The 55,690-nt window shown below is 65.7% G+C and carries 52 protein-coding genes and 2 tRNA genes (2 of these 54 cut by a window edge); 26 read left to right on the top strand and 28 right to left on the bottom strand.

What is annotated here, in order from left to right; genetic code table 11:
• Positions 1-230, bottom strand: partial view of a thioesterase family protein gene (locus tag BLR19_RS04950; protein WP_091747855.1) — the beginning only. The gene continues 619 nt to the left of window position 1, outside the view; 230 of the gene's 849 nt are visible here — the first part of the coding sequence; it begins with the start codon at positions 228-230; the stop codon falls past the left edge of the window.
• Positions 231-410: 180 nt separating this feature from the next.
• Between BLR19_RS04950 and BLR19_RS04945 the strand changes: the two genes are divergently transcribed.
• The 3 genes from BLR19_RS04945 to BLR19_RS04935 all read left to right on the top strand — a co-directional run bounded on the left by BLR19_RS04945 (position 411) and on the right by BLR19_RS04935 (position 2,062).
• Positions 411-899, top strand: coding sequence for a winged helix-turn-helix transcriptional regulator (locus BLR19_RS04945; protein WP_017504587.1), 489 nt, complete (start codon positions 411-413; stop codon positions 897-899).
• A 49-nt stretch (positions 900-948) separates the two neighbouring features.
• Complete coding sequence (locus BLR19_RS04940) at positions 949-1,650, top strand: helix-turn-helix transcriptional regulator (protein WP_091747852.1); 702 nt, start codon at positions 949-951, stop codon at positions 1,648-1,650.
• Positions 1,651-1,711: 61 nt separating this feature from the next.
• On the top strand, positions 1,712-2,062 hold the full coding sequence (locus BLR19_RS04935; protein WP_091747850.1) for a VOC family protein: 351 nt from the start codon (positions 1,712-1,714) through the stop codon (positions 2,060-2,062).
• Between the two features lie 6 nt (positions 2,063-2,068).
• On the opposite strand, the gene BLR19_RS04930 is transcribed toward BLR19_RS04935, so the two are convergent.
• From BLR19_RS04930 to BLR19_RS14965, 7 genes are all read right to left on the bottom strand, one after another.
• Entirely contained in the window at positions 2,069-2,758 is a 690-nt protein-coding gene (locus tag BLR19_RS04930) for a response regulator (RefSeq protein WP_176758269.1), read from the bottom strand.
• Between the two features lie 164 nt (positions 2,759-2,922).
• Positions 2,923-5,307, bottom strand: coding sequence for a TonB-dependent receptor (locus tag BLR19_RS04925; RefSeq protein ID WP_091747844.1), 2,385 nt, complete (start codon positions 5,305-5,307; stop codon positions 2,923-2,925).
• Between the two features lie 159 nt (positions 5,308-5,466).
• Positions 5,467-6,678 carry a tRNA 2-thiouridine(34) synthase MnmA gene (gene mnmA / locus BLR19_RS04920; RefSeq protein ID WP_091747841.1) on the bottom strand — a complete coding sequence of 404 codons (1,212 nt, stop codon included), beginning with the start codon at positions 6,676-6,678 and terminating at the stop codon, positions 5,467-5,469.
• Positions 6,679-6,769: 91 nt separating this feature from the next.
• Positions 6,770-7,054 (bottom strand): CtrA inhibitor SciP, encoded by a 285-nt coding sequence (locus BLR19_RS04915; RefSeq protein WP_026108337.1) that lies wholly within the window; start codon positions 7,052-7,054, stop codon positions 6,770-6,772.
• Positions 7,055-7,226: 172 nt separating this feature from the next.
• Positions 7,227-8,984: a flagellar hook protein FlgE gene (gene flgE / locus BLR19_RS04910; protein WP_176758268.1), complete on the bottom strand. Its 1,758-nt coding sequence runs from the start codon at positions 8,982-8,984 to the stop codon at positions 7,227-7,229.
• 47 nt (positions 8,985-9,031) lie between these two features.
• Positions 9,032-9,760, bottom strand: coding sequence for a flagellar hook assembly protein FlgD (locus BLR19_RS04905; protein ID WP_091747835.1), 729 nt, complete (start codon positions 9,758-9,760; stop codon positions 9,032-9,034).
• Between the two features lie 4 nt (positions 9,761-9,764).
• The gene (locus BLR19_RS14965; protein ID WP_255366442.1) at positions 9,765-11,633 is read right to left on the bottom strand and encodes a flagellar hook-length control protein FliK; all 1,869 of its coding nucleotides are present in this window, start codon (positions 11,631-11,633) and stop codon (positions 9,765-9,767) included.
• A gap of 389 nt (positions 11,634-12,022) precedes the next feature.
• Here BLR19_RS14965 and flgK point away from each other — a divergent pair, with 389 nt between their 5' ends.
• From flgK to BLR19_RS04855, 9 genes are all read left to right on the top strand, one after another.
• A complete protein-coding gene (flgK, locus tag BLR19_RS04895; protein ID WP_091747832.1) occupies positions 12,023-14,140 on the top strand; it encodes a flagellar hook-associated protein FlgK in 2,118 nt (705 codons plus the stop codon).
• A complete protein-coding gene (locus BLR19_RS04890; RefSeq protein WP_091747829.1) occupies positions 14,137-15,102 on the top strand; it encodes a flagellin in 966 nt (321 codons plus the stop codon). The genes flgK and BLR19_RS04890 overlap by 4 nt, the downstream gene beginning before the upstream one ends.
• 66 nt (positions 15,103-15,168) lie before the next feature.
• Positions 15,169-16,407 (top strand): putative DNA modification/repair radical SAM protein, encoded by a 1,239-nt coding sequence (locus tag BLR19_RS04885; protein ID WP_066551986.1) that lies wholly within the window; start codon positions 15,169-15,171, stop codon positions 16,405-16,407.
• Positions 16,407-17,861, top strand: coding sequence for a UdgX family uracil-DNA binding protein (locus BLR19_RS04880; RefSeq protein WP_091747826.1), 1,455 nt, complete (start codon positions 16,407-16,409; stop codon positions 17,859-17,861). Before BLR19_RS04885 ends, BLR19_RS04880 begins: the two co-directional genes overlap by 1 nt.
• Positions 17,862-18,089: 228 nt before the next feature.
• Positions 18,090-19,205 (top strand): MlaE family ABC transporter permease, encoded by a 1,116-nt coding sequence (locus BLR19_RS04875; protein ID WP_091747823.1) that lies wholly within the window; start codon positions 18,090-18,092, stop codon positions 19,203-19,205.
• Positions 19,202-19,978, top strand: coding sequence for an ABC transporter ATP-binding protein (locus BLR19_RS04870; protein WP_055804373.1), 777 nt, complete (start codon positions 19,202-19,204; stop codon positions 19,976-19,978). The genes BLR19_RS04875 and BLR19_RS04870 overlap by 4 nt, the downstream gene beginning before the upstream one ends.
• 12 nt (positions 19,979-19,990) lie before the next feature.
• Entirely contained in the window at positions 19,991-20,929 is a 939-nt protein-coding gene (locus tag BLR19_RS04865; RefSeq protein WP_091747820.1) for an MlaD family protein, read from the top strand.
• Positions 20,926-21,576, top strand: a complete 651-nt coding sequence (locus BLR19_RS04860; protein ID WP_066551978.1) for an ABC-type transport auxiliary lipoprotein family protein — start codon at positions 20,926-20,928, stop codon at positions 21,574-21,576. Before BLR19_RS04865 ends, BLR19_RS04860 begins: the two co-directional genes overlap by 4 nt.
• Positions 21,577-21,670: 94 nt before the next feature.
• Entirely contained in the window at positions 21,671-22,573 is a 903-nt protein-coding gene (locus BLR19_RS04855; RefSeq protein ID WP_091747816.1) for a hypothetical protein, read from the top strand.
• Between the two features lie 3 nt (positions 22,574-22,576).
• On the opposite strand, the gene uvrA is transcribed toward BLR19_RS04855, so the two are convergent.
• Positions 22,577-25,522 carry an excinuclease ABC subunit UvrA gene (gene uvrA, locus BLR19_RS04850; protein ID WP_091747813.1) on the bottom strand — a complete coding sequence of 982 codons (2,946 nt, stop codon included), beginning with the start codon at positions 25,520-25,522 and terminating at the stop codon, positions 22,577-22,579.
• A 163-nt stretch (positions 25,523-25,685) separates the two neighbouring features.
• On the opposite strand from uvrA, the gene BLR19_RS14590 reads away from it, so the two are divergent.
• On the top strand, positions 25,686-26,123 hold the full coding sequence (locus BLR19_RS14590) for a hypothetical protein (protein ID WP_143007332.1): 438 nt from the start codon (positions 25,686-25,688) through the stop codon (positions 26,121-26,123).
• 3 nt (positions 26,124-26,126) lie between these two features.
• On the opposite strand, the gene BLR19_RS04845 is transcribed toward BLR19_RS14590, so the two are convergent.
• A complete protein-coding gene (locus tag BLR19_RS04845; RefSeq protein WP_091747811.1) occupies positions 26,127-26,621 on the bottom strand; it encodes a group III truncated hemoglobin in 495 nt (164 codons plus the stop codon).
• A gap of 25 nt (positions 26,622-26,646) precedes the next feature.
• On the bottom strand, positions 26,647-26,823 hold the full coding sequence (locus BLR19_RS14775; RefSeq protein WP_176758267.1) for a hypothetical protein: 177 nt from the start codon (positions 26,821-26,823) through the stop codon (positions 26,647-26,649).
• A 433-nt stretch (positions 26,824-27,256) separates the two neighbouring features.
• Between BLR19_RS14775 and BLR19_RS04840 the strand changes: the two genes are divergently transcribed.
• On the top strand, positions 27,257-28,867 hold the full coding sequence (locus BLR19_RS04840) for an ABC-F family ATP-binding cassette domain-containing protein (protein ID WP_091747808.1): 1,611 nt from the start codon (positions 27,257-27,259) through the stop codon (positions 28,865-28,867).
• A 6-nt stretch (positions 28,868-28,873) separates the two neighbouring features.
• On the opposite strand, the gene BLR19_RS04835 is transcribed toward BLR19_RS04840, so the two are convergent.
• The 4 genes from BLR19_RS04835 to BLR19_RS04820 form a co-directional block, all read right to left on the bottom strand.
• The gene (locus tag BLR19_RS04835) at positions 28,874-30,451 is read right to left on the bottom strand and encodes an EAL domain-containing protein (RefSeq protein ID WP_091747804.1); all 1,578 of its coding nucleotides are present in this window, start codon (positions 30,449-30,451) and stop codon (positions 28,874-28,876) included.
• 90 nt (positions 30,452-30,541) lie between these two features.
• Positions 30,542-30,979, bottom strand: a complete 438-nt coding sequence (locus tag BLR19_RS04830; protein WP_091747801.1) for a flagellar basal-body protein FlbY — start codon at positions 30,977-30,979, stop codon at positions 30,542-30,544.
• Positions 30,976-31,278, bottom strand: coding sequence for a rod-binding protein (locus BLR19_RS04825; RefSeq protein ID WP_091747798.1), 303 nt, complete (start codon positions 31,276-31,278; stop codon positions 30,976-30,978). Before BLR19_RS04825 ends, BLR19_RS04830 begins: the two co-directional genes overlap by 4 nt.
• Positions 31,279-31,280: 2 nt before the next feature.
• Positions 31,281-32,402: a flagellar basal body P-ring protein FlgI gene (locus BLR19_RS04820; RefSeq protein ID WP_091747795.1), complete on the bottom strand. Its 1,122-nt coding sequence runs from the start codon at positions 32,400-32,402 to the stop codon at positions 31,281-31,283.
• A 183-nt stretch (positions 32,403-32,585) separates the two neighbouring features.
• On the opposite strand from BLR19_RS04820, the gene BLR19_RS04815 reads away from it, so the two are divergent.
• The 3 genes from BLR19_RS04815 to gltX all read left to right on the top strand — a co-directional run bounded on the left by BLR19_RS04815 (position 32,586) and on the right by gltX (position 35,036).
• Positions 32,586-33,011 carry a flagellar assembly protein FliX gene (locus BLR19_RS04815; protein WP_091747792.1) on the top strand — a complete coding sequence of 142 codons (426 nt, stop codon included), beginning with the start codon at positions 32,586-32,588 and terminating at the stop codon, positions 33,009-33,011.
• Between the two features lie 179 nt (positions 33,012-33,190).
• Positions 33,191-33,625: an RNA polymerase-binding protein DksA gene (dksA, locus tag BLR19_RS04810; RefSeq protein WP_017504616.1), complete on the top strand. Its 435-nt coding sequence runs from the start codon at positions 33,191-33,193 to the stop codon at positions 33,623-33,625.
• Between the two features lie 76 nt (positions 33,626-33,701).
• On the top strand, positions 33,702-35,036 hold the full coding sequence (gene gltX, locus BLR19_RS04805) for a glutamate--tRNA ligase (protein ID WP_091747789.1): 1,335 nt from the start codon (positions 33,702-33,704) through the stop codon (positions 35,034-35,036).
• Positions 35,037-35,051: 15 nt separating this feature from the next.
• Here the strand turns inward: gltX and BLR19_RS04800 are convergent, their stop codons facing one another.
• On the bottom strand, positions 35,052-35,345 hold the full coding sequence (locus BLR19_RS04800) for a CC_3452 family protein (RefSeq protein WP_017504618.1): 294 nt from the start codon (positions 35,343-35,345) through the stop codon (positions 35,052-35,054).
• A 105-nt stretch (positions 35,346-35,450) separates the two neighbouring features.
• Positions 35,451-36,056, bottom strand: coding sequence for an LOG family protein (locus tag BLR19_RS04795; protein WP_091747786.1), 606 nt, complete (start codon positions 36,054-36,056; stop codon positions 35,451-35,453).
• Positions 36,057-36,167: 111 nt separating this feature from the next.
• Between BLR19_RS04795 and BLR19_RS04790 the strand changes: the two genes are divergently transcribed.
• Entirely contained in the window at positions 36,168-36,890 is a 723-nt protein-coding gene (locus BLR19_RS04790; protein WP_218119315.1) for a hypothetical protein, read from the top strand.
• 116 nt (positions 36,891-37,006) lie between these two features.
• Here the strand turns inward: BLR19_RS04790 and mnhG are convergent, their stop codons facing one another.
• From mnhG to BLR19_RS04755, 7 genes are all read right to left on the bottom strand, one after another.
• The gene (mnhG, locus tag BLR19_RS04785) at positions 37,007-37,348 is read right to left on the bottom strand and encodes a monovalent cation/H(+) antiporter subunit G (protein ID WP_091747783.1); all 342 of its coding nucleotides are present in this window, start codon (positions 37,346-37,348) and stop codon (positions 37,007-37,009) included.
• The gene (locus BLR19_RS04780) at positions 37,345-37,626 is read right to left on the bottom strand and encodes a K+/H+ antiporter subunit F (RefSeq protein WP_091747780.1); all 282 of its coding nucleotides are present in this window, start codon (positions 37,624-37,626) and stop codon (positions 37,345-37,347) included. The genes mnhG and BLR19_RS04780 overlap by 4 nt, the downstream gene beginning before the upstream one ends.
• Entirely contained in the window at positions 37,623-38,111 is a 489-nt protein-coding gene (locus BLR19_RS04775) for a Na+/H+ antiporter subunit E (RefSeq protein WP_091747777.1), read from the bottom strand. The genes BLR19_RS04780 and BLR19_RS04775 overlap by 4 nt, the downstream gene beginning before the upstream one ends.
• A complete protein-coding gene (locus tag BLR19_RS04770) occupies positions 38,108-39,703 on the bottom strand; it encodes a monovalent cation/H+ antiporter subunit D (RefSeq protein ID WP_091747773.1) in 1,596 nt (531 codons plus the stop codon). Before BLR19_RS04770 ends, BLR19_RS04775 begins: the two co-directional genes overlap by 4 nt.
• Complete coding sequence (locus BLR19_RS04765; RefSeq protein WP_055804418.1) at positions 39,700-40,041, bottom strand: Na+/H+ antiporter subunit C; 342 nt, start codon at positions 40,039-40,041, stop codon at positions 39,700-39,702. The genes BLR19_RS04770 and BLR19_RS04765 overlap by 4 nt, the downstream gene beginning before the upstream one ends.
• Entirely contained in the window at positions 40,041-42,959 is a 2,919-nt protein-coding gene (locus tag BLR19_RS04760; RefSeq protein WP_091747770.1) for a monovalent cation/H+ antiporter subunit A, read from the bottom strand. Before BLR19_RS04760 ends, BLR19_RS04765 begins: the two co-directional genes overlap by 1 nt.
• A 219-nt stretch (positions 42,960-43,178) precedes the next feature.
• Positions 43,179-43,253 (bottom strand) — tRNA-Asn (locus BLR19_RS04755).
• Positions 43,254-43,297: 44 nt separating this feature from the next.
• Between BLR19_RS04755 and BLR19_RS04750 the strand changes: the two genes are divergently transcribed.
• Complete coding sequence (locus tag BLR19_RS04750) at positions 43,298-44,131, top strand: TrmH family RNA methyltransferase (RefSeq protein ID WP_091747767.1); 834 nt, start codon at positions 43,298-43,300, stop codon at positions 44,129-44,131.
• Positions 44,132-44,179: 48 nt separating this feature from the next.
• Here BLR19_RS04750 and BLR19_RS04745 read toward each other — a convergent pair.
• Positions 44,180-44,253, bottom strand: a tRNA-Cys gene (locus BLR19_RS04745).
• A 134-nt stretch (positions 44,254-44,387) separates the two neighbouring features.
• Here BLR19_RS04745 and BLR19_RS04740 point away from each other — a divergent pair.
• From BLR19_RS04740 to BLR19_RS04720, 5 genes are all read left to right on the top strand, one after another.
• On the top strand, positions 44,388-45,017 hold the full coding sequence (locus BLR19_RS04740; protein ID WP_091747764.1) for a protein-L-isoaspartate O-methyltransferase family protein: 630 nt from the start codon (positions 44,388-44,390) through the stop codon (positions 45,015-45,017).
• A 140-nt stretch (positions 45,018-45,157) separates the two neighbouring features.
• Positions 45,158-46,693, top strand: a complete 1,536-nt coding sequence (locus tag BLR19_RS04735; RefSeq protein ID WP_066623053.1) for a TolC family outer membrane protein — start codon at positions 45,158-45,160, stop codon at positions 46,691-46,693.
• A gap of 130 nt (positions 46,694-46,823) precedes the next feature.
• The gene (locus BLR19_RS04730) at positions 46,824-47,429 is read left to right on the top strand and encodes a DUF2497 domain-containing protein (RefSeq protein WP_091747762.1); all 606 of its coding nucleotides are present in this window, start codon (positions 46,824-46,826) and stop codon (positions 47,427-47,429) included.
• 120 nt (positions 47,430-47,549) lie between these two features.
• Entirely contained in the window at positions 47,550-50,336 is a 2,787-nt protein-coding gene (locus BLR19_RS04725) for a valine--tRNA ligase (RefSeq protein WP_091749108.1), read from the top strand.
• 21 nt (positions 50,337-50,357) lie between these two features.
• Positions 50,358-51,089, top strand: coding sequence for a TlyA family RNA methyltransferase (locus BLR19_RS04720; RefSeq protein WP_091747759.1), 732 nt, complete (start codon positions 50,358-50,360; stop codon positions 51,087-51,089).
• 143 nt (positions 51,090-51,232) lie between these two features.
• Here BLR19_RS04720 and BLR19_RS04715 read toward each other — a convergent pair whose 3' ends face one another.
• Positions 51,233-51,877: a glycine zipper 2TM domain-containing protein gene (locus BLR19_RS04715; protein WP_091747756.1), complete on the bottom strand. Its 645-nt coding sequence runs from the start codon at positions 51,875-51,877 to the stop codon at positions 51,233-51,235.
• A 195-nt stretch (positions 51,878-52,072) separates the two neighbouring features.
• On the opposite strand from BLR19_RS04715, the gene BLR19_RS04710 reads away from it, so the two are divergent.
• Positions 52,073-53,317, top strand: coding sequence for a class I SAM-dependent RNA methyltransferase (locus tag BLR19_RS04710; RefSeq protein ID WP_091747752.1), 1,245 nt, complete (start codon positions 52,073-52,075; stop codon positions 53,315-53,317).
• 2 nt (positions 53,318-53,319) lie between these two features.
• Positions 53,320-53,715, top strand: a complete 396-nt coding sequence (locus BLR19_RS04705) for a hypothetical protein (protein WP_255366439.1) — start codon at positions 53,320-53,322, stop codon at positions 53,713-53,715.
• On the opposite strand, the gene BLR19_RS04700 is transcribed toward BLR19_RS04705, so the two are convergent.
• Together BLR19_RS04700 and BLR19_RS04695 are read right to left on the bottom strand one after the other, a co-directional pair.
• A complete protein-coding gene (locus tag BLR19_RS04700; RefSeq protein WP_091747747.1) occupies positions 53,712-54,776 on the bottom strand; it encodes a PA0069 family radical SAM protein in 1,065 nt (354 codons plus the stop codon). The two genes, BLR19_RS04705 and BLR19_RS04700, sit on opposite strands and share 4 nt — an antisense overlap.
• Positions 54,777-54,837: 61 nt before the next feature.
• Positions 54,838-55,690, bottom strand: partial view of a serine hydrolase gene (locus tag BLR19_RS04695; RefSeq protein WP_091747745.1) — the 3' portion only. 638 nt of this gene lie beyond the right edge of the window; 853 of the gene's 1,491 nt are visible here — the last part of the coding sequence; its start codon lies beyond the right edge, outside the window — the gene reads right to left on this strand; the stop codon is at positions 54,838-54,840.

Below are 55,690 nucleotides of genomic sequence, written 5' to 3'. Positions count from 1 at the left end.
GCCGCCGAGAGATATTGGACTGACAGGGTCCGAAGGTGCGCCGTCAGCGCCAGTCCCTGTCGCATCGACTGCGCGCAAAGGGCCGCCAGCAGCCCGCCGAACGGAAAGCCCTTCTCCGGCGCCATGCTCGATGGGCCATTCGAGAAATGACCCGGCACGGGCGCGGACAGACCGCCGTCTTCGAGGACTTGGAATGTAAGGGCGGCGTCGAGGGAGATGGGCGGCGTCATTGCGCAATCCTGCGTCAGGCGAAGAAGCGGCGGAAGACCTGATGACGATCTCCCGCCCAAGTCCGAGGGACAAGGCGGCGAACCGGGAGGCTCGCACGTCCGTTGCGAAACAAGACTGACTTGGAGCGTTCGGATTTGCAACCCTTGCCAAATGCCTGACGCGGCGTCACTTTCGCGCCTATGGGACGCACCGCCGACTACAGCCGACAAAGCTGCTCCATCGCCGCCACGCTTGAGGTGATCGGCGATCCCTGGACCCTGCTGGTCATTCGCGATGCCTTCAACGGCGTCAGCCGGTTCGAACAGTGGCAGGACAATCTTGGCGTGGCGCGCAACGTCCTGGCCGCCCGGCTGAAAAGCCTGGTTCAGCACGGCGTGCTGGAGCCGCGCCTGTATTCCGAACGCCCGCCGCGCAATGAATATGTCCTGACCGCCAAAGGCAAGGATCTGTACGGCGTTCTGGTCACCTTGCACGGCTGGGGTAACAAACACGTCTATGGCGATGCCGACAGCGGCATCGACATGGTCCACAAGACCTGCGGCCATTCCCTGACCCCGCGCATCGCGTGCGGCTGCTGCGGCGAGATCGTCAAACCGAGGGATATCGCCCTGACCCGCGCCGAGAACCGGCCGACGGTCGGCGACGTGATGCCCAAGGAAGCGGCTTAGGCCCGTTCCTGCTGACGCTTTCTGGCAGCAGGGCTGCTAGGATCGCGGGGTGTCCCGCTCTGAACGCCTTCTCGATCTGCTGAATGTCCTGCGGCGGCATCGTCGGCCGGTGAGCGGGCAGGTATTGGCCGAGGAGATGGGCGTCAGCCTGCGGACGCTTTACCGCGACATCGCCAGCTTGCAGGCGCAAGGGGCGACGATCGAGGGGGAGGCGGGGGTCGGCTATGTGCTGAAGCCGGGCTTCATGCTGCCGCCGCTGATGTTCACGCCGGAAGAGATCGAGGCTCTGGTGCTGGGGTCGCGCTGGGTGGCGGACCGCGCCGATCCGCGCATGCGTGATGCGGCGCTGGCGGCGCTGGGACGGATCTCGGCGGTGCTGCCGCCCGATCTGCGCGACGAGATGGACACATCGACCCTGCTGGTCGTGCCGGGCGAGCCGTTCCCGGCGGATCGGGTCGATCCGGCCTTATTAAGGAAAGCGATCCGCACCGAGCGACGGCTGAAGCTGTGTTACCGCGACGAGGCGGGGTCGGCGTCCGAGCGTGTGGTCTGGCCGTTCGCCCTGGCCTTCTTCGACCGAGTAAGATTGCTGATCGCCTGGTGCGAACTGCGCGGTGATTTCCGCAGTTTCCGTACCGACCGCATCGTCGAGGCGGAAGTGATGGAGGCGCGCTATCCGACGCGTCGACAGGCGCTGATGAAGACCTGGCGCGAGGCGCACGAAAGATCGCGGTCAGGCGATGGCTGCTGACGGAAACTGGCAGCAGCGAAGGCTAGGGTTCGGCGTGTTGGAAACACAAGGGGCCGGGCTGATGAGTGAGATCGAGGATATTCTTCTGGACGTTGCGGACCCGGAGGTCAGCGCGCGCTTTTATGCCAGTCTGCTGGGTTGTCGGCCTGTGGTGGCGGGACCGGACCGGGCCTTGTTCAAGCTGACTTCGGGCCGGGCTCTTGGGCTGCTGCGGCGTGCCAACGATCGGCGCGAGGTGTGCGAGGTGGACTTTCCGCTGGAGGGCGCCGAGGCGGTGGATCAGGCGCATATCGACTGGTGGGATCGCGGGGCGCGCATTCTGACGCCGCCGACGGACGCCGCGCCGGGCCGCAGCTTCGTGGCGAGCGACCCGGACGGCCATCGGCTGAGAGTCTACGCCGTCGCGGCGTGAAGGTGATCAGACCTCGGCTTCGAGTCGGTATCCGACGCCGCGCACATTGCTCAGCAGGCCGGCGGCGTCGGCGGCGTCCAGCTTGCGGCGCAGGTGGCTGACGTGGCTGTCGATCGTGCGTTCCAGCACCGCCTGATTGGGGAAGCAGGCCTGCATGATCTCGCTGCGGCTGAAGACGCGCAGGGGCGTGCGGGCCATGTGGGCCAGAATGCGGAACTCGGTCAGGGTCAGGTCCAGACGGCGCTTGCCCGATGGCGTCAGGATCGCCGCCAGATAGTTCTCCAACTGCACCTCAAGCGGACCGACGCGAAGGGTCTTGGCGGCCCGGCCGCCGCCGCTGCGTCGCAGGATGGTCTGGATGGAGGCCGTGACCTCGGCCGGCTTGAACGGCTTGGCGATATAGTCGTCCGCCCCGATCCGCAGCGCCTGCAGTTTGTCGGCGGCCTCGTCCCGGTCGCCGACCATGATGACGGGCGTTTCGCCGCGCCGACGCAGTTCGCCCAGCACATCCCAGCCGTCGCGCACAGGCAGGCGGACGCTGAGCAGGGCGAGATCGGGCTTGAGCGACGCATGCAGGTCGGCCGCCTGCTGGCCGTCGGCGGCGACGACGGTGCGAAAGCCGTCCCGACGCAGGGCGGCGTCCAGGATTTCGACGCCTTCGGCGGCGTCATCGGCGATCAGGATCAGGGGGCTCATGGCGTCTCCGAAAGCCGCCATCGCGCCAGATCGCCGCGTCGTCCAGCAAAACCGGACGGCTGCGGTGAAGTTTCATATCGCCGTCGCAAAGCCTTCACGCAGACGAAGAAAAACCCCCTCCCGCCGTGGCGGAAGGGGGCCAGTCGGTCGTTCGGGAGGAACGCTTAGTAGGAGGCGCGCAGCTCGATGCCGAAGGTGCGCGGGTTGTTGAAGTTGCCGTAGTCGCCCAGGGTGTTCCGGTTCGACGGATCGCGGCGGTAGACGTAGGTCTCGTCCAGCAGGTTGCGCGACCACAGGGCCACTTCCAGCAGCGGACCGCCGTCGCGGGTCGTGATATCGGCGATGGCGACGCGGGCGTTCACGACGAAGGACGAGTCGGCCTTGATCGCGAACTGCTCGAAGCTGTGGGCCGCATCGGCGTAGTTGGCGTCGATGTGCGCCTTCAGGGTCGCGCCCATGAAGGGCGAGTTCCAGTCGGCGGCGACGCTGCCGGCGTTCTCGGGCGTATAGGCGATGAAGACCTGCTGCACCTGGCCGTTGAACGGGTTCACCGTGTCCGGCACCTTGGCGTCCGTATAGGCGTAAGACGCCGACAGGGTCAGGTTGTCGGTCGCTCGGAACTGACCTTCCAACTCCACGCCGCGGATTTTCGTGGTGCCCGGGGCGTTGATGGTTTCCAGCGTATTGCGGGTCGATGCGCCTTGGACGGTGACCAGGCTGAAGTCGATCTGGCTGTCGGTGCGGTCCATGGCGTAGACGGCCGCGTTGAAGCGGACGCGGCGGTCGAACAGGTCGCTCTTCAGGCCGATTTCGTAGGCCTTGACCTCTTCAGGATCGAACGAGCGGTAGGTCAGCGAGCGCGAGGAGGCGCCGCCGGCGCGGTAGCCGGTCGAATACTTGCCGTAGACGTTGATGTTGTTGCTGACGTCATAGGCCAGGGTGACCAGCGGGTCGAAGCGATCGACCTTGGAATTGAAGCGCAACACGCCCTGCACGCCGTTCACGACGGGAAGCGCATTGTTAACCAGCTCAAGCACGCCGTCCTTGTCGTCCCAGGTGTAGCGGCCGCCGACCGTCAGGTGCAGGGCGTCCATGCTGGCCGGGGTCCAGGTCGCCTGGCCGTAGACGGCCTTGGATTCCGAGTGTGCGGTGGACTTGCGGTCCAGCGAGCGGAAGCCGCGGATCGTCGGGGTGGGGTCCAGGATGGTGTAGCCCGTGCCGTCAGCGTTCCACTGGTTCGTCGAGGGCGTGGCGGCGTCGTCGGACACCGTTTCCTTGAAGTAGAAGACGCCGCCGACATAGTCGATGCTGTCGCCCAGCGAACCGACGGCCTGCAGTTCCTGGCTGAACTGATGCTGCCAGAAGCCGGCCAGCGAATAGCGGCTGAAGCGGCCGTTCGGGCCGACGACCGGCGGACGGTGGGCGCCGGCGATGTTGTCATACTGCTCGACGTCCAGATCGCGGTAGGCCGTGATCGAACGAATTTCCAGCGAGTCGGTCGGGCGATACGACAGGTGCAGATCCATGCCGCGCGTGTCGTCGACGCTGAACTGCTGAGGCACGCCGATGTCGGCCTGCGTCATCCGATTGGAGCCCTCGACCTGGACCAGGGGCGACAAAGCGCGGATTTCGACGGGCGTGCCATTGACGGAACGGATCGTCGTCGAGGTGAACGGCACGACGGTCAGGCCGTTCGGGTTGAAGTTCAGCAGTTGGCTGTAGAACGGGGTGTTCTTGTCCTTGCTGATGTCCGCCGCGAGGGTGGCGGTGAAGTTTTCGGCGGGCGTCCAGCGTGTCTGGAAGCGAAGGCCGCGACGGTCATATTCGCCAAAGCCGGTCTGTCCCGGCAGGATGTTCTCGGTTACCGGGCCCTGGACCGAAATGATGCCATCGACCTTGAAGGCAAAGTCGCCGAGGGCGGGGAAGTCGACGTGCAGTTCGGAGTTGTAGGACTCCAGATTGCCGACGCCGGCGATGGCGCGCATGCCGAACACGCCCGTGGGCTTCTTGGTCACCAGCGACAGGGCGCCGCCTTCAGTGTTGCGGCCGAACAGGGTGCCTTGCGGACCCTTCAGAACTTCGACGCGCTCGATGTCGAGCAGCGCGGCGGCCAGACCGTGCTGGCGGGCCAGATAGACACCGTCGACGTAGACGCCGACGCCTTGCTCGCGAGCCGGCTGGTTGGCGTCGTTTGGCACGATGCCGCGGATGCCGATGGTCAGGGCGGACTGACGGGCCTCGAAGGTGGCGATGCGCAGGCTGGGGACGCTGCCGTCGGCCAGGTCCATCAGGCTCTGCACGTGGCGATCGGCCAGGGCTTCGGCGTTGACGACCGAGATCGAGATCGGCGTGTCTTGCAGGTTGGTTTCGCGCTTGGTGGCGGTCACGACGATGTCGTCAAGACCGGCCGGCTCGGCGCTGGCGGCCGTCGGCGCGGTCTGGACCGGCGCGGTCTGGACCGGCGCGGTTTGGGCGAAGGCGGAAACGGGCGCGGCGAGAAGGGCGGTCCCCAGCAGCAGCTGAAGGCGCAGTTTGGTCTGACGATGCATTTTTATCCCCTGCTTAGTCGGGGCGGGGATTACGCCGTCATTGCGATGCGCAGTTTACAGCCGTGCAACAGCCCGGTGCATCTTTGATGTCCGAGGTTGAGAGAAACCTGCAACCAAGGTCCACCGCACCTCCACATCGTCTCCACACTTGGGCCAGAGCTAGACGACGACCGCCGTCGTGTCGCGGATGAAGCCGCCACCCAGGACGCGTTCGGGGTCCGTCAGGTCATACAGGGCGCAGGCCTGGCCCGGCGCGACGCCTTCTTCGCCATCGTCGAAGACGACGCGGATATCGCCGTCGATCAGGGCGAGGCGCGCTGGCGAGGGCTGGCGGGTCGAGCGGACACGGGCCAGGACCGGGATGTTGGCCTCGGCCGCCTCGGTGATGGTCGCCTCGTCGCCCAGCCAGTTGGTTTCTTCCAGCGTCAGACTGGCCGTCAGCAGAGCTTCGCGCGGGCCGACGATGACGCGACGGGTTTCGGGCTCCAGGCTGGTCACGAACAGCGGCTCGCCCACGGCGACGTTCAAGCCGCGGCGCTGCCCGATCGTGTAGTCCGTGATGCCCGCATGCCGGCCCAGCACCCGGCCGTCCATATGCACGATCTCACCGGCCTCACGCCCTTGCGGACGCAGGCGGTCGATCAGGGTGCGATAGTCGCCGGAAGGCACGAAGCAGATGTCTTGGCTGTCCGGCTTGGCGGCGATCTTCAGTCCCAGTTCGGCGGCGACGCCGCGCACCTGTGGCTTTTCCAGATCGGCCAGGGGGAAGCGCAGATAGTCCAGCTGGTCCTGGGTGGTGGCGAACAGGAAGTAGGATTGGTCGCGCGAATGGTCGATGGCCTTACGCATCTGCGAGCGGTTGCCGGCGACCGCGCGGCGGACGTAGTGACCCGTGGCCATCGCCTCGGCGCCCAGATCGCGGGCGACGGCCAGCAGATCGCGGAACTTGACGGTCTGATTGCAGCGGATGCAGGGGACGGGCGTCTGGCCCTTCAGATAGCTGTCGGCGAACTGGTCGATCACCGCGTCCTTGAACCGGCTCTCATAGTCCAGGACATAGTGCGGAATGCCGATCATGTCGGCGGCCAGACGCGCGTCGTGAATGTCCTGACCCGCGCAGCAGGCGCCCTTCTTCTTCAGCGCCGCGCCGTGGTCGTAGAGCTGCAGCGTCACGCCGACGACGTCGTAGCCCGCCTTGTGCAGCAGGGCCGCGACGACGGTGGAATCCACTCCGCCCGACATGGCGGCCACCACGCGCGCGCCGACCGGCAGGCCGACCGCCGCCCGCGCGCTCTCGACCGCCGCATCGATGTCGGTGCGCGCGATGTCGGGAACGGGGCAGAAATCTTCGACCAGGGTCATCGCGGCCATTTAGTGCGGAACCGGCGCGATTTCGAGGCCCGCAAAAGAAAAGGGCCGCACCCGTCGCCGGATGCGGCCCTTAACGTCTTCGGGGAAACCCTCAGGAGCGATAGCTCTGGATCCGCGTCGTGCGCAGACCCTGCATGCCCCATTTGTCGATGGCCTTCTGCCAGGCCAGGAACTCTTCGGCCGTCAGGCGGTATTTCGCCAGGGCGTCGTCGAGGCTGAGCAGGCCGCCGCGAACGGCGGCGACGACCTCGGCCTTGCGCCGGATCACCCACCGGTCCGTGTTGGACGGCGGCAGGTCGTTAAGGGTCAGGGGCGTGCCAGTCGGTCCGACCACGTATTGTTCGCCTTTGCTATTAAGGCGTCGCTCTTGCAACATGGGCTTATGCCTCTTTCACCAACACCGTAGTGTCATGAAGGTAGGCGTCCCCGACTAAGGTCCGTTTAAGGGTCGTGGTGAAGGAACGGATAACTTCCGCCCCTTCCTGAACGACTCTGTAAACCTTGCTTGCGCGACGATTCATCGAGACTAACGCTTACTTACTCGCCGATCAGCGTTTGATGTTGATCAGCTCGGCCAGCATTTCATCGGCCGTGGTGATGATTTTGGACGAGGCGGAATAGGCGCGCTGGGTGGTGATCAGACCGGTGAACTCGGCCGACAGATCGACGGTCGAGGACTCCAGCTGCTTGGCCGCGATCTCGCCCGCACCGCCCGTTCCCGCCGCCTTCAGGTTGAAGGTGCCGGACTGAAGGCTGACGGCGTAGGCGTTGCCAGACACTTCACGCAGGCTGTCGGGGCTGGGGAAAGTAGCGACCGCGACCTGGGCGATGCGGCGCATGACGCCGTTGTCGAAGATGGCGGTGACGAAGCCGCCCTCGTCGATCTTGATCTCGCTCAGATTGCCGAACGCCGTGCCGTTGGTGACCGTCGACTGGACGACCGAGGCCGTGTTCAGCTGGCTGAGGCCGCCGGCCGAGGTGTTGAGGTCCAGCGTGACGGCTTGGGCGGCGATGCCCAGGCCGTCGGCCCAAGCGACCTGGCCGGCCGGCATGGTCAGATTGGCGGGGTCGGACTTGCCGAAGTTCAGCGTCGCCATGGTCGGGTCATCGAACAGGCCCGTGCCTGCGGGCCAGGCCTTCATCGTGTCGACGTCCAGGCGACCCGACGGCGTGAAGGCGATCTTGCCGGTCTTGATCTGGCCGTTGGCGTAGGGCGCGCCTGCGATCACGTCGCTGGCCGGCACAGACACGATTTCCGCATACCAGATGTTCGGTTCGTCGCTCTTCAGGAAGCGAAGTTCCAGATTGCGCTGGCCGCCCTTGGAGTCCGAAACCGGGATGTTCATCTTGAAGTCGGGCTTCACGCCGACGGGGTTGTCGTCGTCGGCGTTGTACATCGCCATGGAGTTGACCGACGGGTCGTACTTCGTCTTGGCGACGTTTTCGTTGCCCAAGCCGACGTCCGAGAGGTTGATCGTATAGGCGGGGCCGCTGGCCGGCGTGAACTGGATCTGGGTCGGCGGCGTGCCGATCGCGGTCGCCGAGCCGGCGTTCGCGCCGTTGATCGTCAGGCCAGTGATGGCGCCGGTGGTCGGGTCGAAGGTCGCCGAGGCGTCGATCTTCTGCGAACCGGACTTGATCACCAGATCGTGGCTGTTGGCGCCGGTGCGGGTGTAGCGGACCGACACGTCGTGGGTCACGGCCGGCGTCGCCGTATCGGACACGCCCTTGTAAGACTGGGCGCTGGCCGCGGAGGACGATTCCTGGCTCGAACGCAGGTTGGCGTTGATCTGGACGCGCGTGGTCGGTTCGGCGGTGCCGCCCACCGATCCGATGTTGATCGAGCGCAGGCGCGACAGGTCGGATGGATCGGTCGAGATCTCGCCGTTGGAGTCCACCGGCCAGCCTTGCAGATAAAGGCCTGCGCTGTTCTTCAGATAGCCCTGCTTGTCGACGGTGAAGGCGCCGGCGCGGGTGAACAGGCGGGTGTCGGTCGCGCCGACGTTCTCGGCCTGGGTCGTGGTGACGAAGAAGCCCTGACCGTTGACGGCGAGGTCGGTGCTGGAGGTCGTGCGCTGAAGCTGACCTTCCTGGCTGACGTAGGAGCGGGTGTTGGTGGTCACGCCGCCGGCCGAGTAGCTGCCGCCCGATGCGGTCTGGCTGTTGACCAGGGTCTGGAACTCGCTGGCCGTGCGCTTGTAGCCGACGGTGTTCACGTTGGCGATGTTCTGGGAGATCGCCGCCAGGGCGGCGGAGTTGGCGGCCAAGCCGGACACGCCGGCCAGCATTGCACTGTTGAGGCTCATGAAGAACGCTCCTTAAATAGAGGTCATCGGGAAGGCGGCGGATCGCATCATGCGGCCGCCTCCTCGGTGGGGACGTTCGGATTCTCCGTATCGTCGGTATCGTTGGCCGCCTGGGCCTTGATCTCGTTCAGCGAGATCACGGTCGAGAGCGGAAGGATGGAGTCGCCGATCACCAGGTACGGCGCGCCGTTGTACATTTCGACGCCGGTGACGCGGCCCTGGATCAGGGCCTGGGCGTCGACCTTGGCGCCTGTGGCGTCGGTCGCGGCGACCTTGAGGGTATAGACGCCGCCGTCTTCGGCCGTGCCGCCGTCCTTCAGCTTGCCGTCCCAGGAGAAGGTGTGCAGGCCGGACTTCTTGTCGGGCGCGGCGCCCTCCCAGACGACGACGCCCTTGCTGTCGATGACCTGCAAGGTGGCCTTGTCCGCGTCGGCTCCCAACTCGTAGGCCCAGGTGGCCTTGCCGTCGTTGAACTCGGTGGCGGTCCAGGCGGCGGTGACGCTCTTGCCGATGTAGTTGGCGGCGTTGTCCAAACCGCCGCCGGCCTGGGCGGCCAGCAGGCTGGTTAGCAGGTCGTTGGTCAGCAGTTGCTGCTCCACGCCGGCCATCTGGGTCAGCTGGGCCGTGAACTGATTGGAGTCCAGTGGCGACAGCGGATCCTGGTTCTTCATCTGCGTGGTCAGCAGGGTCAGGAAGGTCTCGAAGTTCGAGGCCAAGGCCTTGGTGCCGCCGGTGATGCGGCCCGCTGCGGCGGAGGTTGTGACGGCGTCGACCATGGGGTCAGACCTTCAGATCGACGCGGTCAGGCGTCAGGGAATGGTTGATCCAGGCGCCAGGCGCCGGGACGATGGGCATGTCAGCCTGGGCTGCGAGACGAGAGCCGCCGGCAAACAGGGCGTTGCGCTGCTGTTGGCGCTCGAAGGCGCCGCCGCCCGCAGATGGATCGCGTTGCGAGAAGTCGAGCGCGTCGCCCGCGACCTGGAATCCGGCCTCCTGAAGCTGGCGACGCAGTTCGTCGGCGCGGCCCTTCAGATCGGCGGCTGCGGCGGGATTGTCGAAGGCCAGGCGAGCGGACAGCTGGCCGTCCTTGCCGATCTCAAGACTGACATCGACGCGGCCCAAATCTTCGGGCGTCAGCACCATATCGAACCGGGTCGAGCGGCCTTCGAGCTTGCGGGCCATCTGCGCGGCGAGTTGGGCGGTGGTCTCGACGGTGGCACGTGACAGGGTGGACAGGCCCTGAGCATGGCTGGACGCGGCGGCCTGTCGAGCAGGCTGCGCATCGGCCGGCGCGGGGCTTGCGGTCGGGGCTTCGAGCGACGCTGGCTCCGGCGTAGCGACACCGCCGGTCGTGGCCTCGACTGCCTTGGCGGATGGCGACGCCGGCTTGGCGGCGACTTGGATCGCGGTGCTGGAAGGGGTGGCGTCTTCGGTCGTCGCCGTTTGAGCCGCAGGAACGGCGGTTTCTCCGGTCTGGTCCAGCGCGCCATGGAGGTTGCCGCGCAGGGGTGCAGCGGCCTGAAGCGAGGTCGGAGGCTTCGGCGTATCGGCCGGGGCAGCCTCTGCCGGCTGTTCTGATGCCGCTTCATTGAGGGCTGCGACGACGTCGGCGGGGGCTATGGCGGAGGGCCTGGGCGTCGTTGCGTTGGCGGCGATCTGAACCTGAGCGGCCGGGATCTGAGCGGCCGCCAGGGACTGCGCTATGGGCGAGGGAGCGGCCGGTTTGTCGGTGTTGGCGACAGCGGTCTGGATCGTCGTGGCGGTCGCAGCGTCGAAATTCGCAGGCGCCGGCGGTTCAGTTGAGCGCGGCCCAGCATCAACCATGCCGATAACGGCAGGCTTTGCACTATCGCTCACCGTCACCGTCTGAGCGGAGGCGGTTGGGGCCTTTTCAGTTCCGATTTCAATCGCTGTCTTCGCTTCGACCGGAGAGGTGACCGGCGCCTTGGTGGTCAGGATTTCGCTGAGTTCGGAAAGAACCGTTTGAGCGGTCGAGGCAACCAAGACATTTCGCGCTTCGAGTTCCTGTTCGCCAAGCGATGATGCAGGCTTGCCTGCCATATCCGTTTCAGAACGGGCAGTCGTAGCGACCATCGACGCGGACGTTGCGGCCTCTGGCGCAACGAATGCGACTGACGAAACATCTTTGGGAGCTTGTGGATCGACAGGGATTTCCGCCGCGTCCTCGGAAATGGCCGACGAGCCCGCGACGACGATCGATTGAGCGACCGGAACGGCCGGCGTCAGTTGCGCGGCTGTAAACGGCGTTGAGGCGACAAGGCCAGAGCTATCGTCGTCATTCGCGGCCGTGTCCGTGCCGATCTGCTGCTCGTCCGCAAGGGAAGGCTGAGCTGCGGAGTTTGCAATCTCGCCCGAGATAGTAGGAATGGTGTCGGTCGTCGGGGTCGGCGTGTCGGCGTCCGGCTCGGCCGTCATGGGCTGGGCCATGATGACGCCCAGCGATCGAGCGCCCGTCAGACGGCCGGGCGTCATCCGTTCGACCGGCGCGCCGTGGACGCCCGTGTTCAGCGCGTCGGCGACCTTGCTGGAGAACAGGCCCGCATCGGCTGACTCTGCGCCCAGCGCGGCAGCCGACGTTCCGGTCGAAACCAGAGCGGCAGGCGCGAGCAGGGCGGAAGCGGTGGACATGGAAGCGCGACGGCTTTCTTAAGGAGCGACGACGGCGCCTGCTGCGCCCAAGAGTTCGCCGCCTTCGACGCAAGGGCCGGGCCAAGAAAATAAGCCAGCAAAAACAAGGAAAAGTGTAGCCTCGGGGGCTGCGGGTCTGACGGGCGGCGGTCGTTATTGCCGCGCTCTCGCCACTTTTTGCCCGGCTTCGCGGCGCTGCCGATCAGCGACCTGCGGGGTGCCTGCATCCGATTGGCCCGACCTTTGCGCGTCTTTCCCATCATGACCGCCGTCCGATCGATGATCCTGTGGAAAAACAACGCTTTGTGCGAGCGGGCGTGGCGCGTGGCTGGGCAAGAACTGCGCGTCGCGATGCAGCGGTTGCCGGGTAGGGCGAGGGAGACGCGTCAATGTCGCTGAACTCGATCATGAACATTGCGACGTCAGGGCTGAAGACCGCCCAGTCGCAGTTGCGCATCACCGCCGACAATATCGCGAACGTCGATACGCCCGGATACATCCGCAAGGTCGCCGATCAGTCGGCCGCCGTCACCAATGGCTATGGTTCGGGTGTCGATGTCACACGGGTGCGTCTGGCGACAGACCGTTTCCTGCAGGCGGCCAGCCTCAGCGCCGGTGCGGACGCCGCGCGCCAGACCGTGCGCTATGAGTTGTACGACCAGATCCAAAACCAGTTCGGCGATCCCAGCAGCGACAGCAACTTCTTCGCCCAGGTCGACAAGCTGTTCGCCACCTATGCGACACTGGCCGAAAGCCCGACGTCCTCGGCCGGGCGTCAGGACACGATCTACAAGACCCAAGCGATCTTCAATCAGGCCGCCGGCATCGCGTCACAGATCCAATCGGCGCGTCAGGAGGCGGACGGCCGGCTGCTGAGCGCGGTCGAAACGGTCAATCCGCTGCTGGAACAGATCGCCAAGCTGAACAAGACCATCGCCGCCGGCACGGTGACGAACGAGGATGTGACTGGCGCCCAGAACGCCCAACTTGGCCTGATCAACGAACTGTCCAAATATATGGATGTGAAGGTCGAGGCGCGCTCGAACGGCGGCGTGACGCTGCGCACCAACACAGGCACGACCCTGGTGGGCGAGGGGGCGGCGACGCTGTCGTATCAGGCGGCTGGCACTGTGGACGCCATGACGGCCTTCTCGGACATCATGATCACCGAGCCCAGCGGCACGCGCTGGCCGCTGTTGGACGGCGTGTCGTCCGGTCAGATCCGGGGTCTGGTCGAGATGCGCGATGTCGATGCGCCAGCGGCCGCCGCGCGCCTGGGTGAGTTGACGGCCAAACTCGCGGACGAACTGAACCGCGCCCATAACGCAAACAGCAGCGTTCCTGCACCGACCACCTTGACGGGGCGCAACACCGGCCAGTCGCTGGAGAACGCCCTGACCGGCTTCACCGGCACGACTACCATCTCGACGGTCAATGCGTCGGGCGTGGTGCAGGCCTCGGCCCGGATCGTCTTTTCCGGCGGCGTGATGACGATCAACGGCGCCGGCGCCGATCCGACCACCTTCCTCAGCGTGCTGAACGCCCAGCTGGGCGGCACAGCGACGGCGAGCTTCTCGGACGGCCAGCTGCGCCTGGACGGGGCGGCCGGAAACGGCGTGGCCATCGCCGACGATGCGACATCGCCCAGCACGAAGGGCGGGCGTGGATTCTCGCACTGGTTCGGCCTGAACGACCTGGTCGCCACGACGACGCCGACCTTCTACGACACGGGTTTGACCCTGACGTCTCAGCACGGATTCGATCCGGGCGAGAGCCTGACCTTGCGCTTTGCCGGTCCGTCCGGCGCGCGCCTTCGCGACATCACCGTGTCCGTGCCCGCCGGGACGGGCACGATGGGCGAGATGCTGGGCGCGCTGAACGATCCCATCACCGGCGTCGGCCGCTACGGGGCCTTCAGCCTGGATGCGGTAGGCAAGCTGTCCTTCAAGGCTTACGACCCGTCGGCGACGTCGATGAGCGTCGTGAAGGACAATACGACCCAGGATCCGTCCGGCGTTTCGATGTCGCAACTGTTCGGCCTGGGCGCGACCGGATCGACGCGGGCGGGCGCCTATACGGTGCGCAGCGACATCCAGCAGGACCCCGGAAAGCTGGCCCTGGCGCAACTGAACCTGTCGGCGGCGGCGGGGACGCCGGCGCTGAGCAAAAACGATGGGCGCGGCGGCCTGGCGCTGGGCGATGTGGGCAAGACGAACATCGCCTTCGCTGCGGCCGGCGGAAATGCCGGCGGGACCAAGACCCTGTCGTCCTATGCGGCGGACTTCGCCGGCGAGATCGGCGGCAAGGCCTCGGCCGCAAAGACCCGCAGCGAAACGGCAAGCGCCCTGGCCAAGGAGGCGGACAGCCGCCGCACCTCGGCCGAAGGCGTGAATATGGACGAGGAACTGGTCAACATGACCACCTTCCAGCAAGCCTATAACGCCTCTGCGCGCCTGATCCAGGCGAGCAAGGACATGTACGACGTACTGATCGGAATCCTGCAATGACGCGCGTCGCGACCCACGGGAACTACCAGTCGGCCTTGCTCAGCCTGATGAACGCGCAGGGCCGCGCGCAGCAGGCGCAGGAGCGGATCGACAGCGAGAAGATCGCCACCGACATGTCCGGCTATGGCCGAGGCGCCGAGCAACTGACCAGCCTGACATCGACCCAGGCGCGACTGGAGGGCTTCATCTCCACTGGCGAGGCCGTGAAGGCGCGGCTGAGCGCTCAGGATCTGGCTATGAGCCGCATCTACGAAGGCGGCAATGCGGCGCGCGAGGCCATTGCAAACAGCCTGGCCGCCGGGCGGATCGACAATTTGATGGTCGAGCTCGGTCTGAATTATCAGACGGTTCAGGGGGGATTGAACGCGGAACACCAGGGCTCGTACCTGTTTGCGGGCGGCCAAAGCGACATCGCTCCCGCCACGGCCGCGACCATGGCCGATTTGACGGCGGCGGCGTCCACCGCCGCGACCTTCGCCAACGACACCCTGAAGCAGAAGTCGCGCATCGACGAGAAGACCACGGTCGAGACCGGGTTTCTGGCCAGCGAGATCGGCGGGCCGCTGACTGAGGTGTTCCGCAACATTCAGGCCTTCCAGAACGGCACTGCGGTGACCGTCGGCGGCGTAACTTATACGCCAGCCGGCGCGGGCACGCTGACGGGACAGCCGGACGCCAACGTCACCGCTTTTTTGAAGGCGCAGATGGGCGAACTGGACAAGGCGAATGCGGGACTGACGAACCAGACGGCCAAAAACGGTCTGATCCAGAACCACGTCGAGACGGCGCTGGACGCCCAGGAAAATCAGAAGACGGCCCTGCAGAAGATGATGCAGGACAAGTCCGGCTATGATCCGGCACGGGCGATCACCGATCTGCAGATGGCGCAGGTGGCGATCGAGGCTTCGGCCCAGATCATCAACTCGCTGAAGAGCACGTCGCTGCTCAATCTGCTGCGTTAAGTCGTCGTTTCGAAAAAGAAAACGGCAACGCTGGACCAAACACCGTTCTGGAACGTATCATGAACGATGGCCCGTCTCGATCTGCGTCGAAAACTCTCCGTTCTGGCTGACGCCGCCAAGTATGACGCCTCGTGTTCGTCGTCCGGAACGTCGAAACGAAACTCCGTCGGCGGCAAGGGGATCGGCTCGACCGAGGGCATGGGCATCTGTCACGCCTATACGCCGGACGGTCGATGCATCAGTCTGCTCAAGATCCTGCTGACCAACTTCTGCATCTACGACTGCGCCTATTGCATCAATCGCGTGTCGTCGAACGTGGAGCGCGCAAGGTTCGATATCGACGAGGTCGTCGACCTGACGCTCAACTTCTACAAGCGCAACTATATCGAGGGCCTCTTTCTGTCGTCGGGCATCATTCGATCCGGCGACTATACGATGGAGCAGCTGGTCCTGGTGGCCAAGACGCTGCGGGAAGTCCACGATTTCCGGGGCTACATTCATCTGAAGCTGATTCCGGAGGCGGATCCGAAGCTGGTGGAGATGGCGGGACTGTATGCCGACCGCCTGTCGGCCAATATCGAGCTTCCACGCGACGAGGCGCTGGCGCGACTTGCGCCACAAAAGGATGTCGGGGTCATTAAAAAGGCGATGAGCCAGGTGCGCCTGGGCGTCGAGGCGGCCAAGCCGGCCAAACGTGAAAAGATCAAGCCGCCGAAGTTCGCGCCGGGCGGCCAGAGCACCCAGCTGATCATCGGCGCCGACGGCGCGCCGGATACGGAAATCCTGGATCGCAGCGCCTCGCTCTACGGCGGTTACGGCCTGCGTCGCGTCTATTATTCGGCGTTCAGCCCCATCCCGGACGCCAGTTCGATCCTGCCGCTGTCCAAGCCGCCGCTGATGCGTGAGCATCGGCTGTATCAGGCCGATTGGTTGATGCGGTTCTATGGCTTCTCCGCGCCGGAGATTGGCGAGGGGGCATCGAACGGCATGCTCGATCTGGCGGTCGACCCCAAACTGGCTTGGGCTCTGAACAAGCGCGAGCAGTTCCCCGTCGATGTGAACCGCGCGCCGCGCGAGATGCTGCTCCGTGTGCCGGGGCTGGGCGTGAAGGCGGTGGACCGGATCGTCTCGGTGCGCCGCTATCGGACCCTGCGGCTGGAGGACGTCGGACGACTGACGCGATCGGTGGCCAAGATTCGGCCCTTCATCACGGCGCTGGACTGGACGCCAGGCGGTCTGACGGATGCGGCGGACCTCAAGGCGCGCGTGACCAGCCGCACGCCCGAGCAGTTGAGCCTGTTCTGATGGCGGTGGTGATGCTGGACGGTGAGACGGACTTCGACGGCTGGCGAAAGGCGGCGCGCGCGTTTCGATTGGCGGGTGTGGAGCCTGCGGCGGCGCGGTTCGTCGTGGCGGGGACGATGGAACAGGGCGGGCTTTTCGATCAGCCGATTGCCGAAGAGGCGTCGCCGACGCCAGATGAGCGCAGAGCTTTCAACGTCCCGAAAGAGTTCGTGGACCTAGCCCAGAACCTGATCCTGCATCGATCCGCTGACCGTTTCGATCTGATGTATCGGCTGCTGTGGCGGCTGAAGGATGAGCCGGACCTGATCAAGGTCATTTCGGACCGCGACGTCGCCGACGCGCTCGAGCGGGTCAAGAATGTCAGCCGCGCCTCGCACAAGATGAAGGCCTTCGTTCGCTTTCGCCAAGTGCATGACGATTTGGGCGAAGCTTGGGTGGCGTGGTTCGAGCCGCCGCATCGGGTTTTGGAAAAGACCGCGCCCTTCTTCCAGCGGCGGTTCACGACAATGCGCTGGTCGATCCTGACGCCGGATGGTTCGGCCTTTTGGGATGGAGAAGCCTTGCGGTTCGGCCCGCCAGCCACCCGCGACATGGCGCCGGCCGAAGACGAGATCGAGGATTTCTGGAAGACCTACTACGCCTCGACCTTCAATCCCGCGCGGCTGAAGGTGAAGACGATGCAGGGAGAGATGGCCAAGTCCTATTGGAAGAACCTGCCGGAAGCCGCCCTGATCCCGGAACTGGTCGCGGCCTCGTCGGTTCGAACCGAGACCATGGTCGCCACGCCGTCTCCTCAGCCCAATCCGCGTTTCGCGCGCGCCGTCGCGCCTGACCTCCATTTGGCGCGTCCCGACGCCGAGGCCGTGCCCGAAAACCTAGACGATGTCGCCAGCGGCGTTCAGGCCTGTCGCCGTTGCCCGCTTTACCGCGACGCGACGCAAGGCGTGTGCGGGGAGGGGCCGAAGTCGGCGCGTCTGATGATCGTCGGCGAACAGCCCGGCGATCAGGAGGATCTGGCAGGCCGCGCCTTCATCGGGCCGGCGGGACAGGTGCTGAACGCAGCCCTGGCCGAGGCCGGCATTGATCGATCCGACGTCTATGTCACCAACGCGGTCAAACACTTCAAACACGAGCCGCGCGGCAAACGTCGCCTGCACAAGACGCCGAATGCGGGCGAGGTTCAGGCCTGCCGCTGGTGGCTGGACTCGGAGCGAAGGCTGATCAAGCCGCAGGTCGTGCTGGCCCTGGGGGCGACGGCGGGTCTGGCGTTGCTGGGTCGCAAGCCGGCTGTGATGCAGGAACGCGGCGCGCCGCTCGACCTGAGCGACGGATCGACCGCCGTACTGACGGTCCACCCCTCCTATCTGCTGCGTCTGTCGGACGAGGCGGCGAAGTCCGAGGCGAGGCGGTTGTTCATTGAGGATCTGGCGGCCGTGCAGCGTCGTATGAGGTGACGCGAGAACGAATCCCGTTCGGCCGCGTTTGGCATCAGCGCCAGCGTGACCGTTGGACGTTTCATCGGGGGAGGCGATCTCGACACGGTCGATCGACAAACATCCGCGCGAATGTCATCGCGCGTTGACATCGAATGCCGGCTTGACCATTAGCGCGGCAGGGATTTCGGCTGTCTGTTCAGAGGGTCAGGGGAAAATCGCGATGTCAGACCGGTCTTCAGGGGCGCGATGAACACGGCTGCATATGAAATCGTCGATAGTGATGGCGAGGCCCGTCTGCGCCTGACCGGCGACTGGACGACCACGGCGCTGGGTCGTCTGCCGACGGAGCTGAGCCGCGATCTGGAAGGCCGCGATATCGCCAGCATCGACACCTCCGATCTCGGTCGCTTCGATACCGCCGGCGCGCTGGCTCTGGTGCAGGCCTCAAGCGGCCGCCTTTCCAAGAGCCAGTGGAAGGACCGACCGGAGGCCGGTCGTATCTATCACATGATCGAACTGCTGGAGCGCCAAAGCGCCCCGGCGCCGAAACGCCCCAGCGCCTTCGTTCGCACCTTCGCCAAGATCGGCCGTGGCGTGTACGATTTCGGCGGCGAGGCCATGTTGTCGCTGGCCTTCCTGGGTCGGCTGATGGCCGCCGTGGTGGAAGCCGCCAAACATCCCGGCGGCATCCGTTGGCCGGCCTGGGTCAGTCAGGCCGAGCGCGCCGGGCTGGACGCCATTCCGATCGTCATGATCACCAACTTCTTCATCGGCGCCGTCATCGCCTTCATCGGCGTGGATTTGCTGACCGACTTCGGCGCTCAGGTGTTTGCGGTTCAGCTAATCGGCGTAGCCATGTTCCGCGAGTTCGCCGTGGTGATCGCCTCGGTCTTGTTGGCTGGACGTTCGGCTTCGGCCTTTGCGGCCGAGATCGGATCGATGCGGATGAACCAAGAGGTCGACGCCATGCAGGTCATGGGCGTCAATCCGTTCCAGGCCTTGGTGATCCCGCGCGTCGCGTCGCTGGTGCTGATGCTGCCGCTGCTGACCTTCATGGGCATGATCGGCGGTCTAGTCGGCGGTCTGGTCGTGTGCTGGAGCTCGCTGAATCTCGGTCCGTCCTTCTTCTTCCAGCGTCTGGTCGAAGATGGCACCATGGCCCAGCATCTGATGGTCGGTCTGGTGAAGGCGCCGGTCTTCGCCCTGGTGATCGCCGCCATCGGTTGCCGTCAGGGCATGTCGGTCGCCGGCGATGTCGAAAGCCTGGGCCGGCGCGTGACAGCCGCCGTGGTGCAAGCCATCTTCGCCATCATCTTCCTGGACGCCGTGTTCGCCCTGGTCTTCCTAGAGCTGAACATATGACCGAAGCACCAGAAAACCTGATCGAGGTGCGCGGCCTGTTGAGCCAGTTCGGCGAGCGCACCATCCACGAAAACCTCGACCTCGACCTGGTGCGCGGCGAAGTCCTGGGCGTCGTCGGCGGATCGGGCGCGGGCAAGACCGTGCTGCTAAACACCATCATCGGACTGAAAGAGCCCGAGGGCGGATCGGTGAAGGTGCTGGGTTACGACCGGGCGACCCTGACCGACGATCAGTCGGCGGACATCGAGCGCCGCACCGGCATCCTGTTCCAGCAGGGCGCGCTGTTCTCGTCGTTGAGCGTGTTGGAGAACGTCGCCTCGCCACTGGTCGAGCACACCAAACTGCCCAAAGCGATCATCTATGAATTGGCCGAACTCAAGATCGCCATGGTGGGCCTCAAGCCCGAGCACCACCACCTGAAGCCCGCCGAGCTGTCGGGCGGCATGAAGAAGCGCGCCGGCCTGGCCCGTGCGCTGGCGCTGGACCCAGAACTGGTGTTTCTGGACGAGCCGACGGCGGGTCTGGACCCCATCGGCGCGGCCGCGTTCGACGATCTGATCCGGCAACTGGCGGACGACCTCGGTCTGTCCGTCTTCATGATCACCCACGACCTCGATACGCTCTATGCCATCTGTGACAAGGTGGCGGTGCTGGCGGACAAGCGGGTCGTGGAAAAGGCCACGGTGCAGGAGCTGGAAGGCTCCGACCATCCGTGGATCAAAGAATATTTCCTGGGGCCGCGCGGACGCGCAGCCACCAAGTCTGCCGCCTGAGGAGAGCGGATCATGGAAAGAGACGCACATTACGCCGCCGTCGGCATCGCCACCGTCGCCCTTCTGGCGGCTCTGGCGGTGTTCACCATCTGGCTGGCCCGGCTGCAGTTCAACAGCGACTACGACATGTACGACATCGTCTTCTATGGGCCGGTGAATGGCCTGTCCGAAGGCGGCGAGGTGCATTTCAACGGCATCCGCGTCGGCGAGGTCACTGACCTGAACATCGACACCAAGCGCGGCGACCAAGTCATCGCCCGTGTCCGCGTTGACGGCACGACGCCGGTGCGCGTCACCTCGCGCGCGCAGCTGGAGCCGCAAGGCATCACCGGTCTGAACTACATCCAGATCACCGCGGGCTCGCCCAACAGCGCCCTGCTGAAAGAGCAGTATCCGGATAATGTCGTGCCCGTGCTGCAAAGCCAGCCGTCGCCGATCGCTGAACTGTTGAGTGGTTCGGGCACGGTTCTGGCCCAGACCGTGGATGCGCTGAACCGGATCAACCGCGTCATGTCCGATGACAATATCCGCAGCTTCTCCACCAGTGTGAAGAACGTCGAAGCGCTGACGACTGAACTGGAAGCCCGCAAGGCCATCTTCCAGCAGTTGGAAGAGGCCGTGACCAACGCCAACGCGGCGGTGAAGGAATACCAGGCCCTGGCCGTCGACACGCGTCAGATCATCAATACGGACGGTCGCCAAGCCATCGCCAATATCAACTCGGCGACGGCGGAAGCCCGCACGGCGATCGCGTCGGCCAACCGTTCGATCACGGGGCTGGAGCGTCCTTTGGGTGACTTTGCGACGACCAGCCTGCCGCAACTGACCGGCACGATTGAAGAGCTGCAAGACGCCACCCGGTCTCTGCAAGCCCTGATCGATGACGTCCGCGCCAGCCCGCGCGACTTCATCGGTCGTCCCAAATCCAAAGAGCTGGAGGTGCAGCCGTGATCCTTCGTCCTGTCCTTCGACTGGCGGCGTCCGCCGCTGTCCTGACCGCGCTGAGCGGGTGCGCCCTGCTGTCGTCGCCGGACCCGGTGCAGAACTATCGGTTCGGCCTGCCGATGGCCGCGCCGTCGGCGGTGGGCGACACGCCTGCGCCTCTAACGGTCTCGATCCGCCGCATCGAGTTCCCGCAGGCGACCGGCGACGACAAGATCCTGGGCGTCACGGGTCTAGAGACGGCCTATATCGGCGGCGCACGCTGGGTGTCGCCAGCCTCGACCCTGTTCGACGACAGCCTGAAGGCGGCCTTCGCCAACCGCGCCGACCGCATCCGCGTGCTGGGTCGTCGCGAGCCGGGGACGCCGCCGCTGATCCTGCAGGTCACGGTCACGACGTTCGAGGCGCGTTACGCGGCGCCCGGTGCCGTGCCGGATGTCGTCGTGACCGCACGGGCGCAACTACGCTCCACCCCGGAGAGGCGCGCTGGCGGCGGGACCATTCGTCCCGAGGAAGGCCGCTCGGTCGAGCGGGTGTTCACCGTGACCCAGCCCGCCGGCGACAATCGCGTGTCCGCCATCGTTGCAGCCTTCGACACGGCGACGCGCGACATCAACACCCAGATCGCGGACTGGACGATCGCCTCCGCGAACTGAGGCAATCGAACGCATGATGCCGGGACGGCGGCGGTGCGGGACGTAGGCTTGCGGATGCGCTACGGTGCGCCGCGAATCTGCTCCCGGAGTTGTCATGAGTTTTTCCGCCACCGACGCGGCCTTCGAAGGCTTCCGAGTCGTTCGCCGGCATCCGATTGTCGCGGTCGCCTGGGGCCTGGTCTATTTGGCCGTCTATGTCGCCATGTTCGGCCTGGGTGCAGACAAGTGGGCCAGTCTGATGGCGGCCGGCGAAGCGCTGGAACAGTCGGCCAACCCGTCGATGGCGGAGTTTCAGGCCCTGGGCCAGACCTATGCCGGAGCCCTGATCTGGGCCGCGCCCATCGGCCTTCTGGTCGGCGCGGTTCTGAGCGCGGCGGTGGCGCGCTCCGTCTTGCGGCCGGACGAGTCGTCGTGGGGCTATCTGCGCCTCGGTATGGACGAGGTCCGTGTTCTGGCGGTCAGTCTGATCGTCAGCTTGGCTGTCGGCTTGGCGTCGGGCGTCGGCATGATGGTGGTCGGCGCGGCCATCGGTTTCGGCGCGGCGTCGGGTCAGGCGCTGCTGATCTTGGCCGGCGTGCTGCTGATCTTCGCCGTCTTCGCCCTGATCGTCTGGCTGGCGATCAAGTTCAGCCTTGCGGTGCCGATGACGATCGATCGCCGCAAGATCACCATCGTGGAATCGTTCGCCGCCACCAAGGGGCATTTCTGGTCGCTGCTGGGCATGGCCGTGATCGCCATCATCATGTCCCTGATCGTCAGCATCCTGGGCATGATCATCGGCGCAGCCGCAGACCTCGCCACCGGCGGCATCCAGACTCTGGCGCGCTTCGACGGCGAGGGATTGGGTCAGATCCTGATGCAGGCCTGGCCGGCGATCCTGGTGTCGTCGATCGTCAACGCCTTCCTCGCCGCGCTGCAACTCGCGGTGCTGTATGCCCCGTTCGCAGCGGCCTGGAATGGGCTTCGAGGCGGTCAGTCGACCGACGTCTTTTCCTGACGATCAGACCGACGCCTTCACTCTTTTCTTCTTAGCCGGAGCATCAAAGGACCCGCCCAGGGCCGCCACGCGCGCCTTGCGGCGGTCCTCGTGCCGATCCAGCACTTCCTTGAGGTATTTGCCGGTCCAGCTGGCCTTGTTGTCCGCGACCTGTTCGGGCGTGCCGACCGCAACGATCTCGCCGCCGCCGTCACCACCCTCAGGACCGAAGTCGAGCAGATAGTCGGCGACCTTGATGACATCCAGGTTGTGCTCGATCACCACGATGGTGTTCCCGGCCTCGACCAGTTCCTGCAGCACCTCGAGCAGCTTGCGCGTATCCTCAAAGTGCAGGCCGGTTGTCGGCTCGTCCAGGATGTAAAGGGTGCGTCCGGTGGCGCGCTTGGACAGCTCCTTGGACAGTTTGACCCGCTGGGCCTCGCCGCCCGACAGTGTCGTCGCTGGCTGGCCCACCTTGACGTAGCCGAGGCCGACCCGTTCCAGCGTCAGCATCTTGTCGCGGATCGGTGGCACGGCCTTGAAGAAGGTCGCCGCCTCCTCGACCGTCATGTCCAGCACGTCCGAAATGGACTTGCCCTTGAACACGATCTCCAGCGTCTCGCGGTTGTAGCGTTTGCCCTTGCAGACGTCGCAGGTGACATAGACGTCGGGCAGGAAGTGCATCTCGATCTTGATGACGCCGTCGCCCTGGCAGGCCTCGCAGCGTCCGCCTTTGACGTTGAAGCTGAATCGGCCGGGGCCGTAGCCGCGCGCCTTGGATTCCGGCAGGCCGGCGTACCAGTCGCGGATGGGCCCGAAGGCGCCGGTATAGGTCGCGGGGTTCGAGCGCGGGGTGCGGCCGATGGGCGACTGGTCGATGTCGATGACCTTGTCGAAATGCTCCAGGCCTTCGATCCGGTCGAAGGGGGCGGGGGCCTCGGAGGCATTGTTCAGGCGGCGCGCGGCGGCCTTGTACAGGGTCTCGATGGTGAAGGTGGACTTGCCGCCGCCGGAGACGCCGGTGATGCAGGTGAAGACGCCGACGGGGATCTCGCCGGTGACGCTCTTCAGGTTGTTGCCGCTGGCGCCGCTGATTTTCAGCATCCGCTTGCGGTCGATGGGACGACGGCCGTCGACGGGAATTTCGATCTCGCGCTCGCCGGTCAGGTATCTGCCGGTCAGGGACTTGGGGTTGGCCATGACCTGGGCCGGCGTACCCTCGGCGCAGACCTGTCCCCCGTGAACACCGGCGGCCGGGCCCATGTCGATGACGTAGTCGGCGGTCAGGATGGCTTCTTCGTCATGCTCGACCACGAGGACCGAGTTGCCGAGATCGCGCAGGCCCTTCAGGCTTTCCAGCAAGCGCGTGTTGTCGCGCTGGTGCAGGCCGATGGACGGCTCGTCCAGCACATAGAGGACGCCGGTAAGGCCCGAGCCGATCTGCGACGCCAGGCGGATGCGCTGGCTCTCGCCGCCCGACAGGGTGCCTGAGGACCGCGACAGGTTCAGATAGTCCAGGCCGACGTTATTCAGGAACCGCAGCCGGTCGCAGATTTCCTTCAGGATGCGCCGGGCGATCTCCATCTGCTTTTCGGTCAGATTCTCTTCCAGCGTCGAGAACCACAGATAGGCCTTGGAGATCGACAGGGTGGAGATGTCGGCGATGTCCTCGCCGCCGACCTTGACCGCCAGGGCCTCGGGCTTCAGCCGCTTGCCGTGGCAGGCGTCGCAGGGCGTCTCGGATTGATAGCGGGCCAGTTCCTCGCGCACCCAGGCGCTGTCGGTCTCGCGCCAGCGGCGCTCCAGGTTCGGCAGCACGCCCTCGAACGGCTTGGAGACCTCGTATTTGCGGGCGTTGTCGTCATAGACGAACTTGATCTTTTCCGATCCGGTGCCGTGCAGGATGGCCTTGTGCGCCTGGGCTGGCAGGTCGCGCCACGGCTTGTCCATCGAGAAGCCGTAGTGGAGGCTGAGCGACTGCAGCGTCTGGGTGTAGAGCGGCGACGGCCCACGCGCCCATGGCGCAACAGCGCCCTTGTGCAGGGTCTTGTCGCGGTCGGGGATCACCAGATCGGCGTCGAACGCCAGCTTGACCCCCAGGCCGTCGCAGACCGGGCAGGCGCCGAAGGGGTTGTTGAACGAGAACAGCCGCGGCTCGATCTCACTGATCGTGAAGCCCGACACCGGGCAGGCGAACCGTTCGGAGAACAGGATGGAGCGCGGCGCGGTCTCACCTTCCGCCGTCGAGGCCCATTCGGCATTGGCGATGCCGTCGGCCAGACCCAGCGCCGTCTGCAGGCTGTCGGCGTAGCGGGCTTCCTGATCCGGCTTGGTGACGATCCGGTCCACGACGATGTCGATGTCGTGCTTGAACTTCTTGTCCAGGGTGGGCGCTTCGTCGATCGGATAAAACTGGCCGTCGATCTTCAGCCGCTGGAAGCCCTGACGCTGCCACTCGGCGATTTCCTTCCTGTACTCGCCCTTGCGGCCGCGAACGACGGGGGCGAGCAGCAGGATTCGCTCGCCATCGGGCAGGGCGACCAGCTTGTCGACCATCTGGCTGACGGTCTGGCTCTCGATCGGCAGGCCGGTCGCCGGCGAGTAGGGCACCCCGACGCGCGCCCACAGCAGGCGCATATAGTCGTGGATTTCCGTCACCGTGCCGACGGTCGAGCGCGGGTTCTTGGACGTTGTCTTCTGTTCGATGGAGATGGCCGGGGACAGGCCTTCGATCAAATCCACGTCCGGCTTGCCCATCAACTCCAGGAATTGGCGGGCATAGGCCGACAGGCTCTCGACATAGCGCCGCTGGCCTTCGGCATAGATGGTGTCGAAAGCGAGCGAGGATTTGCCAGACCCCGACAGGCCGGTCATCACCACCAGCTGTTCACGCGGAATGTCGAGATCCACGCCCTTGAGGTTATGCTCGCGGGCGCCGCGAACGCGGATGAAGTTATGCTTTTCGGTCATGCTGTCCGGAGAACGCGGAGGAGGGCCGGCGGGTCCGGCGCGTTATCGCTATATGGGGACGAAAATAGGCGATCAGCAAGAACGTTATGGGAACATTTTTGTCTGTGTCTTTGGGTTGTGCGCCCGCTGATCGAAGCTAGACTGGCGTCACCGAAGTGGGGGGTTGGATTTGAAACAGTTTGCGGGCCTTTTGGCGGCGGCAGCCTTAGCCAGTTGCAACTTCAATGCGACGCTTCCTAAATCCGATCCTGCCTTGAATGCTGAAGCCAAGGCGACCTTTGCAGACCTTGTAGTGGGCCGAGAAGCCGCCATTTTGGCGCGCTTGTCGTCCGCAAATAAAACTGCAGACGTGAGGGCGCAAATCCCCATGCTCCGCAACATGATCGGTCACGACACGGCTCCCGAACCGACGGTGACCGGCTACCAAAGCATGACAAGCACGAGCGGCCGCTTTTATGTCGTGGGTCAAGATTATACCTATCCCGACCGAGTGGCTCACGTTCAGACAAACTTCGTCAAAGAGGGTGACGCATGGAAAGTCGCGGGATTCAATGTGAACGTGACGATGACTGGAGCCCCAGCTAAAGCGCCTGCCGCCTAAATTTTATTCCGGCATCCACGCCTGCGTGGGCCGCATAAAAAGCCCGCCCTTGGCCAGAAGCACGCCACTGGCGTTGGCGACACCCAGTTCAAGGCTTTCGGCGATGCGGCGGGCGCGTTCAATGAAGTGGTCGGCGGCGATGGGCGGGCACAGGGCACGCGCAGTTTCGGCGAACAACTCCAGCCAGCGATCGAAATGCCGCGCATCGATGGGAAGGGGTAGGTGTTTCGGCATCGGCCGGCCCTGATAGACGCCCGTGGACAGGGCGACGGACGACCAGAACAGCTTCATCTGCGCTAAGTGCGGCGCCCAGTCGGTGATCCGGTCCGCGAAAATCGGGCCGATCAGCGCATCGTCGCGGACGCGGGCGTAGAAGTCTTCGACCAAGGCGTCGATCATGGCTTCGTCTATGCCCGTTTCGTCCCGCAGGCGCTGGACGGCGGCCTCGCGCCGCGCGGCGGCGCCGGCGGGGTCTTCGATGCGGAAACGGGTTTGCATGACGGCTGGTCTAGCCGTCGCCATCCTATTGGTCGAGGAAGTCGCCGGCGATGAATGACAGGATGCAGATGGCGTCTCCGCCCGTCGCATCGGTCGAGCAGGAATCGACTCCGAACAGGTCGGCCTCGACCTTTGCGGTCGAGCGGAACGTGCGGCCGTCACGCTGGAATGTCGATCCGATCTTCTCGCTCCAAGGGATCAAGGCCTTGGCGAAGGCGGCGGCCGGCGCACCCGTGCAGGTAAACAGGATATATTCTGCGCCGTTCCCGTTGTCCGCGCGGCGATAGGCGTCGGCTGCGGCGGCCTGCTCCAGGCAGGCGGCATAGAGCCGCGCGTTGGGCGTCGACGCCTGGGTCGGAACGGCGCTTTAATCCGGGGCTGACGGCGGCTGGTCCGGCGCAGTCGCGCATGCGGCGCAAGCCAGTGTGGAGACGATGGCGAGGGTGATGACGGTCTTCATGATTGTCTCCTCAACGCCAAGCTTCTCACGCGGCCGTGTTCGACGCCAGACTTGCGCATTGCGGGATTACGACCCATCCTCCCTGTTCTGACGCGTTTTGCAGAAGGTTTGACGATCATGATCATCGCATTGGCCACCGGTTCCGCCCTGTCCGCCATGCTGCTCGTGATCCTCAATGCCAATCAGCCCAAGCCGAAACGCGTCCCCGTCCGCACTCGCGACACTCGACAAGGTCGCCGCTAGGACGCCGGACGGCGCCACCCTTTTCGACAATCTGAGCCTGACGTTCGGGCCTGAGCGCACCGGCGTCGTCGGTCGCAATGGCGCGGGCAAGAGCACGCTGTTGCGCCTGATTTCGGGCGAAGCTGCGCCGGCTGAGGGGGCTGTCGCGCGAACCGGCACGATTGGCGTGTTGGATCAGCGGTATGAGCCAAACCCCGGTGAGACCGTCGCTCAAACCCTGGGCGTTGGAGCGGCGCTGGCTGTTGTGGCGCGGGTTTTGGCGGGGCAGGGAACGGCCGAGGATTTGGCCGAGGCGGACTGGACGCTGGAGACGCGTCTTGACGAGGCCTTGCGAGAGATCGGGCTGCCTGACCTGGACCTCGAACGCCTGACGTGCAGTCTCAGCGGGGGCGAGCAGACGCGGTTGCGGCTGGCGGGTTTGAGGCTGGCCCAGCCCGATCTGATCCTGCTGGACGAGCCGACCAATCATCTGGATGCACAGGCGCGGGCGCTGGTCGCCGATGTCATCGCGCGTTGGGACGGCGGGTTCGTGGTGGTCAGCCATGATCGCGACCTGTTGCGCCGGATGGACCGAATCCTTGAGGTGTCGAACCTGGGCGTCGCCAGCTACGGCGGCGGCTATGACGCCTATGTCGAGCAAAAGGCGGTGGAGCGCGAGGCGGCGACGCGGGATCTGGCCGAAGCCCAGCGAGACCTCGCCCGTGTCGGCGGCGAGGCTCAGCAGCGCGCGGAGGCCCAGTCACGCCGCGACGCCGCCGGCCGCCGCAAGGCCGCCAAGGGGGACATGCCGAAAATCCTGCTGGGCGCACGGGCCGAGCGCGCTGAAAACACGGGCGGGCGCGGCCGGTTGTTGGCCGAACGACAGGCCGAAGCCGCGAAGGATGCCTTGGCCTCAGCCCAGGCGCGCGTGGAGCGGACGCGGACGCTGGCGATCCCGATGCCGACGACCGGCCTGCCAGCGGGACGGGCGGTGCTCACATTGGACCAGGCGGGCTGGGCGACACCTGAGGGGCGGACGATCGTCGGGCCGGTCGATCTGAAGCTTGTGGGGCCGAAACGGCTCGCGATCACGGGACCGAACGGCGCGGGCAAGACGACCCTGCTGCGGCTGATCACCGGCGATCTGCAACCGACGACGGGCGCCGTCGATCGGCCTGTGCGTGCGGTGCTGCTGGATCAGGAGGTCAAGATCCTGAGCCCGGACGAAACGCTGGTGGAGGCGTGGCGGCGGTTGAACCCGCAAGGGTCGGTCAATGACGCCCAGGCAGCGTTGGCGCGGTTCCTGTTTCGCAATACGGCGGCACAGCGCCGGGTCGGCGCGCTGTCAGGCGGGGAGCGGCTGAGGGCGGGTCTGGCCTGCGTCATGACAGGCGCGATCCCGCCGCAGTTGCTGGTGCTGGATGAGCCGACGAACCATCTCGACTTGGACGCGATCGCGGCGGTCGAAGAGGCGCTGAACGCCTATGACGGCGCCTTGATCGTGGTCAGCCACGACGTGGATTTTTTGGCGGCGCTGAAGATCACGCGCACGATCGAGCTCTGAGATCGTTCAGCCCCAGGCCTCGACGGCGCCCTTGCGACGGACCATCGACGGGCTGGAAAGCTGGGTGCGCGGCTCGGCTTCGGCGCGGCCGAACAGCCAGCCTTGGCCGTATTCGACGCCCGCCGCCTTGAGTTCTGCGGCGACGCCGTCGGTTTCGATCATCTCGGCGATGGTTTCCAGCCTCATCGAGCGGCACATTTCGACGATGCTGTGCAGCATGGCCTTGGAGCGTTGGTCGGTCTGGATATCGCGCACGATAGCCCCGTCGATCTTGACCGAGTCCACGGACAGTTTGCGCAGATAGTCGAAGGCGGCGGCTCCCGCACCGAAATCGTCGATGCAGACCTTGATGCCGGCTTCGCGCAGCGCAGCCAGGCGACGGTCGGCGGCTTCGATGTCTGCAACGGCGGAGGTTTCGGTCACCTCGACCATCAGGCGACGGCGTTCCTCGGGCGCGCCGGCGGTCATGCGCAGCAACTGCTCGACATAGGTGTCGTCACCCAGCGAGGCGCCCGAAACATTGACCGCCATCTTCAGCAGGCCGGCGCCGGGCTGGCGCATCCGCTTCAGCACCTTTTCCGCGACGGCGAGATCGAATGACTCGATCATGTCCAGCTCCTCGGCCATGCGAATGGCTTCGGCGGGACCGCTGTTGCCGCTGAATCGGGTCAGGGCCTCGAAGTGATGGACCGCTCGGGAATCCAGATGGACGATGGGCTGATAGTGGACCTGGAACTCGCGCGACTTGACCAGGCTGCGGAAGGTCTCGGCGTCGCGGAAGGTGCGCTTCAGCGAGTCTGCGAAGGCGATCTGCGGATTGGCGAGGCCGTCGCCCCTCAGGCAGCCTTCGATGGCGAACCGCATGGCGCGCAGCACGCACAGGGAATCCGATCCGGGCGGGACAGGCGAGCTGAACGCCTCCGCACCCAGTGACAGGCCTTCGGCCCGACCAGCCTCCACGATTTCGGCGGCGATGTCGCGACGGTCGTTGGCGGCGCGCAGAAGGGCATAGCGGACGCCGGTGACCTGCGACGCGCTCGATCCCTCGACGGCGGCGGATTGAAGCGTGGCCTCGATGCGGCGGTTCAGACGATCGGCGGCTTCGCCGGTGACATTCTCCAACCCGGTGATGTCGAGGAAGGATAGGGCCAGGTCAGGGTTGGACTCCAGCACGCGCCCGGCGTCGGCCAGGAAATCCTCCGGTTCCAGAAGCGGCCGTGTGTCCAGATCCTCCAGCGCAAAGGCCGGGCCTTCGTAGGAGATGGCGCAGGAGACGGCCGGCGCCATCTGCGGCAAGACGAAGGCGCGGAAAGAGGCGCGGCGCACGCGGTCGGGACCGGCCGCCACAAGGACCGACGTCGCCGGAATACGCACGCCGGCCTTCATGCCTTGCAGGGCGGTCAGGGTGGAGGCACCGTCGTGCAGCAGATCGAGCAGGGGACGACCAGTCCAGGTCGCGCCTGCGTCCTCGCCGGCCACGGCGCCCGCGCCGATCGCAAATGAGACCACGCCTTTTGGATCCACCTCCACCAGAGTGTCGGCGGAAGCGAAGGCCAGGCCTAGGAGGCGGGTGGTCAGCGTCATGAGGCCATGCTGGCACGCAGTCGCTTAAAAAATAGGCAATGACCCTTAGGACGCGAACCGTGATCGGCGAACGGCTAAGGGCCGTCTTGTTCAGGCCATTCGGTTCAGGGCGACAGCGCGTCCGTCGCCCAGCGAGGCGCGGCCGTCGGCGGCATAGGCGGAGGCGGGTGTGCGAGCAGCGGTGACTTCCGCCGCGATGGCGCGGACCAGACCCTCGGAAATCTGACGCGCGGCGTCGACGGCGCGGCTGTGTCGCGTCAGGGCCGCGTCGAACTCACGCGTGACGTCGATCAGGGTCTTTCGATCTTCGAGCGGAGCACCGCTCAGCAGCGCCGGATTGGCCTTCACATGGGCGGAATCGCGACGGTAGAGATTGGCCATCTCCTGGGTTTCCGACAGACCGGCCGCCACATCCTGAGGACGGCCATCGGCGAAAGCGGCTGTTTCGGCCTTCAGTCGCTCGGTGAGACGCAAGGTCAAGGTCGTCAACTGACGAACCCGCGCCTGGGCCAGTTCGGTGTCGCTCATTGCCGGCCCTCCTGCATTTTCAGCATTTCGGCCATGACGGTGTTGCTCAGGCCGATGCCGCCCGCCTTCACCGTCGACTTGGCCATTTCGTCCAGCATGAAGCTGCGCCATGTCGCCTCGCCCTGGCCGCCGCCGAACAGGCCGTCAGTCGACAGGCCTTCGAACATCGGCTTCAGCATCTGGGAAATGAAGGTGGCCTCGAAGGCCTTGGCGGTTTCCGCGATCTTGTCTCGGTTCGCCGCCGTGGGCGCGGCCGCGGCGGGGCGCAGCAGATCGGCGGAGACGGTCAGGTCGGTCATGCTCACATCACCTCGATGTCGGCCTGCAGGGCGCCGGCGGCCTTGATGGCCTGCAGGATGCTGATCATGTCGCGCGGGCTGACGCCCAGGGCGTTCAGGCCGTTGACCAGGGTGGAGAGGTTTGCTCCACCGCCTACCAGCCGCATCTGGGTGCCCAGATCCTCTTCGACGTTTACTTGGGTCGAAGGGACGACGGCGGTCTGGCCCCGGCTGAAGGGCGCCGGCTGGCTGACTTGCGGCTGTTCGTCCACCGATATGGTCAGATTGCCCTGAGCGATGGCGACGCGAGAGATGCGCACGGCGTCGCCCATGACGATGACGCCGTTGACTTCGTCGATGATGACCTTGGCGGGCGTATCGACGCTGACGGCCAGGTTTTCGATCCGGCTGATGAAGCCCGCCATGCCCAGTTCGCCGGGCGCGCGCAGGGCCACGACCGTGCCGTTCTCGGCCAGGGCCGACCCCGGATACGCGGCGTTGACAACGGCGGCGACGCGCTGGGCGGTGGTGAAGTCGGGGTTGCGCAGGTTCAGGCGCACCTCGTTCATATTGGCCATCTGGAAGCCGGTCTCGCGCTCGACCAAGGCGCCCGAAGCGATGCGGCCCGCAGTCGGCACGCCGCGCGTCACCGACGACCCTGAACCGCCAGACGCCGAGACGGCGCCGGTCTGGACCGAGCCTTGCGCCACCGCATAGACCTGACCGTCCGCGCCTTGCAGGCTGGTGACAACCAGCGAACCGCCCAGCAGGCTCTTGGCGTCGCACATGGAGGCGACCGACACGTCGATGCGCGAGCCGGGCGTGGCGAATGCGGGCAGGTCGGCCGTGACCATGACGGCGGCCATATTCTTGGTGTTGGCGTTGGCGCCGCGAATGTTGACGCCCAGCCGCTCGGTCATGCCTTCCAGCGATTGGCGGGTGAAGGGGCAGTTGCGTAAGGAATCGCCCGTGCCGTTCAGCCCCATGACCATGCCGTAGCCGACCAACTGGTTGCCTCGCACGCCCTCGACGGCGGCGATGTCCTTGATGCGCGACTGCGACTGGGCCAACGCCGAGGTCGCGCCGCCGGCGACGACGAGCGTCGCGGCGACGGAGGCTATCAGGCGGGCAAGCAGATTTTGCATCGGTCAGGCGTCCACGCAACGTTACGCCGTCATCACTGCGAGGATCGTGCCGAAGAATTAACGACGTGAATTCAATGTCGGTCGGCCTTTGACGGTCAGAGAAGCGGCAGGATTTGCCGGGGCGTTAACCAAACAGTCACCGCCGCCCGTCATCCATGATTTCATGACGCGGAGCACCTGCACATGAAGGTTGTCGGCCCCAACGGCGTCAGCACGCCTGCCAGCACACGTCCTACGCGATCCGCCAGCGGCTTCTCGCTAGGGCAGACTGCGGCTTCGTCCGCGCCCGCTGCAACGACCGCCAGCGCAGCAACGGGCGGGGTCTCTGACGTCTCAGCCCTGATGGCCCTTCAAGGGGTCGAGGGGCCGCTGGAAAAGCGACGTCGCGCGATCCGGCGCGGCAGCGGTCTTCTGGATCGCCTTGACGAAATCAAGCTGGCCCTGCTGAACGGCGACGCCGCCGAGGGGGCTCTGGATCGTCTGGCGCGGAGCCTGCGCGAGGAGCGCGCCGCCGACGACGACAAGGACCTGGGCGCCCTGCTGGATCAGATCGACCTGCGCGCCTCGGTCGAACTGGCGAAGGCGGAAATGCGCCGCAACCGCCCCTGATACGAAATAATCGTCTGACATCAGGCGGCTAAGCTTTGACAGTGAGTGACTTTTGCCACTGTCAGGCGGTTAGTCGCCCTATTTTCATCACGGAATCGAGAACCGCGTTGCCGCGACTCGACGGGCTCATTATACGGCCATCTACGCCACAGGGGGGCGTGTTAGAGAGCGTGAGATCGATGAGCGCCTTGGCGTCCGTTGTGTCCGACGAAACCGGCCCGTATCGGCCGTCTGACAGCGAGCCGTTCATGAACGAACGGCAGCAAGCCTATTTCAAGAAGAAGCTGCTGGCCTGGAAGGATGAGATCCTTCGCGAGTCCAAGGGCACGGTTGTCAATCTGAAGGCCGAGACCGAAAACCACCCCGATCTGGTGGACCGGGCGTCTTCGGAATCCGATCGCGCGCTGGAGTTGCGCACCCGCGACCGCCAACGCAAGTTGATCTCCAAGATCGACGACGCGCTGCGCCGGATCGAGGACGGCTCCTACGGCTACTGCGAGGACACGGGCGAACCCATCAGCCTGGGTCGTCTGGAAGCCCGTCCGACGGCGACCCTGTCGGTCGAAGCCCAGGAACGCCACGAACGCCGCGAACGCGTTCATCGCGACGACTGAGGTTTAAGCCTTCCGCGCCTTGACTTCGCCGGGTTGCGGGGCGACCTAGCCGCCTCGCTTTCGAGGTCGTCTATCCATGTCCGTCAAGGTTCGTTTCGCCCCGTCGCCCACGGGTAAGCTGCACGTCGGCAATGTCCGCACCGCCTTGGTGAACTGGATGTTCGCCAAGGGGCAGGGCGGATCGTTCGTCCTGCGCATCGACGACACCGACCTGGCGCGCTCCACGCCCGAGTTCGAACAGGGAATCGAAGACGACCTGACCTGGCTGGGGATGCCGTGGGACGAGCGCTATAATCAGTCGAAGCGTTTCGATCGCTACGAAGAAGCGGCCGCCAGGCTGAAGGCGTCGGGGCGGCTTTATCCCGCCTATGAAACCGCCGAAGAGCTCGACCGTCGCCGCAAGGTGCAACTGTCGCGCGGCCTGCCGCCGATCTATGACCGCGCGGCGCTGGAACTGACCGAAGAGCAGAAGGCCGCCTACGAAGCCGAAGGGCGCCGCCCCCATTGGCGCTTCAAGCTGGACGGCAAGCGCGTCGCTTGGGAAGACCTGGCGCGCGGTCATGCGGAGGTGGACACCGCCTCGATGTCGGACCCGGTTCTGATCCGCGAAGACGGCCTGTTCCTCTATACCCTGCCGTCGGTCGTCGATGACATCGACATGGCCATCACGCACATCATCCGGGGCGAGGATCACGTCACCAACACCGGGGCGCAGATCGAAATCTTCGAAGCGCTGGGCGCGACGGTTCCGGGCTTCGCCCACATGCCGCTGCTGGTCGGCGCCGACGGCGCGGCCCTTTCCAAGCGTCTGGGATCGCTGTCGATCAGCGACATGCGCGACCAAGGCTATGAGCCGATCGCGATCACCAGCCACCTCGGCCGGATCGGGACGTCTGATCCGCTGGAAGTCGGCGCCTCGGTGGACGCTCTGGGACAGAGCTTCGCCTTTTCCAAGATGGGCCGTTCGCCGGCGCGTTACGATACGGCCGATCTGGACCGGCTGAACGCCCAGGCGCTGCACGTCATGGACTATGCGACGGCGCAGCCGCGTCTTCAGGCTCTCGGCGCCGATTTGGGCGAAGCCTTCTGGAATACGGTGCGGGGCAATCTGACAAAGTTCGCCGACATTGCGGACATGGCGCAGATCGTCCGTGGTCCGATCCAACCGGTTATCGAAGATGCGACCTTCATCGAAACGGCGCTGCGTCTGCTGCCGGAAGTGATCGACGAGAACGCCTGGTCGGCGTGGACCTCGGCCGTCAAGGCCGAGACGGACGCCAAGGGCAAGGCGCTATTCATGCCGCTGCGTCTGGCGCTGACGGGGCAGCAGCACGGGCCGGACATGGCGGCCATGGCGCCGCTGATCGGTCGCGAAACCATCCAGCGGCGTCTGAGAGGTGAGGCGGCCTAAGCCGCCTCACGCAGTCTAGGCGTTGCAGACAGCCAGTTCGTCGGCGCTCAGGGCGACGCCCTTGTACGAGAAGGCGGTCACAGGACCGAACTTCTGAACCACGCGACGGCAGGCGCGCGTCGCGGGCTGTTCCGTGCCGCCAGCCGCGGTGCAGGTCGCGCCTTCGCAGGACCAACGTGCGCCGTCGATGATGGTGGCGCGAGCGGGCGCCTTGGCGGCGTCAGCCAGCGTCAGGCTGGTGGCGGCGGGGGCTTGGGCGACCGCAGGGGCGGCGGCGAACAGGGCGGCGGCGATCAGCAAAGCGCGCATCGAAAACTCTCCGAAATGAAGAACGGCGTCATGCCGCTCCGCTCCCATGTCAGTTTTCCATAAAAACTGTCAAGACGCGCGCAGCGGATTATGAGCGATGATCACTTATCGATGATCATGTTTCAATTGCGGCGCATCGCCGCCGGCCTGAACCTGCGCCATCGCCTCTTCGACGGTTTCGGCGACGGTCCAGGCGTCCAAGAACGACGGCGGCGTCATTCCTTCTGCGACGCTGTGCTTCATCAAGTCGAAGAAGCCGTTCCAGAAGCCGTTCAGGTTCAGGAAGACGACCGGCTTGTGATGCAGGTCCAGCCGCTTCCAGGACAGCAACTCCACGACCTCTTCCAGGGTGCCGATGCCGCCGGGCGCGACCACGAAGGCGTCGGATTGGTCGTACATCAGTTGTTTGCGTTCGTGCATCGAAGTGACGACGACGGTCTCGACCTCGTCGAACAGGCGTTCGCGGCTGCGCAGGAAGGCCGGCATGATGCCGACGACCCGGCCGCCCGCCTCATGCGCGCCGCGCGCCGAGGCCCCCATCAGGCCCACGCCGCCGCCGCCATAGACCAGCCGCCAGCCGGCCTTGGCCGCGACCTTGCCGAAGGCGTAGGCCGCCTCGGTATAGGTGGGATCGGCGGTCTCGGAGGCACCGCAGAACAGGCAGACGGAAGAGCCGTCGAACGGCAGGAACGAAACGGGGGGCAGGGACATGGAGCCTCGAAGAAAACGAATAGGCGGCCTGGCCATGGCCAAACCGACGGCGCTCAAGCTAACACAGGCTCGAGCCGCTGGGTCGCCAGTCCTATATCGTAGAGGCGCAGGATGAAACGTCGGATGATGGTCGCGTGTGTCGCGGTCCTGGCTGCCGCAGCCTGTTCCGATCGGCAGGGCGGCGTGGCGGGGCCGACGGGGGCCGACGAGGCCTCGCCCTGGGTTCGCCCGCCCCAGATTGATGGCGTGATGCGCGACGGCGGCGTTCTGGTGCTGCGCGGCGGGGCGGGGCCCAATGCGCGCGTCGTGCTGCGTGCGCCGGATACTGCGGCCGTGGCGACGACGGCGGACGGTGCGGGGCGGTTCGAACTGCGGCTGCCGCCGCTAAGCGGCGATGTGCGCTTCACGCCCGAGGTGCAGGTGGGCGAGGACGCCGCCGTCTCGCCCGAGACCCTGGTGGTGATCCAGGGTGGGGCCGGTCCCGTCGCCCTGATTGCCGCTGGCCAGCCGACTGTTCGCCTCGATGGCGGCGAAGGGCTGGATGCGGTGGATTCGGACGGTGCGACCCTGATGGCTTCCGGCCGAACAAATGGGGCGGCGCCGTCGATCAACATCAACGGCGCAGATATGTCGCCGGCGGCGATCGGGCGCGGCCGTTGGCGGGCGGTCATCGGACAGTCGGGTGCGGCGACGATCACGGTGAATGGAAGGCGCTTTGACTATCCGGGCCCGGGCGCGGCTGGGAGCTTCGTCGTCGAGCGGGCGGGGGCAGGCTGGCGGATCACTTGGCCTGTAGAGCCAGCCGGGCGTCAGACGACGTGGCTGCCGGACTGAGGGCGCTTAACGATCTGGAAACCATTTCGGTTAAGGAATGGGGCCGTCCTCAGGGCACCATCACCGAACCTGCTTGCAGCCCGGCGCCCCCGCCGGGCTTCTTTTTTGCCGGCCGATCAGCCCTTTCTCGGCGTGTCTTCGGCGCCCTCGGTGCGATCGCGGAACAGGGCGGCGCGGGCGAGCAGGATCAGGGTGACCGGCGTCGTGACCGTCAGGAAAAGGCCGATCAGGATTTCGCGGGGCATGAAACGCCGCTCGACGGTCGTGAACCAGACGATCGACGCCAGCAGGATCAGCGCCATGCCTAGCGTGGCCCCGAGCGTCGGAGCGTGGACGCGCTCATAGAAGGTCTTCAGCCGAACCAGCCCAACCGCGCCCAGTAGCGAAAGGCCCGAGCCGATGACGGCCAGGGCGACGACGATGATGGCGGCCCATGCGGGAACGTCAGCTTGGGTCATTCAATCACCTCGCCGCGCATCAGGAACTTGGCCAGGGCCACGGTGGCGGCGAAGCCCAACATGCCGATCACCAGCGCGGCCTCGAAATAAAGCTGGCTGTTGGTGCGGATGCCGAACACCACCACCAGCAGCATGCCGTTTAGATAAAGCGTGTCCATGCCCAAGACGCGATCCTGGGCGCGCGGACCGTGAATGATCCGCCATGCCGCTAGGCCCATGGCGCAGGTCAGCATCAGCTGGGCCAGACCCAGACCCCAGGTCAGCACCGTCGCCGTCATTCGAAAATCTCCATCAGCCGGCGCTCGTAGCGATCCTTGATCAGCCGCACCCAGGTCTCTTCATCCACGAGATCCAGCACGTGCAGCAGCAGACGGCCGGTGGCGGACTCATACTCGACCCACAAGGTGCCAGGCGTCGAGGTGATAATGATGGCCAGGACCGCCAGGCCATATCGGTCGCGCAGGTCCAACGGGATGTGGATGAAGCCGGATGTGCGCTCATGCCGTCGCCGCCCCAGAATGATGTGCGACACCGCCCAGTTGGAGCGCACAATGTCGCCGACGACGTCGATGGCGAGGCGCACTATGGCCATCGGCGACTTCACCCGCACGCGATCAACGCCCAGCGCCAGCATGATGATCGGCGCCAGAAGGGCCAGCAGCACCGCGAGCGCCAGAGACGGCGGCGCGACCGAGGCGCTGAGCAGGATCGAGGCGACGAACAGGCCGAGTGAAAGGATGGGGTAGGGGAGGATGCGTCTCATCGACCGCCCCCGCCCAGCACCGCGTGAATGTAGCCTTGCGGGTCAGCCAGCCAGGCCGCCGTGTGGTCGGTGTAGATCAGGGCGGAGCCAGCGAAGATGGCCAAAAACACGCACGCGCCAAGCAGGGCTGCGACCGCCGTCAGCTCGGCCGCACCCACCACGAAAGCCGGCGCATCTTCGTCGCGTGTCCAGATAGCGCCGACGCCCAGGCGCGTCAGGCCGATCAAGGCGCCGAGGCTGGACACGGAAAGTACGGCGACCAGCGTCCAGGCCGCCGCATCGCCAACGCCGACCAAGGCGCTGATCATAGACAGTTTCCCGACGAAGCCGGCCAAAGGCGGCAGGCCGGCGACCATCAAGGTGCAGATCAGAAAGGCGCCGCCCAGGGCCGCGACGGCCGCCGGGATGACCAGGCCCGGTTCGTTGCGTTCTTCGTCGTCGAACGGATCACGATACTCGTCATCGAAAACAGCGCGCGCCTCGCCGACATCGGCCTCACGTCCGCGCTGGAGAATCTCGGCCAGCAGAAACAGGGCGGCGCAGGCCAGGGTGGAACCAATCAGGTAAAAGAGCGCGCCGCTAAGAGTCGCCGCATCGCCGACGCCCAGGCTCGCCAGAACGGTGCCGGAAGAAATCATCACGCCGAACCCGGCGGCACGCGATAGATCGCGAGAGGCGATCAGGCCGAATGTGCCGAAAGCTATGGTCGCCAGTCCGCCGACGAACAGCCAGGTCAAGCCAAATCCGGCGGAGGCGCCCGCATCTGCGCCGAACAGCAGCAGGCTTAGGCGGATAACCACATAGACCCCGACCTTGGAGAGGATGGCGAAGACCGCCGCCGCCGGCGCGCTGGCCGCTGAATAGGTCGGGGTGAGCCAGAAGCCCAAGGGCCACATGGCGCACTTGATCAGAAAGGCCGTGCCCAGCACCGCCGCTCCGATATGAAACAGTCCCAGGTCATCCGCTGAGATGGTCGCAACCCGCGTCGCAACATCCGCCATGTTCAGCGTGCCGGTCACCCCGTAGATTAGGCTGACGCCGATCAGGAACAGCAAGGACGCGGTCAGATTGACGGCGATATAGATCACGCCCGCCCGCACACGCGCCTCGCCCGACCCATGCAGGGCCAGTCCGTACGAGGCGGCCAGCATGATCTCAAAAAAGACGAACAGGTTGAACAGGTCGCCGGTCAGCAGGGCGCCGTTCACCCCCATGATGAGAAGCAGGAACAGGGCGTGGAAGCGCGGCCCCGCCCGGTCCCATCGCGCCAAGGCGAAGATCAGGGCGCATCCGCCCAAAACGCTGGTCAGCGCGACCATCATCGTCGACAGCCGGTCGGCCACCAGGACGATGCCGTAGGGCGCAGCCCACGATCCCAGGCGATAGACGCGCGCAGTATCGCCGCCGCCCACGGCGCCGTTTGCGCTCTCGTGCAGCAGAACCAGGGCCATGACCAGAATGGCGGCCATAGCGCTCAAGCTGAGCGCCGCCTTCAGTGTTCGGCGACGCTCGTCCAGCAGCAGCATGGCCGAGGCGATGATCATCGGCAGGACGATGGGGCCGATGATCAGATGGGCGTTCCAGTCGATCATGCGTCCGGCTCCTTGCCATCGACATGGTCGCTGCCGGTGATGCCGCGTGCGGCCAGAATGACAACCAGGAACAGCGCGGTCAGGGCGAAGCTGATGACGATCGCGGTCAGGACCAGCGCCTGCGGCGTCGGGTCGGTGTAGCGCGCGGGGTCGGAGACCTCGCCCGCCAGCACCGGCGGCGCGCCCGACCTCAGCCGTCCCATGGCGAAGATGAAGATATTGACCGCATAGGACAGCAGCGATAGCCCCATGATCACCTGGAAGGTGCGCGGGCGCAGCAGCAGCCAGACACCGGAGGCCGACAGCACGCCGATGGCGAGGGCGAGAACCAGCTCCATCATGAGGGCTCTCCCTCCTCGTTGTCTCTCTGTTTGGGCTTGCGCAGCGACTGGTGCGCCAGGGCGACGAGGGTCAGGACCGTGGCGCCCACGACGAGAACGACCACGCCCAAGTCGAACAGCACGGCGCTGGCCAAGGGCACGCGGCCCAGGATCGGCAGGTCGGCATACTGGAACCAAGAGGTCAGGAAGGGATAGCCGAACAGCCACGATCCAATCCCGCTGAGGGCGGCGATCACCAGGCCGGCGCCGATCCAGAAGATGGGCCGGATCGCCAGCCGCTCTTCGACCCAGCGGGCGCCCGAGGCCATATATTGCAGGATGAAGGCGATCGACAGGGCGACGCCCGCCGCGAAACCCCCGCCCGGCAGGTCATGCCCGCGCAGGAACAGGTGAACGGCGAGCAGAATGATGAAGGGGAAGATCCAGCGCATCACCACGCGGGGGATCAGCATGGTCTCCTTCAGCGTGTCGCCCTCCGATCGCGTCTCATGATCGCGGTCTGAGGCATCCTGCACGCTCTGCTGGCTGGGATTGGACAGGGTGTCGTCGGCGGGACGGAAGCGGCGCAGCAGGGCGAAGATCGTCAGGCCGACAATGCCCAGAACCGTGATCTCGCCGAAGGTGTCGAAGGCGCGGAAGTCAACCAGGATGACGTTGACGATGTTGCGCCCGCCCGCGTCCTTGTAGGCGTGCTCGACGAAGAAGCGCGAAATCCCCTCGATCGATGGACGCGTCATGACGGCGTAGGAAATGGCCGCCAAGGACGCGCCAACGGCGGCGGCGATGATCAGATCGATACGGCGCCGGCGGCGAGACCGCTTATCCATGGCCTGTGGCAGGCGAATGGTCTCGAGCCGCTTCGGCAGCCAGCGCAGACCCAGCAGCAGCAGGACGGTGGTCACGACCTCGACCAGCAACTGGGTCACCGCCAGATCCGGCGCCGACAGCCAGACGAAGGACAGGCAGCTGGCCAGACCTGCGCCGCCCATCAGAACCACGGCGGCCAGTCGGTGATACTTCGCCTGCCATGCCGCCGCGACTGCACAGCTGGCGCCGACCAGCCAAAGACCGGCGAAGGCCCAGTTGGACAAGGTCAATGTCGGCATGATCGGGCGGATCACCAATCCGGCGCCGATCGCCGCCAGCCCGCCAGCCAGCAGGGCGACCAAGACGATGGCCCTCAGCTGTGCCTGTTGTCGTGTCGCCCCCAACAGGCGAACCATCGCCTCCGACCCCTTGAACAGGCCGGTCATAGTTCGCTCGAACAACCAGCCGCCGTTCAGACGCTTCCAGCCCCACGGTCCGCCGCGCGGGTTGGCGTTGATGCGTTTGCCGAAGACGACATAGAGACCCACGCCGCCGGCGAGCGCGATAAGGCTCAGCACCAGCGGCAGGTTGAATCCGTGCCACAGGGCCAGGCTGTAATAGGGCAGGTCAAAGCCCAGCACCGAAACGGCGGCGCTCTTCAGGAACGGTCCCACCGTCACAGCCGGGAAGATGCCGACGACCAGACACAGCGCGACAAGCACCTCGACGGGGCGACGCATCCAGGCGGGCGGCTCGTGCGGGATGCGATCCAACTCTGTTGGAGGCGGGCCGAAGAAGGTCGCATGGATAAACCGCAGTGAATACAGAACGCTGAAGGCGCTGGCCAAGGTGGCCAGGGCGGGCAGCAGCATGTTCAGGCCGTGCGTATGGGCGCTGGCCACCGCCTCGGCCAGGAACATTTCCTTGGACAGGAAGCCGTTCAACAGGGGCACGCCCGCCATCGCGGCTGCGGCCACCATAGCCAGGGTCGCCGTGAAGGGCATGAAGCGGAAAAGACCGCTGAGCTTGCGCATATCCCGCGTGCCGGCCTCGTGGTCGATGATGCCGGCGGCCATGAAGAGCGACGCCTTGAAGGTGGCGTGGTTCACCGTGTGGAAGATGGCCGCGATACAGGCCAGCGGACTGCCCAATCCCAGCAGCAGCACGATCAGGCCCAGATGGCTGATCGTCGAATAGGCCAGCAGGCCTTTGAGATCATGCTGGAAGATGGCGCACCAAGCGCCGAGCAGCAGCGTCGCCAGGCCCATGCCGCCGACGATCAGATACCAGCTCTCAGACCCCGCCAGGACGGGCCAGAAGCGGATCAGCAGGAAGATCCCCGCCTTCACCATGGTCGCGGAGTGCAGATAGGCGCTGACCGGCGTCGGCGCGGCCATGGCGCGGGGCAGCCAGAAGTGGAACGGAAACTGCGCGCTCTTGGTCATCGCGCCGAGCAGCAGCAGAATCAGCGCGGGCAGGTACAGCGGGCTGGTCTGGATCGCCTCGCGCGACGCCAAGACGACATCGAGGTCGTAGCTGCCGACGATCCGCCCGATCAGGATCATCCCGACCAGCAGGGCGATGCCGCCCATGGCCGTCACCGTCAGCGCCATTCGCGACCCTTCGCGCGCGGCGGGGTTCTGGTGCCAATAGCCGATTAGAAGGAAGGAAAAGAGGCTGGTCAGCTCCCAGAATACGACCAGCTGAATCAGATTGCCCGACAGCACCACGCCTTGCATCGCGCCCATGAAGGCCAGCAGGAAGGAGAAGAACCGCGGCACCGGATCCTTCGGCGACATGTAGTAGCGGGCATACAGCACCACCAAGGCCCCGATCCCCAGGATCAGGGCGCTGAACAGCCACGACAGTCCATCCAGTCGCAGCACCAGATTGACGCCCAGCGACGGCAGCCACGGGATCTCGTAGCGCAGCGTCTCCCCGTCCTGGAACATTGGCCATAGCGCGGCCAGACACCCCAGGCTGACCAAGGCCACGACCCACGACAGGATGGCGGCGGAGGTGCGTGCGTGACGCGGCAAGCCGGACGCGACGATGGCGCCAAGGAACGGCAGGACCAGGATGACGACGAGAAGGAAGCTGATGGACATCGAGGCGGGGCGTCTCTCCTGGATCGTGAGGGATAGCTTTGCCAACGCTCAAGGTTGGCCAAGGTTCGCTTTGATCTACGGACAGGGGCGGTGTGCGTCAAAGCGACACCAGATCGCGGCACGTCCGCGCCCAGCAGCTCGGTCGTCGTGCGAGAAGGATCAGGTATTATGGAAAGTTTTTGACCTAACGCCTTGTCTGGCCTCAGTCTTTACCCCGAGTGGCTCCGCAGGTAGGATTCGAACCTACGACCAGCCGATTAACAGTCGGCTGCTCTACCACTGAGCTACTGCGGAACATCTGCTCGGGAGGCGGGCGTATAGCAGCGGCTGTTCCGATCTTGCAATGGGAAAACGAGCCAATCGAAACGATATTTATCGACGATCCCGCAGACCCGCGTGTTGCGGCCTACCGCGATATCCGCGAGCGCGATCTGACGGGTCGTCAAGGACTGTTCATCGCGGAAGGGGAGGTGGTGGTGCGTGGACTGGCGTCGACGGCTTCGCGCTGTCGGCCCCTGTCGCTGCTGCTGGCGGAAAAACGTGTTACGGCCTTGGGCGATGTCATTACGTCTCTGCCGCCCGCGACGCCCGTCTATGTCGCAGGCCAGACCGTGCTGGACCGGGTCGCGGGTTTCGAACTGCACCGGGGCATTCTGGCCTTGGGCCGAAAGCCCGAGCCTCTGTCGCTGGACGATGTGCTGGCGGATATCTCTCCGCAGGACGTTTTCGTCGTGGCCAGCGGCATCAGCAACCATGACAATGTCGGCGGCCTGTTCAGGAACGCCGCCGCGTTTGGCGCGAAGGCGGTGCTGCTTGATCCGACCTGCTGCGACCCCTTTTACCGCAAGGCGATTCGCGTTTCGGTCGGGGCGGTGCTGCGTACGCCGTTCGTCGTCGCCGGCGCGACGGACATTATCGAAGCCCTGCAGCAGGCCGGCGTCGAAGTCTTGGCGCTGACGCCTTCGGCGGCCGAGCGGCTTTCGGACTACAGGCGCGTCGGACCGGTCGCTCTGATGCTGGGGTCGGAAGGGCCGGGGCTGCCCAGGGATTTGATCGACTGTTGCCGGCCGATCGGCATCGCTATGGCGGGCGGGTTCGATTCGCTGAATGTCGCGGCGACGAGTGCTGTTGCGCTACATCATCTGACGACGACAGCGCTTGCTGGAAGCTGAAAACGCGAAGGCCGCCCCGAGGGGCGGCCTTCGTCCGTATCGTCGCGATGGAGGCCTGACCGGGAATCGAACCCGGGTGCAAGGATTTGCAGTCCTCTGCGTCACCACTCCGCCATCAGGCCGCTTTTTGTCCCCGATTTCTCGGGGGCGATCATCGCGAGGGGCGTTCGCTATCAGATCGGATTGTCCGCTGCAACGCACGGACCTATAAGCGCGCGAGATTTCCTCCCGGATTATCGTTGAAGGCTGCCTACAGATGGATTTCACCGCAGAGCGCAAGGCCATGGTCGACTCGCAGGTGCGGGTGAACGACGTGACGGATCGCGCGATTCACCTGGCCATGATGGCCGTGCCGCGTGAAAGGTTCTGCGCGCCTGACCGCGCTTTCGCCGCCTATTCCGAAGAACCAGCATTGATCGCGGGCGAGCGCCGGCTGATGCCGGCGCGCGACGTCGCCAAGCTGCTGCAAGCGGCCGATGCACGCGAAGGCGAGAAGGCCCTGGCCATCGCCGCGCCTTACGCCGCCGCCCTGCTGGCCCGTATGGGCGTGAGCGTCACGGCTCAAGAATCGGACGACGCTGTGTTCGCCGTGGTCGGCGCGGCTCTGGCGGACGAAGGCGTGACCACGGTCGTCGCGCCCTTGGCTCAGCCGACCGGCGAAGGATGGGATCTGATCATTTCCGAAGGCGGCGTCGAGAGCCTGCCCGAATCGTGGGGCGCGGCCCTGCGTCCCGGCGGCCGGATCGTCGTGGTCGAACGTCGCGGCGCCATCGGCAAGGCGGCCCTGTATGTTCAGACGCGCGAAGGCCTGTCGCGCCGCGAACTGTTCGATTCGTCGCCTGCGGTCCTTGCCGAGCTGAAGCCGGCCCCCACTTTCGCGCTGTAAGATCAAAGAGACGCGCGGTTGCGACGGAAATCCCGTTCGCAACCGTGAAGAAAACTTAACTGGCGTGTGGTTCGGTCAGGCCGCAGTTACGCTTGAGAAAACATTCGGGCGTTCTTCGGAGCGTCACGCAAGGACGGACAATGTTGAAACGCTCGCGTGTGCTGGCTTCGGCCGCTGTGGTCGCCGTGATGACCGGTCTGGGCGCGCCGGCCTGGGCCGAGACGCTGCAGGACGCCATCGCCCTGGCCTATCGGACCAACCCCAACCTGCTGGCCCAGCGCGCCAACCAGCGTGCGCTGGACGAGACGGTGGTCCAGGCGCGGTCGGGCCTGCGTCCGACCATCGGCGCCTCGGCCGGCGTGGACTACACCCGCAGCGACTTCCCCGCCGTGACCCAGTTCGTCGATACGAACGGCGACGGCATACCCGATACCCAGGTCACGACCTCGTCGTCCGAAACCGAAGGCGCCAATGTCGGCGTCAGCGTCAGCCAGAATGTCTGGACCGCCGGTCGCACCTCGCGCGCCATCGATCAGGCCCGCGCCAGCGTCCTGGCCGGCCGTGAGAATCTGCGTGAGATCGAGCAGTCGGTCATGCTGTCGGTGATCCAGGCCTATGTGAACGTCACCCGCGACATGGAAATCCTGCGTATCCGCCAGGAGAACCTGACGGTGCTGCAACGCCAGCTGGAAGAAACCAGCGCCCGTTTCGAGGTCGGTGAGATCACCCGCACCGACGTGGCCCAGGCCGAAGCTTCGCAGGCGCAGTCTGAAGCCGACCTGGCGAACGCCCAGGCCCAGCTTTCCACGTCGCGCGCCGCCTATGCCGCCGTCGTCGGCCAGTCGCCGGCCGATCTGGAAGCCGCGCCGGTCCTGCCGGAAGTGCCCAGCGACTTCGACGTCGCCATCGAGACGGCGCTGCAACGCAATCCCGCTGTGCTTGCCGCGACCTATCAACTGCAAAGCGCCGAGGCCGCCGTCGCGGCCGCCCGTTCGGAATATCTGCCGTCGGTGCGCGCCACCGCCTCCTATGGCGGATCGACCAACGATCTCGGCGATCTGGGCGAACTGGCCGATCGCCGCAGCTTCACGGCCGGCGCCACCCTGTCCGTGCCGCTCTTCACCGGCGGTCTGAACCGCTCGCGCGTCGCCCAGGCTCTGGAGCGCGCCAACGCGGCTCAGATCGGCATTGAGGGCGAGCGCCGCACGGTGCTTCAGAACGTCAGCTCGGCCTACGCCCAGGTGCTGTCGACCCGCGCCACGGTCGCGGCCGGCACGGAAGCCGTTCGCGCCGCATCGGTCGCGGCCGAAGGCGTGCGCCAGGAAGCCCAGGTCGGTCTGCGCACCACGCTGGACGTGCTGAATCAGGAACTGGCGCTGCGCAACGCCCAGACTTCCGTCGCCAGCGCCCGCGCCGCCGAATACGTCGCCCGCGCCTCGCTGCTGGCCGCCATGGGCCAGCTGGAAGGCCCGGCGCTGAACCCGACGATCGAGGCCTATGATCCAGCTGCGAACTACGACCAGGTCAAGGGACGCGGCGGCCTGCCGTGGGACGGCGTGATCGAGACGCTGGACCGCGTGGCCTCGCCGCCGATCGTGACCACGCCGGACACCGCCGACGCGCCGATCGACGCTCAGCTCAAGGGCGAGGTCGTGCGCACGGCGCCGCAGAACTGACCGCGTCGAATACGGACGGAAACCGCCCGTTGATTCCGACGGGCGAAGATGCGACGACAAGGCACAGGTTTCGAGCGATCCATCGTTCGGCGCCCACCCCTTCTACCCAGGCCTCGCCCAAGGTTGCGCCATGACCGATCAGTCCGCCCAGGAACCGACCATGGAAGAGATTCTGGCGTCGATTCGCCGGATCATCTCTGAAGACGAGGCCCCGGCCGAGACGCCAGCGGCCGCGATGCCGGAAGCCACGCCTGAGCCGGTTCCCGAGCCGATCGCGGCCGAAACCGTCTTCGCCGCTCCGGTGGAGCCTGCGTCGGAGCCCGCCGCCGTCGAAGACGACGTGCTGGAACTGACCGACCGCTATGAGGCGCCGGCCGAGACTATCGGCGATCTGGACGTGGTCGAGCATTCGCCCGCGCCCTATCAGCCCGAGCCTGAACCCGCGTCGGCTTACGAATCGGCTCCCGAGCCGGCCCCGGCCTATGACACCCTGGTCGGCGACAGCGCCGCCGCCAGCGCGGCCTCGGCCTTTGCGGGCCTGGCCGCCAGCTTCAAGAAGCCTGAGCCGGCTCCGTCGGCCTCGGGCGACCTGCCCTTCGTCAGCGGCAACACGGTCGAGGCCATGGTCGCCGAGATGCTGCGCCCGCTTTTGAAGGACTGGCTGGACAACAACCTGCCCGGCATTGTCCAGGCGGCGGTACAAAAGGAAGTCGAACGCATCGCGCGCAGCGCCTAGCCCTTCGCTTCAGCCCAGACTAATCCGAGGGGCGGCTCCTGAAGGGGGCCGCCCTTTCGCATTTCGATATGCTCATGTAGCGACGCGCCGCGCGCGGAGCGTTAGCAAAAAAGAATGACGATGCTTGAGAAGACTTTCGAACCCCAGGCCGCCGAGCCCCGCATTTACGCCCAGTGGGAAGAGAGCGGCCTGTTCGCGCCCCGCACCGACGGCGCCGCAGAGGCCTATTCGATCGTCATTCCGCCGCCGAACGTGACGGGCAGCCTGCATATCGGCCATGCGCTGAACAATACGCTGCAGGACATCCTAGCCCGCTATCACCGGATGAAGGGCAAGGCGGTGCTGTGGCTGCCGGGCACGGACCACGCCGGCATCGCCACCCAGATGGTGGTGGAGCGCCAGCTGGCCGCCGCCGGCAATGTGGGGCGTCGCGACATGGGCCGCGACGCCTTCATCGAGAAAATCTGGGAATGGAAGGCCGAAAGCGGCGGGACCATCGTGCGTCAACTGCGTCGCCTTGGCGCATCGTGCGACTGGTCGCGCGAGCGGTTCACCCTGGACGAGGGGCTAAACGCCGCCGTCCGCAAGGTCTTCGTGCAACTGCATAAGGAAGGCCTGATCTATCGCGACAAGCGGCTGGTGAACTGGGACCCGCATTTCCAGACCGCCATCTCGGACCTGGAGGTCGAGCAGCGCGAGGTGGACGGCGCCTACTGGCATTTCGCTTATCCGCTGGCGGACGAGGAAACATACGAACACCCGGTGACCTTCGACGACGAAGGCAATGCGACGGAGTGGGAGACGCGAAACTTCATCGTCGTCGCCACGACGCGGCCTGAGACGATGCTGGGCGATACCGGCGTGGCCGTGCATCCGAATGACGAGCGTTACGCAGCCATCGTCGGCAAATCGGTTATCCTCCCGATCACCGGGCGCCGTATCCCGATTGTCGCCGACGAATACGCCGACCCGACCAAGGGCTCGGGCGCGGTGAAGATCACGCCGGCGCACGACTTCAACGACTTCCAAGTCGGAAAGCGGGCGGGCCTGCCGGCCATTAACGTAATGGACGCATTCGGTCGGATCCTGAACTTTGACGCAGCCTACAAGGGCGTCGACGCCGAGGGGCGGACAACAGAAGACTTCGAGATTTTGCGTTTGGTCGAGAGCTTCCCGGATTTCGCGGGCCTCGACCGCTTCGCCGCGCGCAAGGCCATCGTCGCCCGCGCCGAGGAAGAGGGCTGGCTGCGCGAGATCGAGAAGACCAAACACGTCGTGCCGCACGGCGACCGCTCTGGCGTGGTGATCGAGCCGTGGCTGACGGACCAGTGGTACGTCGACGCCAAGGTCCTGGCCCAGCCCGCGCTGAAGGCGGTGGAGCAGGGCGATACTGTGTTCGAGCCCAAGTCCTACGAGAAGATCTATTTCGAATGGCTGCGCAACATCGAGCCTTGGTGCATCTCGCGCCAGCTGTGGTGGGGGCACCGCATTCCGGCCTGGTATGGCCCGAACGGCGAAATCTATGTCGCCGAAACGGAAGAGGACGCCCGCGAGCAGGCGATGGCGGACTATGATTCCGAGGTCGCCCTGACCCAGGACGAGGACGTTCTGGATACCTGGTTCTCCTCGGCCCTGTGGCCCTTCTCGACCATGGGTTGGCCCGAGAAGACCCAGGATCTGGAGCGGTTCTATCCGACCAGCGACCTCGTCACGGCGGCGGACATCATCTTCTTCTGGGTCGCCCGGATGATGATGATGGGTCAGCACTTCATGGGCGAGGTCCCGTTCAAGCGCGTCATCATCAATGGCCTCGTCCGCGACGAAAAGGGCCAAAAGATGAGCAAGTCCAAGGGGAACGTCATCGATCCCCTGGGCATCATCGACGAGCTGGGCGCCGATCCCTTGCGCTTCACCATGGCCATCCTGTCCGGCACGCGGGACATCAAACTGTCGAAACAGCGGATCGAGGGATACCGCAACTTCGGCACCAAGCTGTGGAACGCCGCGCGCTTCAGCCAGATGAACGAGGCGCGCCGCGTCGAGGGCTTCGACCCAGCGACCGTCGAGCAGACGATCAACCGCTGGATCCGCGGCGAACTGACCAAGGCCGAGCGCGCCGTGTCCGAGGCCATCGAGGGCGGGCGGTTCGACGATGCGGCGGGCGGCCTTTATCGCTTCGTCTGGAATGTGTTCTGCGACTGGTATCTGGAACTGGCCAAGCCTGTCTTCCAAGGATCGGACGAGGCCGCAAAGACCGAGACGCGGGCGATGACCGCCTGGACGCTGGATCAGACGCTCAAGCTGCTGCATCCGGTCATGCCCTTCATCACCGAGGAACTGTGGGCCGAACTGGGCAAGGAGGGCCCGGCGCGCGACGGCTTGTTGATCGGCGCCGAGTGGCCGGTTCTGCCGGACGCCTTCATCGACGCCTCGGCCGAGGCCGAGATCGGCTGGCTGGTCGATCTGGTCGGTGAGATTCGCGGTCTGCGCGCCGAAATGAACGTGCCGCCGTCGGCCAAGCCGCCGCTGGCCTTTGTCGCGCCCGACGCCGTGACGGCTGAGCTGATCGCCCGCCATCGCGATCTGATTCTGACCCTGGGCCGGGTGTCCGAGGTCGGTTCGGCTGACGCGGCGCCGACGGGGGCCGTGACCTTCGTGTCCGGTGGCTCGACGATCGCCTTGTCCTTGACGGGCATCATCGATCTGACCGCCGAACGGGCCCGTCTGGAGAAGGAAATCGCCGCCTTAGACAGCGACATCGGCCATGTGAACAAAAAGCTGGGCAATCCTAACTTCGTGTCTCGCGCCGCGCCGGAAGTCGTCGACGAACAGCGCGCCAAGTTGGCCGAGGCCGAGGCGGGCAAGATCAAGCTACAGGCGGCGCTGGCGCGTCTGGCGTCGCTTTGACGCCCCGATGAAAGCACGGCCGTGAAGACGCGGGTTGATCAGCTTCTGGTTGCGCGCGGCCTGTTCGACAGCCGCTCGCAAGCCCGCGCCGCGATCGAGGTGGGGCTGGTTTTGGCCGACGGCGTGATCGTGCGGAAGGCGTCCGAACAGTTCGCGGACGACATCGCGCTGGAGGCGCAACCCGCCCACCCTTGGGTCGGGCGTGGCGCGCTCAAGCTGGACCACGCCCTGACCCTGTGGCCCGTCATCGTCGAGGGCAGGGTGGCGCTGGATGTCGGGGCATCGACCGGCGGCTTTACCGAGGTTTTGCTAACCCGCGGCGCGGCCGGGGTGTTCGCCGTGGACGTCGGCTTCGGCCAGATGCACGCACGGGTGTCGTCCGATCCCCGCGTCGTCAATCTGGAGCGCATCGATGCGCGCGACCTGACGCCCGATCTGATCCCGCAGCCGCCATCGTTGGTCGTCTGCGACGCCAGTTTCATCAGCCTGATCAAAGTGCTTCCGGTCGCGCTGGATCTGGCGACGCCCGGCGCGGATCTGGTCACCCTGGTCAAGCCGCAGTTCGAGGCCGATGGCCCGGGCGGCGGCAAGAAGGGCGTGATCAAGGATGCGGCGGCGCATGCGGCCGCTGTAGAGCGCGTGCGCGACTGGCTGGAAGCGCTGGGTTGGACGGTTCAGGCGACAACCGAAAGCCCGATCACCGGCGGCGACGGCAATGTCGAGTTCCTGCTCTGGGCGAAGAAGCCGGGCTGACCAAGCCCAAAACTCAAGACCGATAGCTCCAAGACCGGGCTCAACTAGGCCAAAGGCCGGTAGCCCCAAAACAAAGAGAAACCGCCGGAGGATTGCTCCTCCGGCGGCTCCGTCACGTCGCCGATCGACAGGGGGGCTGAAAATTAATCGACGACGCGATAGCGGCCATACTGGTCGGGGCAGGTGCGGACGTAGCGGGTGTCCGTGCGACCATCCGGCAGACGGATCTGGCTTTCGGCCAGACGGCATCCGTCCGAATTCTGATAGGAGTCGACCGGGCGCGAGCGGTCGTCGTAGTAGCCGCCACGGCTGTAGGCATAGTCGTCGTAGCGATAGCCTTGGTCGCCGGTGTAACGATCGTCGTAATAGCCGTAGCTCGGTTGGCTGTAGCCCTGGGCGTAGTAGCCGTTCGAGCCATAGCCGCTCTGATAGCTGCGGCAGGCGTCCGAGCTGGACCGACCGACCTGCGACCCGACGACAGCGCCGAGCACGCCACCCAGGATGCTGCCTTCCGTGCGTCGACCGCGTGCGGCCAGTTGCGAGCCGATGACGGCGCCCGCGCCGCCGCCGATCACCGCGCCGGCGCCGGTGCGGCCTTGGCGCTCACGCGCGCAAGGATCGTAGTAGCGGCCGCTGTTGTAATCATACGAGCGGCTGTAGGCGCCGGTGCCGTAGTTCTGGCTATAGCCGCTGCCGTAGTAGTTCTGGGCCGACGCCGTGAGCGGGGCGGCCGTGACGCCGAACGCCAGGGCGGCGACGGCGGCGATCGATGTTTTCGTGAGACGCATTTTCCAACCCTCTGAGGACCGAACGGTTTTCCGTCAAACGTTAACGGCAAAGCCTCGTGTCTCGTTGCACTAGGATTACGACGGCGAAGCTGAACGGCAATTGATCGGTTCGTTCATCTTCGTTCATGTTCAGCGAACCTGCCGCGATGGCCCTGTGGCTTGAGCGAAGGGGGACCTGCGGCTAGAAGCCCGCCGATGGATATCCTCACCATCGACCGCGTCGGCGGCCAGGGCGACGGCGTCGCCCAGACGCCGTCCGGCCCGGTGTTCGCCGGCCTGACTTTGCCCGGCGAAACGGTGCGCGGCGTCGTCGTGGACGGGCGGCTGGAAGAGGTCGAGATCGTCAAACCCAGCCCCGACCGGATCGCACCGGTCTCGCCCCAGTATGGCGACTGTGGCGGCTGCTCGCTCCAGCATTGGTCCGAGGGGCCGTATCTGGAATGGAAACGAGAACAGGTGCGTCTGGCGTTGGCGCGCGAGCGGATCGAGACCGAGATCGAGGCGACGGTGGCGACCCCGCCGGCCAGTCGTCGCCGCTTGGCCCTTCATGCCCGTCGCACCCAGGATGGACGGGTTGTGCTGGGTTTCAAGGCGCGCCGCTCCTGGCGGCTGGTCGAGGTGAAGGCCTGTCCGGTCGCCGATCCCCGGATCGTGGCGGCCATTCCGGCGCTGACCCAGGTCGCGGCCGCCTTTTTCGAACATCCGAAGTCCGCGCCGACCCTGCACGTCACCTGGACCCTGTCGGGGCTGGACGTCGATGTGACCGGGGTCGAACGCCGCTCGGGCGGCGGCCTGTCGGCTGACGCCCAGATGCAGGCCATTCAGGCTGCGCATCGGGCCGATCTGGCGCGCCTCAGTCTGGCAGGCGACACCCTGGTGATGGCGCGCCAGCCGAAGGTGGCGTTCGGTCCTGCGACCGTGTCCCTGCCGGCGGGTGGATTTCTGCAGGCGGTCCCTCAGGCCGAGGCGGCGATGGTTGCGCGCGCGCTGGCGGCGGTGAAGGGCGCCAAGAAGATCGCCGATCTGTTCTGCGGCGCGGGAACCTTCACCTTTCCGTTGGCCACGGTCGCGCCGGTGATCGCAGCAGACGCATCCAAGCCGGGCATCGATGCGCTGAAGGCCGCCGTCGGTTCGGCCAAAGGGATGAAGGCCATCACGGCCGAGGCCCGCGATCTGTTTCGTCGGCCGATGAATCCCTATGACCTGAAGGGATGCGACGCCATCGTGTTCGACCCGCCGCGTGCCGGCGCGATCGACCAGACGGCCCAGATCGCGGACACCAAGGCCGGCGTCGTCGTGGGCGTGTCGTGCAATCCTCAGACCTTTGCACGTGATGCGCGGGTGCTGATCGATGCCGGTTTCCGGCTGGAGACGGTGACGCCGGTGGATCAGTTCCTGTGGTCCTCGCACGTCGAACTGGTGGGGGTTTTCAAACGATGATCTTGGACGACACGAACGAAGAGGACGGCGGCGGTTTCGACGCCGACGACTGGATGCGGCTGACACCGTTCACTGGCGCCGTGGCGACGCTGGACGACGTTCAGGCGCGACGTGCCGTCTTCGCCTTGGGCGAAACCGACGATCCGCATCCCATCGCCATGGACCTGCCCCAGCCGGTCATCTGGTGGGAAGAGGACGGTGAACAGGCGGCGGTGGCCGTTCAGGCCGAAAGCCACCTCGGCGCCGATGGCGAGGAGATGGAAATCCTGGGTCTGATCCTGCCGGACGGGGAGGGCGCGGTGGCCCTGATGGAGGACGTCGATCTGGTCGATGACACCGACCCCACCTGGCGCGATCTGGTCACACGCGCCATCGACCCTTCCGCGGCGGACGACTAGCCGAACAACTCCAGCTGAGGCCGGGCGTCGGCCGGGACGCGGAACTGGGTTTCGTCCAGCAGGCGGTGCGGCGTGTCGAGGCCGTAGCGTTTGACGGCGGCCTTGAACCGCGTTCCGATTAGTTCGGCGACAGGCCCGGTTCCCTTCATCCGCTGGGACCAGTCGGCGTCATAATCCTTACCCCCACGTGTTTGGCGGATCAGGGACATGACACGGGCGGCGCGATCCGGGCGGGCGTCGGCCAGCCATTCCCGAAACAGATCCTTGATCTCAAGCGGCAGACGCAGGGTGACATACATGGCCCGCGTGGCCCCGGCCTTGGCGGCGGCCTCCAGGATCGCCTCCAGTTCATGGTCGTTCAGACCGGGAATGACGGGGGCGAAACCGACCCCGGCCGGACAACCGGCGTCCGCGAGGCGGCTGATCGCCTCCAGCCTTTTGGCGGGGGTGGAGGCTCGGGGCTCCATCGCCCGCGCCAGACCACGATCCAGTGTGGTGATGGAGACGAAGGCCGAGGCCAGTCCCGCCTTGCCCATCGGGCCCAGAATGTCGGCATCGCGCGCGATCAACACCGACTTGGTGATGATGCTGAACGGATGTCTGAATCTTTGCATGACCTCCAGGATCGAGCGCGTCGACTTCAGATCACGTTCGACCGGCTGATAGGGGTCGGTGTTGCCGCCTATGTGGATGCGCTTGCATCGGTATCGGGGTGCGAGGAACGCCTGTTCCAGCAGACTTGCGGCCTGGGGCTTGAAGAAGATCCGGCTCTCGAAATCCAGGCCCGGGGATAGGCCCATCCAGGCATGGGACGGACGGGCGTAGCAGTAGATGCAGCCATGTTCGCAACCTTTGTACGGGTTGATGGAGCGGTCGAAGCCGATGTCCGGACTATCGTTCCGGGCGATGATGGTGCGGGCGTGTTCAGGGGTGAGGGTGGTGCGTAGCGGCGCGGCCTCGGCGTCGTCTTGCGTCCAACCGTCATCGAACGACTGATGCTGCTCAGGCTCGTAGCGGCCGCTGGCATTCGAACGCGCGCCTCTTCCCTTGGCGGTTTCCATGGGAAGGAGGATGCGACATCAACTGGAACAAAGCAAGAACATTTGTTCTCGCCGCTTTGGTTCAGTCTGGAGCGATGACCATGCAGGTCACGCGACGCGCGGCCAGCGCCTCGCAGGCGGACTTTGCGCCGGTTTCGGTCAGGCCGACGAAGCGCGAGCGATACCAGTCGCCGGCGGTCTGGACGTTGCGTTCGGCGGTGGCGAACTGATCGCGGAAGCGGCGGTTGACCTCGGTCAGCCAGTCGGTCGCCACCTTCTCTTCGCGGAAGGCGCCGACCTGCACCGCCCAGCGACCGGTCGGCGTGCGGGCGGCGGCGCGGGCGGGTTCCCGCGTTGCAGACGACGCCGAGCGACGGGGCGTGGTGGACGGCGCGACAGCAGCATTGGCCGGCGCGCCGTTCAGCGAAGCGGTGACATTGCGGGGCGCACGCGGAGCGGCAGAAGCGGCCGGCGCCGAACCAATGGGCGGCAGGGTTGCGGCGGCCCGCTGGCTGGCTGCGCGCTCCGACGGGGCAGGGGCGACACGCGTCGGCAGGGCGGCGGGCACCGGTGCGGCCGTATAGGCGACAGCGGTGGATTCCGCGCCGACGCCGTCCTCGTCGTCATTGACCGACGCATAGGCGATCGGGGCATCGGCGATTGCTGACCCGACGCCGAACCCGCGCTGCTCGAAGAACGTCTGGGCCACCTGGATCCGCTCGCCCTGGGCGCGGCGGCGCTCGACCTCGAAGCCGGTGTCCATGAGTTCGGCGACGTGGGCGTTGCGGCTGGCGGTCGAACGGCCGCCCAGGACCACGGTGATCAGGCGTCGTCCGTCACGCACGGCCGAGGCGGCGAGGTTGTAGCCCGAGGCGTTAGTGTAGCCGGTCTTCATTCCATCATAGCCGCGCCCGGTCGGCAGCAGGCCGTTGGTG

It is taken from the genome of Brevundimonas sp. 374, from assembly GCF_900102995.1.
GTDB lineage: Bacteria > Pseudomonadota > Alphaproteobacteria > Caulobacterales > Caulobacteraceae > Brevundimonas > Brevundimonas vesicularis_C.
Note: the sequence above shows the minus strand (reverse complement) of the source record. Positions and strands in the feature narration are given on the sequence as shown.

Bases quoted from the DNA above. Each gene is read 5' to 3' on its own strand.
- BLR19_RS04945 (WP_017504587.1), top strand. From the start codon at position 411: ATGGGACGCACCGCCGACTACAGCCGACAAAGCTGCTCCATCGCCGCC.
- BLR19_RS04935 (WP_091747850.1), top strand. From the start codon at position 1,712: ATGAGTGAGATCGAGGATATTCTTCTGGACGTTGCGGACCCGGAGGTC.
- BLR19_RS04930 (WP_176758269.1), bottom strand. From the start codon at position 2,758: ATGAGCCCCCTGATCCTGATCGCCGATGACGCCGCCGAAGGCGTCGAA.
- BLR19_RS04925 (WP_091747844.1), bottom strand. From the start codon at position 5,307: ATGCATCGTCAGACCAAACTGCGCCTTCAGCTGCTGCTGGGGACCGCC.
- mnmA (WP_091747841.1), bottom strand. From the start codon at position 6,678: ATGGCCGCGATGACCCTGGTCGAAGATTTCTGCCCCGTTCCCGACATC.
- BLR19_RS04915 (WP_026108337.1), bottom strand. From the start codon at position 7,054: ATGTTGCAAGAGCGACGCCTTAATAGCAAAGGCGAACAATACGTGGTC.
- flgE (WP_176758268.1), bottom strand. From the start codon at position 8,984: ATGAGCCTCAACAGTGCAATGCTGGCCGGCGTGTCCGGCTTGGCCGCC.
- BLR19_RS04905 (WP_091747835.1), bottom strand. From the start codon at position 9,760: ATGGTCGACGCCGTCACAACCTCCGCCGCAGCGGGCCGCATCACCGGC.
- BLR19_RS14965 (WP_255366442.1), bottom strand. From the start codon at position 11,633: ATGTCCACCGCTTCCGCCCTGCTCGCGCCTGCCGCTCTGGTTTCGACC.
- flgK (WP_091747832.1), top strand. From the start codon at position 12,023: ATGTCGCTGAACTCGATCATGAACATTGCGACGTCAGGGCTGAAGACC.
- BLR19_RS04890 (WP_091747829.1), top strand. From the start codon at position 14,137: ATGACGCGCGTCGCGACCCACGGGAACTACCAGTCGGCCTTGCTCAGC.
- BLR19_RS04885 (WP_066551986.1), top strand. From the start codon at position 15,169: ATGGCCCGTCTCGATCTGCGTCGAAAACTCTCCGTTCTGGCTGACGCC.
- BLR19_RS04880 (WP_091747826.1), top strand. From the start codon at position 16,407: ATGGCGGTGGTGATGCTGGACGGTGAGACGGACTTCGACGGCTGGCGA.
- BLR19_RS04875 (WP_091747823.1), top strand. From the start codon at position 18,090: ATGAACACGGCTGCATATGAAATCGTCGATAGTGATGGCGAGGCCCGT.
- BLR19_RS04870 (WP_055804373.1), top strand. From the start codon at position 19,202: ATGACCGAAGCACCAGAAAACCTGATCGAGGTGCGCGGCCTGTTGAGC.
- BLR19_RS04865 (WP_091747820.1), top strand. From the start codon at position 19,991: ATGGAAAGAGACGCACATTACGCCGCCGTCGGCATCGCCACCGTCGCC.
- BLR19_RS04855 (WP_091747816.1), top strand. From the start codon at position 21,671: ATGAGTTTTTCCGCCACCGACGCGGCCTTCGAAGGCTTCCGAGTCGTT.
- uvrA (WP_091747813.1), bottom strand. From the start codon at position 25,522: ATGACCGAAAAGCATAACTTCATCCGCGTTCGCGGCGCCCGCGAGCAT.
- BLR19_RS04845 (WP_091747811.1), bottom strand. From the start codon at position 26,621: ATGCAAACCCGTTTCCGCATCGAAGACCCCGCCGGCGCCGCCGCGCGG.
- BLR19_RS04840 (WP_091747808.1), top strand. From the start codon at position 27,257: ATGCCAATCAGCCCAAGCCGAAACGCGTCCCCGTCCGCACTCGCGACA.
- BLR19_RS04835 (WP_091747804.1), bottom strand. From the start codon at position 30,451: ATGACGCTGACCACCCGCCTCCTAGGCCTGGCCTTCGCTTCCGCCGAC.
- BLR19_RS04830 (WP_091747801.1), bottom strand. From the start codon at position 30,979: ATGAGCGACACCGAACTGGCCCAGGCGCGGGTTCGTCAGTTGACGACC.
- BLR19_RS04825 (WP_091747798.1), bottom strand. From the start codon at position 31,278: ATGACCGACCTGACCGTCTCCGCCGATCTGCTGCGCCCCGCCGCGGCC.
- BLR19_RS04820 (WP_091747795.1), bottom strand. From the start codon at position 32,402: ATGCAAAATCTGCTTGCCCGCCTGATAGCCTCCGTCGCCGCGACGCTC.
- BLR19_RS04815 (WP_091747792.1), top strand. From the start codon at position 32,586: ATGAAGGTTGTCGGCCCCAACGGCGTCAGCACGCCTGCCAGCACACGT.
- dksA (WP_017504616.1), top strand. From the start codon at position 33,191: ATGAGCGCCTTGGCGTCCGTTGTGTCCGACGAAACCGGCCCGTATCGG.
- gltX (WP_091747789.1), top strand. From the start codon at position 33,702: ATGTCCGTCAAGGTTCGTTTCGCCCCGTCGCCCACGGGTAAGCTGCAC.
- BLR19_RS04800 (WP_017504618.1), bottom strand. From the start codon at position 35,345: ATGCGCGCTTTGCTGATCGCCGCCGCCCTGTTCGCCGCCGCCCCTGCG.
- BLR19_RS04795 (WP_091747786.1), bottom strand. From the start codon at position 36,056: ATGTCCCTGCCCCCCGTTTCGTTCCTGCCGTTCGACGGCTCTTCCGTC.
- BLR19_RS04790 (WP_218119315.1), top strand. From the start codon at position 36,168: ATGAAACGTCGGATGATGGTCGCGTGTGTCGCGGTCCTGGCTGCCGCA.
- mnhG (WP_091747783.1), bottom strand. From the start codon at position 37,348: ATGACCCAAGCTGACGTTCCCGCATGGGCCGCCATCATCGTCGTCGCC.
- BLR19_RS04780 (WP_091747780.1), bottom strand. From the start codon at position 37,626: ATGACGGCGACGGTGCTGACCTGGGGTCTGGGTCTGGCCCAGCTGATG.
- BLR19_RS04775 (WP_091747777.1), bottom strand. From the start codon at position 38,111: ATGAGACGCATCCTCCCCTACCCCATCCTTTCACTCGGCCTGTTCGTC.
- BLR19_RS04770 (WP_091747773.1), bottom strand. From the start codon at position 39,703: ATGATCGACTGGAACGCCCATCTGATCATCGGCCCCATCGTCCTGCCG.
- BLR19_RS04765 (WP_055804418.1), bottom strand. From the start codon at position 40,041: ATGGAGCTGGTTCTCGCCCTCGCCATCGGCGTGCTGTCGGCCTCCGGT.
- BLR19_RS04760 (WP_091747770.1), bottom strand. From the start codon at position 42,959: ATGTCCATCAGCTTCCTTCTCGTCGTCATCCTGGTCCTGCCGTTCCTT.
- BLR19_RS04740 (WP_091747764.1), top strand. From the start codon at position 44,388: ATGGATTTCACCGCAGAGCGCAAGGCCATGGTCGACTCGCAGGTGCGG.
- BLR19_RS04735 (WP_066623053.1), top strand. From the start codon at position 45,158: ATGTTGAAACGCTCGCGTGTGCTGGCTTCGGCCGCTGTGGTCGCCGTG.
- BLR19_RS04730 (WP_091747762.1), top strand. From the start codon at position 46,824: ATGACCGATCAGTCCGCCCAGGAACCGACCATGGAAGAGATTCTGGCG.
- BLR19_RS04725 (WP_091749108.1), top strand. From the start codon at position 47,550: ATGCTTGAGAAGACTTTCGAACCCCAGGCCGCCGAGCCCCGCATTTAC.
- BLR19_RS04715 (WP_091747756.1), bottom strand. From the start codon at position 51,877: ATGCGTCTCACGAAAACATCGATCGCCGCCGTCGCCGCCCTGGCGTTC.
- BLR19_RS04710 (WP_091747752.1), top strand. From the start codon at position 52,073: ATGGATATCCTCACCATCGACCGCGTCGGCGGCCAGGGCGACGGCGTC.
- BLR19_RS04700 (WP_091747747.1), bottom strand. From the start codon at position 54,776: ATGGAAACCGCCAAGGGAAGAGGCGCGCGTTCGAATGCCAGCGGCCGC.